The 43,608-nt window shown below is 36.1% G+C and carries 41 protein-coding genes; 1 reads left to right on the plus strand and 40 read right to left on the minus strand.

Annotated elements, in window-relative coordinates; translation table 11 throughout:
* Positions 1 to 129: 129 nt before the first annotated feature.
* From IIC38_05780 to ftsY, 28 genes are all read right to left on the minus strand, one after another.
* A complete protein-coding gene (locus IIC38_05780; GenBank protein ID MCH8125454.1) occupies positions 130 to 1,719 on the minus strand; it encodes a glycosyltransferase family 39 protein in 1,590 nt (529 codons plus the stop codon).
* Positions 1,720 to 1,824: 105 nt separating this feature from the next.
* Positions 1,825 to 2,865 (minus strand): glycosyltransferase, encoded by a 1,041-nt coding sequence (locus tag IIC38_05785; protein ID MCH8125455.1) that lies wholly within the window; start codon positions 2,863 to 2,865, stop codon positions 1,825 to 1,827.
* Entirely contained in the window at positions 2,862 to 3,854 is a 993-nt protein-coding gene (locus IIC38_05790) for a glycosyltransferase (protein MCH8125456.1), read from the minus strand. The genes IIC38_05785 and IIC38_05790 overlap by 4 nt, the downstream gene beginning before the upstream one ends.
* Before the next feature lie 3 nt (positions 3,855 to 3,857).
* Positions 3,858 to 4,826, minus strand: coding sequence for a glycosyltransferase family 2 protein (locus IIC38_05795; GenBank protein ID MCH8125457.1), 969 nt, complete (start codon positions 4,824 to 4,826; stop codon positions 3,858 to 3,860).
* Between the two features lie 13 nt (positions 4,827 to 4,839).
* On the minus strand, positions 4,840 to 6,075 hold the full coding sequence (locus tag IIC38_05800) for a polysaccharide deacetylase family protein (GenBank protein MCH8125458.1): 1,236 nt from the start codon (positions 6,073 to 6,075) through the stop codon (positions 4,840 to 4,842).
* On the minus strand, positions 6,075 to 6,824 hold the full coding sequence (locus IIC38_05805; GenBank protein ID MCH8125459.1) for an acyltransferase: 750 nt from the start codon (positions 6,822 to 6,824) through the stop codon (positions 6,075 to 6,077). The genes IIC38_05800 and IIC38_05805 overlap by 1 nt, the downstream gene beginning before the upstream one ends.
* Positions 6,825 to 6,861: 37 nt before the next feature.
* Positions 6,862 to 7,881, minus strand: coding sequence for an SDR family NAD(P)-dependent oxidoreductase (locus IIC38_05810; GenBank protein ID MCH8125460.1), 1,020 nt, complete (start codon positions 7,879 to 7,881; stop codon positions 6,862 to 6,864).
* Positions 7,882 to 7,886: 5 nt separating this feature from the next.
* Positions 7,887 to 9,068, minus strand: coding sequence for a glycosyltransferase family 4 protein (locus IIC38_05815; protein ID MCH8125461.1), 1,182 nt, complete (start codon positions 9,066 to 9,068; stop codon positions 7,887 to 7,889).
* A 22-nt stretch (positions 9,069 to 9,090) separates the two neighbouring features.
* Positions 9,091 to 9,846, minus strand: a complete 756-nt coding sequence (locus IIC38_05820; protein MCH8125462.1) for a hypothetical protein — start codon at positions 9,844 to 9,846, stop codon at positions 9,091 to 9,093.
* Between the two features lie 464 nt (positions 9,847 to 10,310).
* The gene (locus IIC38_05825; protein MCH8125463.1) at positions 10,311 to 11,627 is read right to left on the minus strand and encodes a UDP-glucose/GDP-mannose dehydrogenase family protein; all 1,317 of its coding nucleotides are present in this window, start codon (positions 11,625 to 11,627) and stop codon (positions 10,311 to 10,313) included.
* A gap of 76 nt (positions 11,628 to 11,703) precedes the next feature.
* Positions 11,704 to 13,161 carry a sugar transferase gene (locus tag IIC38_05830; protein MCH8125464.1) on the minus strand — a complete coding sequence of 486 codons (1,458 nt, stop codon included), beginning with the start codon at positions 13,159 to 13,161 and terminating at the stop codon, positions 11,704 to 11,706.
* A gap of 15 nt (positions 13,162 to 13,176) precedes the next feature.
* Complete coding sequence (locus IIC38_05835; protein MCH8125465.1) at positions 13,177 to 14,130, minus strand: GDP-mannose 4,6-dehydratase; 954 nt, start codon at positions 14,128 to 14,130, stop codon at positions 13,177 to 13,179.
* A gap of 24 nt (positions 14,131 to 14,154) precedes the next feature.
* Positions 14,155 to 16,491, minus strand: a complete 2,337-nt coding sequence (locus tag IIC38_05840) for a polysaccharide biosynthesis tyrosine autokinase (protein ID MCH8125466.1) — start codon at positions 16,489 to 16,491, stop codon at positions 14,155 to 14,157.
* Positions 16,492 to 16,514: 23 nt separating this feature from the next.
* Positions 16,515 to 17,180, minus strand: a complete 666-nt coding sequence (locus tag IIC38_05845) for a polysaccharide biosynthesis/export family protein (protein ID MCH8125467.1) — start codon at positions 17,178 to 17,180, stop codon at positions 16,515 to 16,517.
* Between the two features lie 16 nt (positions 17,181 to 17,196).
* Positions 17,197 to 17,910: an STAS domain-containing protein gene (locus IIC38_05850; GenBank protein ID MCH8125468.1), complete on the minus strand. Its 714-nt coding sequence runs from the start codon at positions 17,908 to 17,910 to the stop codon at positions 17,197 to 17,199.
* 190 nt (positions 17,911 to 18,100) lie between these two features.
* Positions 18,101 to 19,600, minus strand: coding sequence for a glycogen synthase GlgA (glgA, locus tag IIC38_05855; protein ID MCH8125469.1), 1,500 nt, complete (start codon positions 19,598 to 19,600; stop codon positions 18,101 to 18,103).
* Between the two features lie 26 nt (positions 19,601 to 19,626).
* Entirely contained in the window at positions 19,627 to 20,625 is a 999-nt protein-coding gene (gene galT / locus IIC38_05860) for a galactose-1-phosphate uridylyltransferase (protein ID MCH8125470.1), read from the minus strand.
* A gap of 12 nt (positions 20,626 to 20,637) precedes the next feature.
* The gene (locus IIC38_05865) at positions 20,638 to 21,387 is read right to left on the minus strand and encodes a tetratricopeptide repeat protein (protein ID MCH8125471.1); all 750 of its coding nucleotides are present in this window, start codon (positions 21,385 to 21,387) and stop codon (positions 20,638 to 20,640) included.
* Between the two features lie 280 nt (positions 21,388 to 21,667).
* Positions 21,668 to 22,903, minus strand: a complete 1,236-nt coding sequence (gene rodA, locus IIC38_05870; GenBank protein ID MCH8125472.1) for a rod shape-determining protein RodA — start codon at positions 22,901 to 22,903, stop codon at positions 21,668 to 21,670.
* A gap of 18 nt (positions 22,904 to 22,921) precedes the next feature.
* Entirely contained in the window at positions 22,922 to 24,733 is a 1,812-nt protein-coding gene (gene mrdA / locus IIC38_05875; GenBank protein MCH8125473.1) for a penicillin-binding protein 2, read from the minus strand.
* Positions 24,723 to 25,208: a rod shape-determining protein MreD gene (gene mreD, locus IIC38_05880; protein ID MCH8125474.1), complete on the minus strand. Its 486-nt coding sequence runs from the start codon at positions 25,206 to 25,208 to the stop codon at positions 24,723 to 24,725. The genes mrdA and mreD overlap by 11 nt, the downstream gene beginning before the upstream one ends.
* Positions 25,209 to 25,211: 3 nt before the next feature.
* Positions 25,212 to 25,844 (minus strand): rod shape-determining protein MreC, encoded by a 633-nt coding sequence (gene mreC / locus IIC38_05885; GenBank protein ID MCH8125475.1) that lies wholly within the window; start codon positions 25,842 to 25,844, stop codon positions 25,212 to 25,214.
* Positions 25,845 to 26,009: 165 nt separating this feature from the next.
* Positions 26,010 to 27,035, minus strand: coding sequence for a rod shape-determining protein (locus tag IIC38_05890; protein ID MCH8125476.1), 1,026 nt, complete (start codon positions 27,033 to 27,035; stop codon positions 26,010 to 26,012).
* 66 nt (positions 27,036 to 27,101) lie between these two features.
* The gene (gene purH / locus IIC38_05895) at positions 27,102 to 28,661 is read right to left on the minus strand and encodes a bifunctional phosphoribosylaminoimidazolecarboxamide formyltransferase/IMP cyclohydrolase (GenBank protein ID MCH8125477.1); all 1,560 of its coding nucleotides are present in this window, start codon (positions 28,659 to 28,661) and stop codon (positions 27,102 to 27,104) included.
* A 202-nt stretch (positions 28,662 to 28,863) separates the two neighbouring features.
* Positions 28,864 to 29,493 carry a phosphoribosylglycinamide formyltransferase gene (locus IIC38_05900; protein MCH8125478.1) on the minus strand — a complete coding sequence of 210 codons (630 nt, stop codon included), beginning with the start codon at positions 29,491 to 29,493 and terminating at the stop codon, positions 28,864 to 28,866.
* Positions 29,494 to 29,537: 44 nt separating this feature from the next.
* On the minus strand, positions 29,538 to 30,407 hold the full coding sequence (locus tag IIC38_05905) for an LD-carboxypeptidase (protein MCH8125479.1): 870 nt from the start codon (positions 30,405 to 30,407) through the stop codon (positions 29,538 to 29,540).
* Positions 30,408 to 30,503: 96 nt separating this feature from the next.
* Positions 30,504 to 31,799 carry a GWxTD domain-containing protein gene (locus tag IIC38_05910; GenBank protein MCH8125480.1) on the minus strand — a complete coding sequence of 432 codons (1,296 nt, stop codon included), beginning with the start codon at positions 31,797 to 31,799 and terminating at the stop codon, positions 30,504 to 30,506.
* Between the two features lie 134 nt (positions 31,800 to 31,933).
* Positions 31,934 to 32,869 carry a signal recognition particle-docking protein FtsY gene (gene ftsY, locus IIC38_05915; GenBank protein ID MCH8125481.1) on the minus strand — a complete coding sequence of 312 codons (936 nt, stop codon included), beginning with the start codon at positions 32,867 to 32,869 and terminating at the stop codon, positions 31,934 to 31,936.
* 249 nt (positions 32,870 to 33,118) lie between these two features.
* Between ftsY and IIC38_05920 the strand changes: the two genes are divergently transcribed.
* The gene (locus tag IIC38_05920; protein ID MCH8125482.1) at positions 33,119 to 33,820 is read left to right on the plus strand and encodes a polysaccharide deacetylase family protein; all 702 of its coding nucleotides are present in this window, start codon (positions 33,119 to 33,121) and stop codon (positions 33,818 to 33,820) included.
* On the opposite strand, the gene IIC38_05925 is transcribed toward IIC38_05920, so the two are convergent.
* From IIC38_05925 to groL, 12 genes are all read right to left on the minus strand, one after another.
* Entirely contained in the window at positions 33,817 to 35,016 is a 1,200-nt protein-coding gene (locus IIC38_05925) for an NAD(P)/FAD-dependent oxidoreductase (GenBank protein MCH8125483.1), read from the minus strand. The two genes, IIC38_05920 and IIC38_05925, sit on opposite strands and share 4 nt — an antisense overlap.
* On the minus strand, positions 35,013 to 35,195 hold the full coding sequence (locus tag IIC38_05930) for a 4Fe-4S binding protein (GenBank protein ID MCH8125484.1): 183 nt from the start codon (positions 35,193 to 35,195) through the stop codon (positions 35,013 to 35,015). The genes IIC38_05925 and IIC38_05930 overlap by 4 nt, the downstream gene beginning before the upstream one ends.
* On the minus strand, positions 35,188 to 35,970 hold the full coding sequence (locus tag IIC38_05935) for a UbiA family prenyltransferase (protein ID MCH8125485.1): 783 nt from the start codon (positions 35,968 to 35,970) through the stop codon (positions 35,188 to 35,190). Before IIC38_05935 ends, IIC38_05930 begins: the two co-directional genes overlap by 8 nt.
* 268 nt (positions 35,971 to 36,238) lie before the next feature.
* A complete protein-coding gene (locus tag IIC38_05940; GenBank protein MCH8125486.1) occupies positions 36,239 to 37,669 on the minus strand; it encodes an amidophosphoribosyltransferase in 1,431 nt (476 codons plus the stop codon).
* Between the two features lie 102 nt (positions 37,670 to 37,771).
* Positions 37,772 to 38,263 (minus strand): hypothetical protein, encoded by a 492-nt coding sequence (locus tag IIC38_05945; GenBank protein ID MCH8125487.1) that lies wholly within the window; start codon positions 38,261 to 38,263, stop codon positions 37,772 to 37,774.
* A 26-nt stretch (positions 38,264 to 38,289) separates the two neighbouring features.
* Positions 38,290 to 38,673: a RidA family protein gene (locus tag IIC38_05950; GenBank protein MCH8125488.1), complete on the minus strand. Its 384-nt coding sequence runs from the start codon at positions 38,671 to 38,673 to the stop codon at positions 38,290 to 38,292.
* Positions 38,674 to 38,691: 18 nt separating this feature from the next.
* Entirely contained in the window at positions 38,692 to 40,050 is a 1,359-nt protein-coding gene (locus tag IIC38_05955) for a GAF domain-containing protein (protein ID MCH8125489.1), read from the minus strand.
* Positions 40,051 to 40,068: 18 nt separating this feature from the next.
* The gene (locus tag IIC38_05960; protein ID MCH8125490.1) at positions 40,069 to 40,248 is read right to left on the minus strand and encodes a hypothetical protein; all 180 of its coding nucleotides are present in this window, start codon (positions 40,246 to 40,248) and stop codon (positions 40,069 to 40,071) included.
* Positions 40,245 to 40,898: a deoxynucleoside kinase gene (locus tag IIC38_05965; GenBank protein ID MCH8125491.1), complete on the minus strand. Its 654-nt coding sequence runs from the start codon at positions 40,896 to 40,898 to the stop codon at positions 40,245 to 40,247. The genes IIC38_05960 and IIC38_05965 overlap by 4 nt, the downstream gene beginning before the upstream one ends.
* A complete protein-coding gene (gene folK, locus IIC38_05970; protein ID MCH8125492.1) occupies positions 40,895 to 41,452 on the minus strand; it encodes a 2-amino-4-hydroxy-6-hydroxymethyldihydropteridine diphosphokinase in 558 nt (185 codons plus the stop codon). Before folK ends, IIC38_05965 begins: the two co-directional genes overlap by 4 nt.
* Positions 41,439 to 41,792 (minus strand): dihydroneopterin aldolase, encoded by a 354-nt coding sequence (gene folB, locus IIC38_05975; protein MCH8125493.1) that lies wholly within the window; start codon positions 41,790 to 41,792, stop codon positions 41,439 to 41,441. The genes folK and folB overlap by 14 nt, the downstream gene beginning before the upstream one ends.
* 184 nt (positions 41,793 to 41,976) lie before the next feature.
* Positions 41,977 to 43,602 carry a chaperonin GroEL gene (groL, locus tag IIC38_05980; protein ID MCH8125494.1) on the minus strand — a complete coding sequence of 542 codons (1,626 nt, stop codon included), beginning with the start codon at positions 43,600 to 43,602 and terminating at the stop codon, positions 41,977 to 41,979.
* Positions 43,603 to 43,608 lie beyond the last annotated feature (6 nt).

Genomic DNA, 43,608 nt, shown 5'->3' on the forward strand with positions numbered 1-43,608 from the left:
AATTTGAACAAAAAGCAGCATAAGCACTAAACTAAAATATTTCTAAATGTCTGGTTTTTGGGTGAAACACTTGGGGGGGGGTGGCAACTAATCTTTAAATCATCCAAACAAAACTGATTAATTATATGATTAGCCCCATCCGTATACTTCAACAGTTCCACCAGGTGTCTTATACAAGCACTTTAGATGAGCTTTAATATATTCAACAACTTTAGGCCTAACATAACGTTGTCTTTCCAAGCGATAGGTATCAACAATTATCCATCCAATTGAGTTATTTTCCACAATTTTTTCGATATCATTAACCGTGTCAACTACCAATGAGTTATTATATGTATCTCTTAATCCAGATGGACTCCGGTAAACTTCATTTGGACGAGGGTTTTCCAGGCTAGCTAAGAAATAATACTCAGCATTACCAGCATAATAATTAACAGTTAAAGGTAACGTCGAAATAATCGGGTCATTATCAGACAATCTAATCTTCACAAAATTAGCGGCCTCACGCCATTCTAAATGGCTGACCGCTCCATTAGTACCATAAGTAATGTCAGGGATTTTTCTGGAAAAACGGAACCACGGAGACATAATAAGAACCAAAGAAATAAATGCAGGTAAAAACGCATGCGTAAACAACTGCTTGAATGGTCCTGTTTTTGATTGAACAAAGATCCTTTTGCTAATTTGATTTTGTAGTAAACAACTAGCTTCAACCAATCCGTAAGCAGCTATGAATAACATCAGAGGATAGATATGATAAATGTATCTTTCCATTCGCAGTGTAAAAAGAGTTGACAAAAGAACCAGGGGAACTATAAAATTCACTAATAGATAAAATCCTTGTCGATGAAACTTAACAAAAAAGGCAACAATTCCAAGGAGAGAAAAAATCAATAGTGTTATAAAAAAAGACGAACTTAAAAATTTTACATAACGAAATGGATCCTGCATTGACTCTTGTGTAGCCCAGTTTGGAGCAAATAGAAAAGATTTTGTTATGCCTGCCAGTAATGAGGAGTCAATTAAAATAATTACAACAAAAATGGTGATACTCGCATACACTAGAAACGAATACTTTGATTTAAGTGTGTTAGTCCAGCCATTTCTTATTCCAAATAAAATGATCATTGAAGATGCGTAAATAATTAATGAAGGAAAAAGAACACCGGAAAGAAGATGTAACGAAACAGCAATCAAAGATGAAACAATTACTAAAGGCAGCCACATTAAATTTAAGTTCCAATCAACAATAAGGTTTTGAACTCTGGATTTTGGAGGATTTTTAGTCTGACTTTGTTTGGTCCCCTCAAATAGCTCATAAACAGCATAAATACTTATCAAAAAGAAACATTGAAACATTGAATACATTCTGCATTCTCTTGCCCAACCAATCATGAACGGGTTGAAAGCATAAAGAAGACCTGTGGTTATTGCGACATTATTTTCAAACAAGCGCGATCCAATAAATATGATTAAGCCTATTGAAAAAATTCCAAAAAGAGCGCTTGGAAACCGTGCAGCAAATTCATTGTTGCCAAATAATCTAAATGAAAAAGAAACTAATTTGGTAAAAATAATACTTCGATCATAAACCTCATTACTCGGTAAAACCGGGCCTTTTCCCTCAAGTATAGATTGAGCAACAACTACATGATTCATTTCATCAACCCAAAAACTAGGATCATCGAGGTGAGCTAACCGTAAGTAGGAACCAATCAAAATAATTACTCCGATTAGCAACCAACTCCAAATCGAAGTTTTCTTAGCCACTTTATTCAATGTTTTTTAAATTTTTTTCAAAAAAAGAAATCTGATTAATGACAGCTATGAGTGAGAATTTAAATCACGGGCATGATCGGTAAAAGATTTTGCGGGCTTTATTATTGGTTGGTTTTTGGAATATGAATTTTTCTCAAGTTTCATTATACCCAGTTCAAGTTTTTTTACACGATATAATGTGTCTTCTGTTAACTGACGGTGCCCTGATATTAAATCCGCTACTATACCAACTACTCCGAATTGGAAGCCAAGTAGCATTAGCACTGCACTCAGAATCAAAGATTGAATGTGGCCTGATCCACCATCTACAAAAAAATAATAATAAAGAAATCGAACCGAAATAAAGAAGCCTACAGAAAATAAAAGCATCCCGGCAAAAGTAAATACACGTAAAGGTTCATACATGGTGTAAATTCGAAGCATTGTACCTACACTTCTCTTAATATAAGAAGGGATGCTCTTGAATAATCTTGATTCTCTTAATTTACCGTTTGTTTTCACAGAAACAGAGGAAGTGGCGATGTTTTTCCTCCCTGCCTGTATTATTGTTTCAAGTGTATAGGAAAATCGAGAAATCACATTTAAGCGAAGGGCTGCATCTCTGCTGTACGCACGAAAACCACTTGTTACATCAGGTATGGTTGTGTTGGAAAATCTTCGTACAACCCAGGAACCAATTTTCTGTAGTTTCTTTTTTGTATAGGAGAAATGATCAATTGTATCTACCTGGCGATCTCCTATCACCATATCTGCTTCACCATCAATAATAGGCTTGGTTAAATTTTTAATACTTTCACCACAATATTGATTATCTCCATCCGTATTGACTATAATATCTGCGCCCAATTTTGTACTGGCGTCTAAACCTGCCATAAATGCTTCAGCCAATCCTTTATTGTTTGTCAATTTAACAATGTGATTCACCCCTAATTCTTTTGCCACATCTATAGTTCGATCGGTGCTTCCATCGTCGATAACCAATACTTCAATTTCATCAATTCCGAATATATGACGAGGAAGATCCTCAAACGTTTTGGGCAAGGATTTTTCTTCATTAAAACACGGTATTTGGATGATAAGCTTCATTGAGATATAATTTCTTCAATGTTATATTCTTTAATCTCTTTGGCATGTGTAAAAATTATCATTTCTCCAATGAGACCGATTGAAACCATTTGTATGCCGATTATCAAAAACAAAGCTCCAAGAAGCAAAAGCGGTCTGCCTGCTATAGGTGAAGACAAGAATATTCTATATATAAATAAATAAAAATTAATACTTATTCCTAATATAGTAAAAATTGCTCCAAGAAAACCTAAAAAATGAATAGGTTTTTTAGAATATTTAGTTAAAAAGATTACGGTTATAATATCAAGAAATCTCCTAATATATTCAGAAACATAACGTGATGTTCTAAATGCTCCCGGTAATTGTTCAATTTTTTCTTCAGTGATTTTGTAACCTTGCTTTAACGCTAACACAGGTATAAAATTGCTAAATCCGCCATAAAACTCAATATTCTCCAAAACCTGTTTTTTCACAGCAAGAACACCACTATTTATATCATGCAAATTTAATTGAGTTATCTTATTGATAATGTAATTGAATAACTTCGACACAATTCTATTCAGTTTTGAATCCCCTCTCGGATAACGCCACCCCACGACCAAGTCATATCCATTATCCAGCTGATTCAAAAGATTTTCTAATTGCAAAATATTAATTCGCACCCGACTCGTAAAATACAAAATGTTCTGCCCTATTGATTGTTTTAAGCCTGCATCCAAAGCAGCAGATTCTCCAAAAGTTGACCGCATTTTAATTAATTTGAAGTTTTTATTGGAAGGAATTCTCGTTTGAACTTTATTAGCCGTATTATCAGTGCTGCCATCATCTACAAAAATGATTTCATATGAAAAATTAACCAGGCTTGATTCTAATTGATCGATTAACTCATCAATATAATTTTCGGAATTGTAGAGTGCTACAATACACGACACTACAGTTTTAGATTTATGATTATTGTCGTGTTTGCTCACAATACTTTCTTGAACGTCTAATTGACTTGTTTCCATAGTTTAATCTCGAATTAATTCTGAAAAATAATTAGCTTTTTTTGATCCTGTACTTGTAATCAAACTGGCTACTAAACCTAGAAATACATATTGCAAACAACTGGCCAAAAACAAGAATGAAATAATGATTAAAATATTCATTTCAGCTGCTTCATAACTATTAAAGACAAATCCATTAACCAATCCAATTGTTGCTAGAAATGTACACAGTAAATAGAAAAGACTGATCTTCCCAAAAAACAATAATGGGCTTTGCAGGTATTTAATAAAAATATTCAAAGACATTAAATCCATTATGACTTTAAAAGTACGGGCAATACCATACTTTGAATTCCCGAACTTACGAGCATGATGCCTAACAGGTATTTCTGTAATTATAGCACCTTCCACCTTTGCTAATGCCGGAAGGAATCTATGCAACTCACCATATAAATTAATTTTTTTTACGATATTATATCGATAAGCTTTAAGAGCACAACCCGTATCGTGTAAATCTACTCGAGTAACGGAACAAATAATTTTATTAGCAATTCTTGAAGGGATTTTTCGAAGTATAAGCTTATCTTTGCGATCTTTTCTCCACCCACTAACCAAATCATACCCTTCAGCCATTTTTTCCAAAAGCTTAGGTATATCTTTTGGATCGTTCTGCAAGTCGCCATCCATAACAATAATTACTTTACCTGTAGCTAATTCAAATCCTGCGTCTGTTGCTGCAGACTGACCACAGTTAGCTCGGAACAATATTGCTTTCATATGAGGATCTCGCCTGGCAATTGCTTTTAATTTTTCAGGCGTCGAATCTTTACTGCCATCATCTACTAAAATAATTTCGTAGGTATATTCTAGGGGTGAAAGCACATCATCTAGAGCCTTGTGCAATAAATCTACATTCTCCTCTTCTTCATAGAGAGGAATAACAACAGATAAATCAAGTTTTGGCGGAGGAATAAATTTATCTTTTGTTTTCATGATTGGTGTTCTTTTAGTTAATATTTAAGCGTTTAATAAACCTGGGAAACTGTGTGGTTAATTTTTTCATTATTATTTTCTTGAGTTTTTTCCTCCCATTACCAGGTAGCCTGTATATATAATGTTCCTCAATTCTTGGAATGTAAAATAGATCACACCCATTTTTATTTGTCGGTCGACCATTAACAATTCCCCAGTAATTCATTTGGTATCCAATCTTTTTTGATGCCTGTATAGCACATTCACTTCCCAAATACCAGGGATAACATAGCTGATCGACAATATGTCCGCTTAATTGTGATTCAATAATTTTTTTTGATTGGGTCAAATCTTCGGTGATTTCATCAGTTTGGGTTTCATTTGTCTCATAAGTTAAGCCATAACCAGGTGATTTTTCAATTTCTTTAATTATACAGCTTAGATCCTTCCGCCAAGAAGGTTTATTAAAATAATCCATATCCCCATTATTCGTCACATGATCTGTGCACTCTTTCCTGATTGATTCATCTATAATCAATTCAGGATTCCCTGCCATCCTGGGATTCGATCTAAAAATCGGCGTGCCCAAAGGGACTTGCCGACTATAATTCCTGACCCCATTATTTTGGTAAACCGGTACATTAATGTTACCAAAAATATTGTAATCAAAATTTGGATTGATAAAATCAATTAGTTTAGAAGAGATACAAATCTGATGATGGTACATCGTATGAGATTGGAAATCTATAACTCTATTATTATGCATCTCTCGAATTTCTTCCCATGAGCAAAGAGGATATTCAGAATGCTCTCTTGAAGTTAATTCCTTTGCATTTACGTTGTTTCTTCGGTTTTCATACGTTGGTGATTCAGGAGCGCTGTTTGGAATAAGTCCGGGAATAATAAAACAAATGGCTCTAAATCCATATTTTTTGAGCAATGGATATGCTGTACTAAACAAAGTGGCTAATCCATCATCAAATGTGAGAACAATACTCTTTTCTTGTATTTGTTCTTTGCCTGATAAACAACTAAACAATTCATTGCCAACAAGAGTTTTATAACCATTTTGTTTCAAAAATTTTAATTGTGATTCAAATGAAAGCGGTTCGACTGAGTGATAGACAAAAACAGGAATTTCGTCTTGAATTGTCTGCAAATTTCTGGCAAACATAAATTCCGGATAATTCCCACGAAGGAACGCATTCAAATCAGGAATATTTTTTTGAATACTTTTACGTGCGGTCTCTATTAATCTTTGACTCATCATTATGATTTAGCTCGATTTAAAATAACTTTTGCCGGTATTCCTGCCGCAACGCATAAACCTGGGACATCTTTCGTCACAATTGCTCCTGCCGCAATTGCTGTTCCGTTATCAATATGAACTCCATCCAAAATAACACAATGTGCACCAATCCAAACATCATCTCCAAGTGTAACTCCGCCTTTACCTTTAAAATCGTATTGCCTATTAATGGGTATATCCGTCCGATCCAGTTTATAGTTGCCGCCTCCTACAATATAGGTATAAGCAGCAATAATATTGTCTTTACCAATTTTGACATTATTCGAGGAAAAAACTTCACAATTAAAACCAATATTCGCACGTTCATCCAATTCGATGTTACCATCTTTACAACTTAAAATTGAATTCCGTCCAATGAAAACATCATTTCTTAAAGTGATTCCATCATTGCCGGATCCTTTCGCATCAATCATCACGTTATCATCAATAATTACGTTATCTCCCATATTAATTTTTTGAGGATGACGTAAAACAATATTCGTCCCAAATACAACCGAGCTTCCTACCTTTCCAAGTATGATTGAGTATAATTTGCTTCTTAAAAAAATGCCAAGAGCCCCGGGAATCCAGGATATGAACAAAACGATCAGTTCATATTTAATTAAATAGAGAAGGCTTTCAGTACCGACAACTAATTCCTGGTATCTTTTCAATTTAGATTTTTTCTGATTGGTAATCGAATCTTGAATTTTATATGCTTTACTATCCATATCAATTTGTATTTTAAAAATAACTATAATCTTAATATTAAATCAAATTTTGATTCTTATACCACTCGGCTGTTCTGGCCAGACCTTCATCGACGCTTACTTTGGGCTGGTAATTTAATATCTTTTTAGCTTTTGAGATATCAAAAGACCTGCTTTTAGTAAAAAAATCTACTCGGCGTCTGTAGATTGGAGGTTCAATTCCTAAGGGGATACAAATTTTCTCGCAAAGGGTACCGGCAATTTGAACCGGGAAAGCCGGAAGGTGTATCTTAAATTTGGAAGAATTGAATATCTCTGCTATTTTATCTAAGATTTGGTTCAGAGTCGGGATATCATCTCCACCAATAATAAAACTCTCTCCAACCGCTTCTTCAACTTCCGAGGCTAAAATAAATCCATTGACCAAATCATCGATATAAACCAAATGGTAATAAATCTCACCCGATCCTAACACTATTGTTGGCGTATGTAGTGCTAATTTGAATACCTTCAGCAATCTTAGATCACCTGGTCCATAAATGGGTGTAGGCCGAACAACTGATACAGGCAAGCCGGTTTTCTTATGAAAATCCAGGGCAGCAAATTCGCCGTCTAATTTAGTGACTTGGTAAATATCGCCAGGCTTGAACCGGTAACTTTCATTCGCGGGCGGATCTTCAATGTGGCCATGCACACCCCCTGTACTACAGTGTACAAATTTTTGAATGCCATACTTAAGAGATGATTCCAACAGATACTTTGTGGCTTTGACATGAATATCCCGATATACCTGGTCAGTTATACCGGCACTCCGAAATATCGCAGCAATATGAAATACCTTCTCTACACCTTTTACTGCTTCAGCAACAATCTCAGGATCTCTCAAATCTCCTACTATTACATCATAATTGCCGTTATTCTCTAATGCAAAAAACTTTTCTTTATCACGCACAAATACTCGCACATCATAGCCATTAGCGCATAATGTTTTTGCTAGAGCATTTCCCGTAAATCCCGTAGCACCGGTAACTAGAACTTTAATTTTAGTCCTTTTTGTCTTTATATTCTGATTTAGCATTAAAACTATCCGAAAGAAGAACCAAGGCTAATTTGATCTTCAATCCAATCATAAACTCCATTGAGTCTTTTTTGATGAGCAGCAAATGTATGATTTTTTTCAACAAAATTTTTACCGTTCCTACCAAATCTTTTTTGCAATTCTATGTTTTCAGCAAGAGCTACAATACCCTCCGCGAACCCATTTGGATCTGCTGGTGCAAGATAGGCTTCATTATTCGTTAAAATTTGGTTATGGGTATAAAGATCCGTGGCTAAAAGTGGTTTCCCCGAATGTAAATATGGAAAAATCTTCATTGGCGTATTTACACCTTTTATCCTTGGGCATGTGAGAATATCAGCACTGTTTAGATAATCGGCTAATTTTTCAAAAGGTTTTGGTCCGAGAAAATGTGTCTGCTTGTCAATTTTTAATTTGCGTGATTTTTCTTTGTAAAAATCGATATCTATACTATTTCCGCCAATTATTACTAGATCAATTTTATTTGTATCTTCACAGGCTAGCTTAAAACTTTCCAAGAGTAAATCCAAACCCTGGTAATGTTCTAGATTACCTATATATAACAGAATTTGTTTATCAATCCCAAGTTCTACTTTTAAAAAACCATTTGTAGGATGATCAGGCTTCTTTATTTGTGAAATATCATGTATCGTTACAGTTTTTTGAGATCCATTTTTTTCACAAAGCTCAGCCAATGCGTTACATACTGGAAGGTTAGCCAAACTCTTTCTTATTGCCGCCCCTTCAATTTTATTAAATATATTTGCAAACGCTGAAAGCCCTGGGGTTTTTTCAACTATTTGTTGTGCAATGGAAGAATCAATATCATAAACATAAGGAATTTTATAAAAATAATTGAAGAACATCGCAAAAAAAACAGATTCCTCACCGGCGTGGATAAGATCATATTTTTTCTGATAAACCAGTTTCCAGGCTTTAAAAAACATGAAGAAATCGCAAATTAATTTTTTAAATGAAAATCCAGGATTGATGTTTTTGAGAAAGCTTAAATTTGGTGTTCGATATATTGTGAGATTTGTTAAATCAACATTCACTCCTTCATTATAAACCAATAAATCAACAGTTGTGTTTTTACGTTCAGCAAGAACACGAAGCACTAATAACACATCAATAGGTGTTCCTCTTTCTTGATAGAATGGATGCGGAGCTAATAATAAAATATTCATTATTTTATCTCAGTCAAAGAGGTCAATTTAAACATAATATCTTAGACTTTTTCAATTGAATTAATAATTGATTAATAATCGACCGTATTGGATTTTCAAGTTTTCCATATGAATATAATTTGGCTTCAGGGTCAAAAAGTATTTTTTTTATTTTTTTACTTGGAAAATTGGAATCAAAATGAGCATTAACACAAAATCCATAACATCCTGGTTTGTTTACCTCCCAGGAAAAGGCTAATGGATCGCTCCCAGGTAAAATTTGAATTCTCAACTTTTCAGCTTGTTTGAAATGAGATGGATTTCGCCAAAAAGAAGGACGACCTCCATTATCCCCCAAAAAAATATTTCTCGATTGTTTACTCTCATTTAATATTTGGCTGATAACTTTACCCCGCTTACCAAGCCATTTACCGAAACCCCATGGCAAAACTGGAATTCCACCTACTGATAATATTTCAGAGATAGTTTCTCTGATTGGATTCCCATTTGGGATTTGCTTAGTTGTCGCCAGCGCAAGGACTTCGAGAGACTCTAAGGTATTAATCTGTTTGCCTGCTATTATGAATATCCTTTCATAAGAATTTTTTTCAACAATTAAAGCACATTCTTCTTGTGTAGATCGAATATTCCAACTTTTTAACTTGGATATACTTTTGCCTGATGAACCTTTTGAGGAATGTTTAACAAACCAGTTTTGGTTATGGTCTTCGGTTAAAAATAAAACTCCGACAAATGGAAGGTTATCATTAAAAGAAGATGCTGCATTTTTAAAGTTCAAAAAAGCTGAATCGAGCATTTGTTCCCAATCAAAATAATCGAAAATATGGACATGGGTATCACAAATTATTTTAATGATTTGATTGGAATCCAAGATATGATTTTATCGTTAACGTGAGATTATTCTCTAATTAATTAGTTACAGCTCCGCCTGGTCAGTCCCAAGCAATCACTTTGCTCTTTGCTTTGAGCAATTCAAATTTAAGGTAATGAATTAGGGTATGGACATTAAGAGAATAAACGCCACTATAGATAAATCGTCATTATTTGAAAATTATTTAGCAGCCTTATTTCTTAACATGTTAGTATTTAAATTTGTTTATTGTTGCAAAAAAAATACCAAAGTATAACTTTGGTATTTTTGATTTTCTAGATAGATAAACTTATTAATTATCAACTAGTTAGATATAAAGTAGATATTTTTCTACTTATAATAAAGTGTTCCGATTGGGAACAATTGTACAATTATCCGCCAGTGGCATTTTTCCGGCCAACCCCATAATAATCAAAGCCTAGCTTTTTCATTTTAGACGGATCATAAATATTCCTTAAATCAAACACAAGTGGCTTGTTTAATAACGATTTTATCTTTTCTAAATCTAAACTTCTAAATTGATTCCATTCCGTCATAAAGATCAATGCGTCACACCCTTCAATTGTCTCATAGGTCTCTCCACAATACTCAATATCGGGTAGATCTATTCTGGCATTCTCTATCGCTACCGGATCAAATGCCCGTACTTTTCCACCTTCTTTTTGAATCCTCTTAATGATATCTACAGAAGGCGCGTCTCGCATATCATCTGTGTTGGGTTTAAACGCTAAACCTAACACACCAATTGTTTTACCTTGAAAGTCTCCAATTCCTTTTTTGATCTTTTCAAACATCCTTTGTCTTTGGTTCACATTCACCTCAATAGCAGAGCCAATTATTTTCAAATCAAAACCTTTGGATTTTGCTAACTGGTGAATAGCGGAGGTGTCTTTTGGAAAACATGAGCCTCCATATCCCGGGCCGGCATGAAGAAATTTTCGGCCGATTCGATTATCTAGACCCATACCTTTTGCCACATCGTTAATATCGGCACCAACAATTTCACACAAATTAGCCATTTCATTAATGTAAGAAATTTTTGTAGCAAGAAATGCATTCGCTGCATATTTAATCAATTCTGCAGTTTCAATATTGGTTTCGACGAAAGGAGTTTCGATCAAATATAATGGACTATAAAGCTCCTTTAGAATAGCAAATGCCTCCGGCTGCTCTGCACCAAGGACAACCCGATCAGGACGCATAAAATCCTCAATAGCAGAACCTTCACGAAGAAATTCCGGATTTGAAGCAACAGAAAAAGGAACACTATTGGATTGATTATCTTCAACGATTGAACGAATCCATTTTCCTGTACCCACGGGCGAAGTACTTTTATTGACTATAACTTTGTACCCGTTTTTATATTTGGCAATATCTTTCGCGACATCTCCGACAAACTGAAGATTAGCTGATCCATCCTCTTTTGGTGGAGTTCCCACTGCAATAAAAACAACTAGTGACTTTTCAATAGCCGCTTTAACATCTGTTGTAAAAGACAGTCTCTTTTCTTTCACATTCTTTGCTACTAAAATATCCAACCCTGGTTCATAAATTGGCATAACACCTTTGAGAAGTTTGTCTATTTTAGATTTGTCGTTATCAACACATATAACTTCATTGCCAAATTCGGCAAAACACGTTCCGGTAACTAATCCTACATAACCGGTTCCAATTACTGCGATATGCATTTAATCCTCCTTGAAGAATTTATTTTTGCCAATGTATTCATTTTATTGCTTCGTCATATTTCCTCAAAACTTTTGCTTAATAAGCTCCATAACCAAAAAGAACAACTAATACTGTCTTTAAACTGATCTTTACATCTAACCACAACGACCAATTATCTATATATTCCAGATCCATTTCCATCCACCGATCAAAATCAACCATATTTCGACCACTTACTTGCCAGATACAGGTTATTCCCGGTTTTAAGCTTAGCCTACGACGCTGCCAAATTTCATACATCTCTACTTCTATTGGAAGCGGAGGCCGAGGACCAACAATACTCATATCACCTTTCAAAACATTGAGCAATTGGGGAAGTTCATCCAGGCTGATTTTTCTCAATAATCTTCCTAAAGGATACACTCTAGGATCTCGCTTAATTTTAAAGACGGGTCCTTGCATTTCATTTTGTTTTTCAAGTTCTTTCTTTCGTAATTCCGCCCCTACCATCATAGTCCGAAATTTATATAGAGTAAATTTACGACCATTCAACCCGGAGCGTTCTTGTTTAAAATAAATTGGTCCTTTTGAAGAAAGTTTAATAGCCAGTGCAAGCACAATAAAAAAGGGCATTGCAATAATAATACCGGTAAGTGAAACTAAAATATCTGTAGTCCGCTTCACAAATAACTGCCATTCATTTGCTGAAAAAGTTTCAAATTCAAGTAATGGAAAGCCACCAAAATTTGTCTGTTTTAAGCTCGATATTTTTGTATCATAAAGATCTACTGATAGATAGGTTTCTACACCTTCTTTTTCGCAAGCCAAAATTGCATCTTCAATATTCCCTAACCATGAACGTGGCACAACAAATACAACCCTATCAACCACATAAGTGTGGAGTAACCTGGGGATATCAGATAGCCTGCCAAGAACTTTACTCCCCATAATATAAGTTCCAGTACGCCCTGGCTCGTCATCAATCAAGCCAATAATATTTAATCCCCAATGTTTGTGGTTGTTTACTACATCAATAAATTTTTGGGCCCGTTTGCCTGTACCTACTATTAAAATATTTACTCGATTATACCCTCTTGTCCTTACATATTCGAGAAAAATGATAAAAACTCTTTTTTCAATGACCAACAGAATGGCACAAATACAAGAAAATAAACCCACAAACAATCTGCTTGTTTCGGTCATTTTTAGCAAGAACACAACACTTCCTATGGCAAGCGTTGATGCAATAGCTGATTTAATAATTCCAAAAAAGATTTTTAAGTAATTTTCGGTTCGAAAATCATGATACACACCAAAGAAATTAAGAAAAATCAACCAGAAAAAAATTGCCGACAAAAAAATTATGAAATTATTTTCAAAAAAGAAAAGTGCCCCTTGCAAGTCAAAATTTGGAGCAAATGCCATCTTTCCGAGATTAAACCTATTACGTACTATACCCATCACATAGAAGGTAACCCCAAAGGAAACGGAGACAACCACTAAGTCTATAATTTGAAGAATATTCTTTAAAAATATTTCTTTTTCTCGAACCATTATTATTTATTGGATCTAAATCATATTGTTTTTATTATACCAATCTATGAAATGACGAACCCCTTCTTCAAAATAAACTTTGGGAGAATAATTGAATTCTAATTTAGCCTTATTAATATCCGCAAAAGTGATTTCTACATCACCTAGCTGAAATGGTAAAAATTTTAAATTAGCTTTCTTACCCAAATATTTTTCTATCGTTTGAATCATTTTCATTAATATGATCGTTTGAGAATCTCCCAAATTATAGATCTCATAACCTGAACAATAATCATAAGCATTCACCAAGCCATCTATTATATCAGAAATATAAGTATAATCTCTTTGTGATGTACCATCACCGAATACAGGTATTTCCTCTCCATGATCAATTAATTTAGTAAATCGATGAATTGCCATATCAGGTCTTTGACGGGGACCGTAAACCGTAAAGAACCGAATACAACTTATTGAGATGTCATAAAGATGGTGATAAGAATAAGCGATCAATTCACCTGCTTTTTTTGTAGCCGCATAAGGAGATATTGGATTATCTACATTATCAATTTCTGAAAATGGGATTTTTTTATTGTTTCCGTAAACCGATGAAGAAGACGCAAATATGAATTTAGGGATTTCAAATTGGCGGGCAAGCTCCAAGAGATTTAATGTTCCTTCAACATTTACTTGCTGATAAAGTAATGGATTTTTAATGGATGGCCTTACACCTGCCCTTGCAGCTAAGTGATAAATTCCGCAAAATTGATGACTTGAAAAAACACTTTTTAATTGCTCATAAATGCAAATGTCCACTTCATAAAGTTTAATTTTATTCGAGGCCATCAAGGATTCAATGTTTTTTCTTTTAATTGCCGGATTGTAATAGCTGTTAAAATTATCAACACAAATAACATCAATATTGTGATCCACTAATCTTTCGCATAAATGTGAACCTATAAATCCCGCAGCACCAGTTACCAACACTTTCATTAAGTAAGAAGACCCTTAGAACATTCAATAATGGTAATAACTATATCCTTCATGAGCTAAATTTGCTTGAGTTCCGTTTAAAATGACACCAATCAAGTTAATCGGAACATTTTTAAAAAGATCTAATTTTTGTCTGGCCATATTTCTATTGGTAACTTCAGCTCGAACAATTAAAATCACACCCTCTGTTTGCGTTCCAATAACAACTGAATCGGTTGCGGCATTAAGGGGAGGGCTGTCAAAAAGTACTAAATCAAATCTTTTTTTAGCTTCCTCAATTAGTCGTTTAAGTTGAATTGAACCCAACAATTCCGAAGGGTTAGGCATCATGGAGCCACAGCTAATCATTGATAGATTAGGCACATGGGTTTCACTCACAGCGTCTTCAAAGCGGACCATACCCATTAGATAATTGCTTAAACCCGGTTCCTTATTTACACCGAAGGTATTGTGTAATACACCTCGCCGTAAATCGGCATCAATCAATAAAGTATTTGTTTTATGTTGAGCCAAAGTCACTGCCAGATTTGATGATGTAAATGATTTCCCATCTCCAGGTGCAAAGCTTGAAATCACAAGTGAGCTTATTTTTCCCATATCTTTTGAAAATATGATCTTTGTTCTTAAAGCTCGGTAAGCTTCACCAACCGGTGTAGGCGAGTAGTCATAGGTTACCAATTGGGAATCGATTTTTTTCAATTTATCAGCATCCTTAAGATCGGACTCGCCGTTAAATTCGATTTTAGGGATTGTCCCGATTACATTTAATTTTAGATATTTTTTTACATCCTCCGGAGATTTAATGCTTTTATCAAAAAATTCGAAAAAAAGTGCTGCTCCAATTGAAAAAAAGAAAGCAAATACCGTACCTGCATAGGCTTTTTTCTTCTTATCTCTGTTTACCGGTACTTCAGGAACAATGGCCGGATCCATTATATCTATTTCTTCAGTAGTATCAACAGCTTCCGATAATTCAATCTCCTGTGCTTTCCTCTGCAAGTCAGTATAAAGGCTACCAGATACTTCAACGTTCTTAGTCAACTCTGAAAGTCGCATCTGCTCTGCAGGAAGTGTTTGTATCTCTCTTTCCAATGCTCTGATTTGGCCATAAACATCTTGAATATCCTGGATAGATTCATTGAGCTGCGTTTTAGCGATATTATAAATGTCTGTTTGAAATACTATAATCCTTTCATCAAGCTCAACAGCTCTTTTAACTGAAGTAGTAAATTGTGCTATTATTACAGCCCTTCTGGATCCATAATCGGTTAATTGTTGTGCCAACAATCCCATACTGGCATTGTCTTTAAATAATAAATTTTTAATGATTTGACCGTAGATATACCTGATATCTTTATCTTCAGAACCAGGTGTGATTGTTGTTTTGCCGAGATCAATTAATTTGGTTAATAGGTCGTTTAGATTTTCTGTATTGGATTCGAGATTCCTCTTTTCTTTTTCTAAATTGCTTAACTCTCTAACATTCTTTTGTACATCAGTATCTAAACTGATAAAATGCCCTTCTTTAAATATTCGAAGTTCATTATTGTGTTGATCAAGCTGTTCTTTTGCAGCTTTCAACCGTTGATTTATTGCATTTTTATAGTCTTTGGATCGAATTCTTTCAAATGAGATACTTTCTTCAACAAAAATTTCTGCAAGACTATTCACCATTTCTGTCACAATTATCGGATTGTAATGAGTCATACCCACTTGCATTAAACTTCCACCTTGCCGTAGTTTAACATTTACATGGGCTTGAAACCAGGCTACAGCGTCCCGAAATCGAGAAACCTTAAAATTGATACTAATATTTTGCCGGGCAAAGCTTGGCGAAACCTTAATTTTTAATCCGTTAATTTCAAATAAATTTTCAGTTAACTGTGAAATCGGACCTGAAGCTATTTCAACAACCTGATTTTCCCCAACAATTTTATTTAGCACAAAGTTGGGCTGTTGCAAGGCCAATGAATAAACTCCTGGAGTTGGTTCCAGATCTGTAATAAATTTATCGAAAATATCTTGACGTAAAAAGATGCCTTCTTGATCTAAGAGTTGAAGTGTTAATCCAAGTTTTGCGACTATATTCTCAGCAAACGTACGACTCGTTAACTCAATATATCTACTTTGATTTAAAACTTTGAGTTTTTCCAAATTATAATTTTTAAACCTTATCCAAGTAGTTGCCTCATATTCCGGGGGTTTACTTTTTACATAGAATAGCCAGGGTACAAGAATCACCAAAAATAATCCAATGACCAGCCATTTTCTTTTTAAGATACCATATAGATATCTTCGAATATCGAGATTGATTTCTTCTTCTTCTTTTGTTTCTTCTTCAAAGAATTTCTCAAAATCCATATGTACTTTAACTCCTAATCACATTATTTTAAATTATCTATACGAATAATCAAAAGAGCCATTGATGCAGCAAAAGTTAAAGTATTCATTACAGATCTAATACTTATCCCACCTTTGGGAGCAACAAGGACCTGATCTCCCGACTGTATACCCAAATCAGTCAAAGAGTATGCATTTTCAAAAGCCTGCAATAGATTACCCACAACCTTCCTATCGCTTCTAACCACCTGCATCTTTTTTAAATCTGCGCGAGCTGTAGGACCACCTGCAAATTCCATCAAATCCCAAAATGATATTTGAGGATCGACTCGATAGGATCCTGGTTTACTTACCTGACCTCTAATTGTCACACGTATTAAAGGTCTTACATAAATGAAAGGATCAGTAAGTAGATTCTCATATTTCTTTTTAATAAGTTCTTCCACTTGCTTAGGTCGTTTATTACCTACTTGTACCAAACCAACAAAAGGCATATAAATATAACCGCGATTATCTATTTTGTAATCACTACTTAAATTTGAAATTGGACTTTTATTATTAACGTTGTCATATAATTGCCAAATCTGAATTCTGACGGCATCACCAGCTACTATCATCTCCTGACTATTCATGGGAGTTTGGGAAAACACCCTATAAACACTAACTAAAATGATAAATAATATTAAAAACAATTTATACTTTATCTTCATAATTCCTCATCATAAATTAACGAGAACGATAAAATCGATGTCGTTTTTCTTTTGTTTCTAAGTTTAAATCTTTTAACAAAAAGTATAATTTCAAAATACCAACTTTAGATTTACCATAAGACGCTGAACGAAGCTTTCCTTTCATTTCCCCGATACTCAACAAAGGTTTTTCTGTAATCAAATGTTTTATCTTATCTTGTAATGATAAATAACTTGGCTCGACACGTTGTTTCGTCATAAATCTTTGTGTGGGATCAAAGTTATTCTTTTTTTCGGTAGTTGCTCGTAAAACCTGAATATCTGGGACACTTTGGATCGTTGTTGAATCTTCCTTCCATTTTTTTGTAGGTGTTTGAGTGATATCATATCCACGAATCAAGTCAAATTCATTTATAGCTTCTTCGACTGAATCATACATTTTTAGAATCCTATTAAACTCAAGCATCTCAAAAACATCGTAAACTTCGGGAACCATATTGACCAGTTTAATATCACCTCCACTTTCCCTTACATTTTTAATTTCCCCAACGAATACACCCCAACCAGCACTACTCACATAATTAACACTACTCAAATCTAAAACAAATTGAGCAATTTTAGCATCAAGAAATTCTTTTAATCTGCTGACTAACTTCAACGAAGTGTGTGTATCAATATATCCATTCACTTTTAGGTACATGATATCATCGTTGTACCCTACTTGTTGATCAATTATTTGAATGCCTTCCATACCGGATATCTATTATAATTAGTTAAAATTAAATATTAGTAAGGATTTATTTACCCAGATCAACCTTTTCTCCTACAAAATATATGCCATTCTTACTCAAAAAGAAAATACCTTCGTAACATCTTAATAATCATCAAATTGAAAAGTTCTTTAAAAAAGTCTCACCCGAGAATTGTTCTATTTCGACACATTATCGTTTAGTATCAATTAATTTTTGATACAGTCTATTATATTTTTTACACGAAATATCCCAGGAAAAATCTTTTTTCATAGATCGTACGGCCAATTTCTTCCAAGAAGACGGATAATTTTTATACAAGTCAATAGCATCTTTTACTGCATCAAGCATAGCATTTGAATTGTACTCGGTAAAAACAAATCCGGTTCCTTTTTTATTATCATTACTATAGTCGAATACTGTATCGGCTAATCCACCTGTTTTACGCACTATTGGAATTGTTCCATACTTCATACTATAAAGCTGATTCAATCCACAAGGCTCAAAATAAGACGGCATTAAAAACATATCCGCTCCCGCTTCGATTAAATGAGCCAAAGAATTATTAAGTTCAATTTTTACCACCAATTGTTCAGGATACTTCTTTTGCAATTTCTTAAGTTTATTTTCAAATTCCAAAACCCCTTGGCCCAGAATAATGAAATAAACACCAAGGTTAACTATATCGGGAATCGCATCAATTATTAAGTCAAATCCTTTCTGATGAACCAATCGTGAAACCATTCCAATAATCGGAATCGATGGGTCATATTTTAGGCCAACTTTTTCGCAGAGTATGTTTTTATTTTCCTTTTTCTTATCAATTGATCTGGAGCTATAATTAACATGGAGGAAAGGATCGATTTCAGGATCCCATTCATCGTAATTTACGCCATTGAGGATGCCTACAAATCTTTTCGATTTTTTGTGTAAAACATCCTGCATTCCTGCAGCAAGTTCAGGATTTCCCAAAACTTCTTGTGCATATGTCTTACTGACAGTATTGATATAATCTGCTAATTCTAAACCGCCTTTAAGAAAACTAATTTTATCAAAGAACTTTAATGGGTTATCGTCATTATTCAAATCGTAATTTAAACCGGTTTCCTTTAGCATTTTCAATGCAAAAATTCCGTTATATGCAAAATTATGTACAGTAAAAAGTGTCCGGCTATTTTTATAGAAATTATCATTTGAGTAGACGGTTTTTAAATAGATGGGTATTAATCCGCATTGCCAATCATTACAATGAATCACTTCCGGCTGCCAATGTAATTTTTTAAGCATTTCCAATGCAGAACGGGCAAACAACGAAAACCTTGCCGCGTTGTCTTTATAATCTTTTCCGGTTTTTGGATCTCCATATAATCCATCGCGATCAAAATAAGGGGGATAATCCAAAAAATATATTTGAACTTTAGAATTCGGCAAAAATGCGGCTCTGATGCTTACCGTCACCGTTCCATCTTTGTGTGGTATTTCCAAATCTCTTAATCGGATAACATCCCGGAGAGCAAATTTTCTTTCCGAAATCGTCTTATATTTTGGCATGAATACACGAATATCATGGCCAAAACTCTTTAACGATATAGGTAAAGCTGAGGCAACATCAGCTAAACCGCCGGTTTTGGCAAATGGGACGACTTCTGAAACAACATATAATATATTAGACGACGGTGTATCGTTTGTCATTTAAGTAGTACCATATCTAGATTTGATTAAATGTGAATCTCTCGAAGAAATTTTGCCGCATCTTCTGGCAAAGTAGGATTAATGTAAAATCCAGACCCCCATTCAAAGCCGGCAATTTTTGTTAGTTTTGGTATAATTTCCATATGCCAGTGAAAATTTTGTTTATTATCATCCGAGAGGGGTGCAGTATGAATCATAAAATTATATGGCGGATCTGAAAGTGCTCGATTTAATCTGATCAAGGTTTCTTTGACAATTAATGCGAAATGGTGAAAATCTTCTTTCTGTGAATTTTCAAATTTTGCTAGATGATTTTTGGGCAATATCCATGTCTCAAATGGAAAACGAGGTGCAAAAGGTTCTAAAGAAACAAACATTTCATTTTCTAAAATGATTCGTTTCCCGGAATTTCTTTCCTGATGGATAATATCACAAAAAATACAACGTTCTTTGTACTTATAATATTCTTGAAATCCTTTCAATTCTTCTGCAACTTGAATTGGAATGATTGGAGTTGCAATCAGTTGTGAATGGGAATGTTCCAAAGAAGCACCAGCAGCTGCTCCATGATTTTTAAACACAAGGATATACTTAAAACGAATGTCTTTTTTAAGGTCTAACATTCTCTCTTTTATTGCCCACCAAATTTCTTGAATATGACTGGAATCCAGATCGATTAAATCTTTTTTGTGTTCCGGAGTTTCGATGATAACTTCATGAGCACCTATTCCATTCATAGTATCATAAACACCATCACCCACACGATTCAGCTCCCCTTCAACTTGTAAAGCCGGATATTTATTTGGCACAACTCTTACCCGCCAACCCGGTTGGTTTGCTTTTTTTTCTGCTTCTCGATAAGCCAGAACTTCAGGAGGTGTTTTAACTTCGTTCCCTTCGCAAAAAGGGCAGAATCCGCCTTGTCTTTTAACCGTTTCAACAATAAAATCTGATGGTCTTTTCCCCCTTCCTGTGGATATTATTACCCAACGGCCAACTATCGGATCCTTGCGCAACTCAGGCATAAAAATTATTTCTCATTGAAATTTTACTAACAGTTGCTGAGCAGTTGCTGCAAATTCACTGTTGGGGAATTTATCCAAGAGCCGCTGAAAGGCTTGTTTTGCACTATCCATTTGCCCCAACTTCTCATAACAAAACCCGATTTTTAGTTGAGCGGCATCTTCCTTATTTGAATTAATAAAATTTGCCACCTTTTCAAACTCAATTAAAGCAGTTTGAAATTCTCCAAGACCATAATAGCATTCACCTATCCAATATTGACAATTATCAGATAAGGAATTGTTCATGTCATTTTGAAGTAACTGTTCAAAGCTGAGAATTGCCGTCTTATAGTCCTTAGCCATGTACTCGGAAAGAGCAGATCGGTAGGCACTTTCATTCCCTCTTGATTTTGGAGGTTGTGTAGGTTGTAAATCAATCAACAATTTTTCTCTTTCTGTAAGTTGTTTCTCTTTTTCCCCAATCTCATTTGTTAATTGAGAGATGGTGGCATTCTTTTCTAATAATTCGGATTCCAATTTTTTTACTTTCTGCTCCATCTCTTCTTTTTCTTTTATCACTGAATCCAGATTTGTTTCTTCTTCACCGGCTTTAGGTATACCTAAAAGCTGCAAAACTTGATCTTCATCCGAAGGTTCTGTTTGATTTACATTTTGTTCACCTGGTCTCTGGCTTGTCATTTCAGGATTTGTGGATGAACAGGCACTAATAAATAAACATACGATAAAAAAAGTAATGACAAAAATTCCATTTTTAAAATTCATTTGATACCTCCAAGTTACCCGATAATATTAAATGTTATATATTTATTCTTAGAAGAAGTTAATTTAGAAAAGCTCAAAAAAAAGGAGTTGTTTCCATTGAATTTGAAAAGATGTTAAATAGTCTTTTAAACTCATTATTTAATTTCACTTATCATATTGAATTTTATAAAAGTTATACAAAAAAATCAAGCTTATTTTCAATTCAGCATTTTGCAGAACGAGAAGTAAAAACATCAATATAATTTAGAATTTTTATGAATCCCCAAAAAATGTCCATTTACTAGTATTCATGTCGACGAAGAGAAAAATTGAGTATTAAAGCGATTGAAACCATACAGGTATTTAAAAAAGAACCCCCATAGCTAATAAACGGCAGCGGAAGACCGGTAACTGGCATCAGGCCCATTACCATACCCAAATTGACAAAGTAATGGTATAAAATCATCGTTGTGATACCTATGACAACCAATGATGAAAACCGGTTTTTCACGTTAGAAGCAACTTGAATTCCTCGTGAAATTAATAGGACAAACAAAACAATAACTGTTATACAACCTAAAATGCCAAATTCCTCTCCAATAACAGAAAAGATGAAATCTGTATGTTGCTCCGGAAGAAATCTTAATTGTGTTTGTGTGCCTTCTAAAAAACCTTTCCCGGTGATCCCACCTGATCCGATTGCTACTTTTGATTGAATTACCTGGTAGCTGATTCCTTTTGGATCGCTAACGATTCCAAGGAAGGAAAGCACTCTTTTCTGTTGGTAGGCCTCCAATGAGTTCCAAAGAAATGGTGTAATAACACCTACAAAAATATTGAGGACAATATGGCCAAAAGTAAAAATCATGTTCCTACTTGCGAAGAATAATACAATTAACAATATTCCCATAATTAAGGAAAAAGACCATAATTCAAACGAAGCTAGCATTGTTAATCCCGGGATAAACGTTAATAACAAAATTAGCGGAGATACGCCTGCCCAAAATAGCATAGCCGGGATAATTGCTATAAAAACTAAAGAAGTGCCGAGATCTGGCTGCTTAAAGATAAGTATAAAAGGAAGTATCCCAAGACCGGCAAGGATAAGCAAAGTTCTTTTATCATCCAATTTATCATGATGATCCGTAAGAAAACGCGCAAGAGCAAATATCGTTGCTAATTTTGCCCATTCCGATGGTTGAAAACGAAGACCACCTGCCGACAACCATCTAGCAGCTCCACCCCCAGAAATACCTTTGATTAAAACAACAATCAATGCCAGCATGATAAAACCATAAAAAACATACGCCAAAGCCATGTACAATTTGGAATTTATCAATATGGCAGGGATAAATAAAATGATTCCAAAACATAACCAGTACACCTGCCTTTGGAAATTGTTAGATGCTAATTCACCAATCTGTCCTGAAGTAGCACTGTAAATACTGATTAAACCAATCGAAATCAGCATAAACATACAGATAATTAGACCCAAATCTAAAATACTGAAGTTGTGTTTAATTTTGTTAGTAAACATCAACACTGATCCATAATTTCAATTCTTACTAGCTAGGCTACTCGGAGTTTCTGCCGGATATTTTTGGAAATATAGTTTTAAAAGCTTTCCTGCTTTAGGAGCGGCTATACTACCACCTCCTCCGCCATTTTCAATGAGAACAACTATGGCAACTCTTGGGTTTTCACGAGGAGCGAAACCGATAAACCATGCATGATCATTACCATGTGAATTTTGTGCTGTTCCGGTTTTACCAGCAACATTTATCCCCGGAACTCTGGCGGCTTTTGCAGTGCCCTTTTCTCCATTAACAACTCTAAACATCCCTTCATGTACAATATCATACGCCTCCTCAGGAAGTTCTTCAATTTTCAATGGACTTGATTCGTAAACAATCGTTTCCTGAGTAATTTGGTTTTGAGTCGATTTTAGCAAGTGTGGTTTATGATAGATTCCTCTTTTTGCAATTATTCCAGCAAATTGTACCATTTGTAATGTCGTAACTAAAAGATCTCCCTGGCCTATAGATAAATTTACCAACAACCCTTTTGTCCATTTTTTTTCACCGTAACGATTATCAAAATACTCATGATCCGGAACTAATCCTGAATTTTCCAAAGGAAAATCGACACCCGTTTTTTTACCGAACAAAAAAATTCTGCTAAATTTAGACCACTCATCTAACCCAACTTTTAACCCTAATTGGTAAAAATAGACGTTGCATGATTGTTCAATAGCTTTAAGCAAATTCATTCTACCATGCCCTTTTGATTTCCAACATTTAAAATATCGAACTCCAAATCGGTATGAACCCGCGCAATTCACAACCGAGGTTGGTTTTATCACCTTATTTGCTATAGCAGCCATTACCACAACTATTTTATAAGTTGAGCCAGGAGGATATAAGCTTTGCAAAGAGCGATTATAAAACGGATGTTCAGGATTATTTTGAAGATTTCGCCAAACTGTAGGAGAGATTACCCCAGCCAAGTCACGCGGGTTAAAATCAGGTTTACTGACCATAGCTAAAACCCCGCCATCTTCCAAATCCAGCATGATAATGCTACCGCGAGATTCCCCCATTGACTCTTCCGCTAAAGTTTGTAAATCTACATCTAATGTTAGATCAAGGTTTAATCCCGGTATAGATTTTTCCTTTAGAGGATTTTTTAGTTTTTTTACTTCTCGCCCTAAAGCATCCACTTCAACATATTCGAGACCCGATTTCCCTCGTAATTTTTCATCATAAAAACTTTCAATCCCTCTTTTTCCAATTACATCTCCAGATTGATACTCCGGGTTGGATTTATTTTTTAATTCTGTGCTTGTAATTTCACCTAAGTATCCAAGAACATGAGCTGCACGCACACTAGAAGGATAGGATCGTATAGGTTCGATCCAAAAACCTACTCCCGGAAACTCCATTCGCATTTCTTCAAAACGAGTTACAATAGATATATCAACTTGCCGCATTAATCGAACCGGGAGAAAATAACCTCGCATATTTCTTCGAACAGCTGCTTTTAGCTCCTCAGGTGTTTTATTGATATACTCGCCAATTCGATTATAAAGATCTGGATTATTCTGTAAATTATATGGAATTGCATGTAATGAAAACGCCGGAGAGTTATTTACAATTAATGTTTTATTACGATCGTAAATCAATCCCCGTAATGGTTTTAATGTAACTTCACGAATTCTATTCTGGTCGGATTGTAATTTATAATCTGTTTTATGTAATATTTGCAGATAAAACAGCCTAAATATTAAAACAACCGTTAATGCAATTAGACTGATCCAATAGACTAATTTTACTTGAGATGGAAACGAAGCTATTCTATTATTTTTCATACATCACAACTAATAATTTAGGATAAATTGCCCAAACAATCAGTCCGATTGAGGATGTATAGAGTGCACCCGGTAGAGAAAAACGAAAAAATAAATAAATTCCATCCACTTCTGTTCCGAAAGAAAATATCCATCCGTATAGGAAATTATGAGAAAGTGTTACCATAAATATAAGAAATCCTGTATCCAATATTGAAGTCCCCATAAAACCTATCGGGACATTATGTGTAAAAAAACCGATAAACGATTTACAAAAAGCGCTGAGTCCAAAAAGAGTTGATAAAATTGCATCTTCAACCAACCCGATAAAAAAGCCAGCCAGGCATCCGAAAACCCGGCCAAATTTTAAGCTTAGAAAAATCAAGTAAATCACAATAAAATTTGGCTTTACCTCATATATTGCCATAAAATCAGCAATTGTTCTTTGAGCAACCAGGGCGCCAAGAAAAGTAACTGCTGGAACCAAATATTTCATGGATTAACGCCGTGGATTTCCGATAATGAATGAATCCTCCAAGTTATTCAAATTAACTGAGGTTGTAATTTCAATTAGCTTAAATAAAGCGGCCGGTGGTTCTTCAACTTTGCTTACATATCCAATTTCAATTCCCTTGGGATATATTGCGCTATTCCCTGATGTAATGATCACATCGCCAAGTTTTATATCTTCAGTGATAGGAACGTAATTCAAAATGAGTTTATTTTCGTCCGTGTTTTTAACGATCCCTGTTATTCTTGTTCTTTGAATCATAGCCCCAACCCGAAAATTAATATCATCCAAAACTTGCACTACCGAAATATGATCCCCTGCGGTTACAACTCGTCCTACCAGTCCTTTGCTTGCCAACACCGGCATTCCCGGTTGAACTCCATCACTTGTTCCAATGTCAAGTAAAATAGCGTGAGAGAAACCTTCATAATTTTGCACTATAATCGAAGCCGGTATTAAATCGTAGGCACTGCTCTTTTTGAAATCCAGCATTTGTCTTAAGCGGTCATTTTCCAAGTAAGCTTCTTTCAATAAACTATTTTCGTATGAAAGAGCAGCTAACCGGATTCGAATGATTTCATTTTCTCTTTTTAATGAGCGATATTGATATATTGAACTCATCCAATTGTTCCAAACCCCCGTTGCATTTAGAACATGTGATCTTATCCAGGTTACTTGTGGTGTTTTATTATTTATAATGAGGAGTAATGAAAGAGTAAGAATGAAAAATAGTATACTGTAATCCCGAAAACTTTGAGTGTATCTTTCCCAACGAATCATTTGGAGCTAGTATTTTTTTGGTTTGTTAAGAACTTTCATGTATTTTTCAATATCTTCAACAATCAGCCCAGTCCCTCTCACTACGCAGGTTAGCGGGTCTTCTGCGACACTTACCACCAGGTTTGTTTTGTCTCGAATAAACATATCAAGGCCTTTTAGCAGTGAGCCACCTCCGGAAAGAATAATACCTCTATCTAAAATATCACCAGATAACTCTGGCGGAGTGCGTTCAAGTGTAAGTTTAACCGCTTCGACGATAGAATTTACGGGTTCTGTCAAAGCCTCTTGAATTTCTTTAGATGTAATTTCAACTGTTTTGGGAATCCCTGCAATTAAATCTCTACCTTTTACATGTAATGAACCGTCTTCTTTGTAAGGTAGTGTTGAGCCAATTGTGCATTTTATCTGCTCACCGGTTTTTTCTCCTATCAATAAATTGTATTTTCGTTTCATATATTGAACAATCGCTTCATCCATTTCATCTCCAGCGATTCTAACAGAAACGCTTGTGACAATACCACCAAGTGCAATCACCGCTATTTCGGTGGTGCCACCCCCGATGTCTACAATCATGCTGCCAATCGGATCCATAATTGGCATATCGACGCCAATCGCGGCTGCCATAGGTTCTTCCACTAAGTACACTTCCCGGGCGCCTGCATGCTCGGCCGAATCACGGACTGCACGTTTTTCAACTTCTGTAATTCCAGAAGGAATACAAACAACAACCAAAGGCCGAATAAAACGATTGAATTTCATTTTACGGATGAAATATCTGATCATCTCTTCCGCCAATTCAAAATCAGCAATCACACCATCCTTTAATGGTCTTATCGTTGAAATTTCATCCGGCGTACGGCCTATCATTTCGCGTGCATCTTCTCCAATCGCTACGATTTCTTGATTAACCCGGCTAATCGCTACAATTGAAGGTTCATTAATTAAAATACCTTTGTCTTTCGCATAAACCAGTGTGTTAGCCGTTCCTAAATCAATTGCAATATCATTTGAAAAATAATTAAATAAATTCATTGCCTTATTCACTCCATATGTGGCTACAAAATTCCTTTTTGAAATCTTTTACAATTAAGATATTCCTTAGTGTCGGAAATGGCGTTTACCTGTGAATACCATAGTCATTCCGTGTTCATTTACAGCATCAATTACTTCTTCATCTCGAATGGAACCACCCGGTTGAATAATAGCGGTTACCCCGGCTTTTGCAGCAGTATCAACACCGTCCCGAAATGGAAAGAACGCATCCGAAGCCATTACCGATGCCAAAAGTGATAATCCCGCATTTTTTGTTTTTTGAATGGCTAACGCCACAGAATCTACTCTTGACATCTGTCCTGCTCCAATACCAAGAAGACGATCACTCTTAGAAAAGACAATTGCATTTGATTTTACATGCTTTACAGCACGCCAGGCAAAAGCCATAGATTCCATTTCATTTTCACTGGGTTGGCGTTTTGAAACCACTCTAATTTCTGAATCTTTTAATTGAATATTATCTTCTTCTTGGATTAAAAAACCATTCAAACTATTGCGAATACACAACTTAGCATCCATATTCTTTTTCGGGTGATACTTGAGAATCCTTAGTTTTTTTTTCTTTTGTAACAGTAATAATGCATTCTCTTCAAATTCAGGCGCCAATAGTACTTCCAGGAAATGAGATTTCAGTTGTTCTGCCAATGATACTGTAATCGATCGATTGACACTCATTATACCCCCAAATGCAGAAACAGAATCTGCGGCCATTGCTTTTTGATATGCCGCTACTAAATCTTTCCCTGAACCTATTCCACAAGGATTGGTATGTTTTATAATTGCAACTGATGGCCGTTCAAAATCAGAAATAATTGAGTGAGCTGCATCTACATCCATTATGTTATTGTATGACAAATCAATACCATGGAGTTGCTCAAAACCATCAATCTCAGGCCCGGAATTTATTTGATAATACCCGGCTTTTTGATGAGGGTTTTCTCCATATCTCAGTTTTGATGTCCTTTGCAAAGGCAAAACCAATCTATCATTTAATTGATTGTTAAAGCCAGTATCCCCGGTAAAATATTCGGCAATCATGCCATCATAAAATGATGTCAATTGAAAAGCCTGGACCGCTAATTTTTTGCGAGATTCCTGGGAAAATGATCCTTGATTCTTTTCCATCTCCTCCTGGATCCAGTGATATTGTTCAGTGGATGTTATCACAGCAACATCTGAATAATTCTTTGCTGCTGAGCGAATCAACGTTGGCCCGCCAATATCGATCAATTCAACCATATCCTGGTGTGATTTATTTTTATCACCTGTATGTTCTAAAAAAGGATACAAATTAACCACAACTACGTCGATTGGCCCAATATCCAGTTCTCTTAATTGTCTTTCATGTTCTACATTATTTCTAATTGACAGAATTCCTGCAGCTATCTTTGGATGAATTGTTTTTACTCTCCCGCCAAGTATTTCAGGAGAACCTGTGTACTCGGAAATATCTTGAACTTGAATCCCATGATTCCTTAGGTGTTCTGCCGTCCCACCACTGCTGAGAATCTCATAACCAAAATTACTTAAATTTTCTGTAAATTCTGATATGCCTGTTTTATCATAAACGCTAATTATTGCTTTTTTAATACAAACCTCACTCATATGATACTCGGGAACTCCTTCATTTTTAAATAAATAGAATGATTAATTAACTTGGACTATTCATGACCTTATCACTGCCATGGGAGGGATCAATTTTGCAACTATTTTATACTTACAATTATGCTTTTTCAATTTTATGAAAATAGATCCCGTTATAATAAAACCAAAATGGAGTTGTAAACAAGTATTATCTTAAATATTGCTATTTTTTAAGAATTAATGCACGGTTATCATATATGCGGATTCGATCTTCAGCAAAAAGTTGAAGAGCTTTGGGGAATATCTCATGTTCTACTATCAGGACCCTGGCAGCCAAAGTTTCTTCCGTATCATTTTCTAAAACCGGAACCGACTTCTGGAGAATAATTGGACCGTGATCATAGATTTCATCCACAAGATGAACCGTCGCCCCTGAAATCTTACAACCCCGTTTAAGGACGGCATTATGCACATGAACTCCATACATTCCTTCACCTCCGAATGATGGAAGCAGCACCGGGTGAATGTTTAATATCCTATTAGGGTAATAGTTAATCAACTCAGGTGTTAGAAATTTGAGATAGCCCGCCAATACAACAAAATTAACTTTATATTTATTAAAGATTTTAACTATTTCCGCATCATATTCTTGAGGAGATGCGAAATTCTTCTTTGAAAGATATTCTGCTAGGATCCCACTTTGCGTTGCATAAAACAATACCCCCGCTGAATTTTTATTGGAGACCAGAACACAAACCTCAGCATCCAGTCTGCCTCTTTGAATTTCAGTCAAAATAGCTTTGAAATTTGATCCTCTTCCAGATGCCAGAACTCCTAATCGCAATTTAGCCACAATTCGATAATGTAATTATTTTGGGGGTGATAAATTTACTGCCATCATCCTGTTTCAACAACTGTTTCCAACAATCTAACTTTGAGAATTTCCGTATCGATTTCAACCTGGGCGCCTATTGGTATCGTTAATTTTTTTGCTTGATGACCATATTGAAACCCACAGACTACCGGTACGCTAAGGCCACCAAGATAATCATTAATGACCTCAGTAATACTTAAGCTTGGTTTTCCTTCTTCTGCTTCACAATCCAAAAATTGCCCGAGAATCACTCCATTAACCTGTTCGAAAACACCCATTAATTTTAGATGACTGAAATACCGATCTACTCGGTACGGTTCTTCGCCGACCTCTTCCAAAATCAAAATCGCACCATCAAAATCCGGTTGATAAGGAGTTCCCAAAATGCTGACCAGCACACTCAAACAACCTCCTAATAACCGGCCGTTTGCCTTCCCGGGGACGATAATTTCAGGTGAAACAAATGAACCCTCCGGAAAATGATTGTCCGATTCATATGAGCTTAATATAGACCACATGTTTTTTTCTGTGAAAGGATCGATTCCCGTCATTTCGACGGCAACCATAGGTCCCGAGAATGTAATTAATCCTGTTCGTCGCCAAATTGCTAATTGAATAGCCGTTAAATCACTATACCCCATCAGTATTTTGGGATTTTTACAAATCAAATCAAAATCCAAATTATCTAATAAGCGAGAAGTCCCATACCCGCCTCTGCTTGAAAAAATTGCTTTCACTTCTGGGTTACGAAACATAGAGTGAAGGTCATCCAACCTATCCTTATCAGTCCCGGCGAGATAACCATCTGAATCCTTTACATGATCACCAAAGACTACAGAATATCCGCAGTTCTTCAAATATCTTACCCCTTGGTTTAACTTTTCAGGTAGCATCGGACTTGCTAAAGACAGGACACCGATTTTGTCTCCCTTTAGTAAGGAAGGGGGCTTAATAGGAAGTATAGACACTTGCTCTTGATTGATTGTAAACTAACGATCTCTATATAATTCTTCAGGATTTAATAATTGGAACTCACCCAGTCCATAATAATCAGCAAAAATGAATTGACGATTCCTTTCAAAATAATACCATTGCTCGTACGCATGAATTTGTCTAGCTGAATAAATGGAAGCTTGTGCATTAAACGGCTCCCTGTCGACATCATTGGGCGCGCCAAACAAAACATAAACCATACCCATATCAGACTTCCACCCTGGACGCATAACGGAAAAATGAGCATTTGAATACGCTATTCGTCTATAATATTCATCCATTAACTCGTTGGTTGGGGTACCCGGGGTTGGATCTTTTTTAGCCCAAAATTCCTCGAATAGTTTTTGTTTTTTTTGTGGAGGCGCTCTTTTAATTTTATCAACTTCTTGCCTGTCGGTCAAGTATTGCATTTGCGATATTGATTCTTCTAAATTTTCCAGCAGATATAAAGAGCCTTGCATAACCTGGCGCAGAATATACCTTTTAACTTCTATTCGATTTTTGCTTGTCTTTATTTTTAGAGATAGAGTGTATCTTCCTGAACTTAAAACCGACTGAGAAAAAGGAATATAAACTTCAGTACGAAATTCTTTTTTTAGTTGTTTAAATTTACCTTTTTCAAGCTGCTTATTACGAAAATCCAACAAAGCATATTCTATTTCAAAGTCACCTTGAGTTTTACTATAAATTTCAAACATAGTAACGAGAAAATTCTGATCATCTTTTAGGTTGTCTGAAAACTGATCTTTAAGCCACTCTATTTTATTTGAATTTAGGATTTGGGAATTTAACAAAAACAAATCGCTAACACTAAGTTCCTGGCTGTTAAAATCCTCCATTTTTATTTTCCGGCTAAATTCACCGGTATTTTTAGAATCCAAATCTGTTACTTGACAAAGAAAATTATATTCCCCCGGGGCTGCTTCAACGGAAATATTGAATTGACTATAGATTAAATTAGAATTTGTACTATCATAATTAGAAGTGATTGCAGCTTTTTTATATGTCTTTGCAAAAACCTGTTCTTCATCTTGATTCCGGAGAATGATCGTCAGTTCAACTTCCGCCCGGTATTCTTTATTTTTCTTCTTAAGAAATTGCAATTCATCATAGGGTATATTTACCTTAACAACTAAAGCACTCATATCGTCATCCCCAGCAACATTTTGGATATTGATTGTGAATTGGGGAGAGCCTTGTACCCTGGAACTTGTAAGTATTTGCGCTAACAGTGCAGACGTAGTAAAGAGTGACACTATAAATCCGATGAGAACAATTCTATTTATTTTCATTTTTTCATTCCTCCTCCCGGTACTTCCCGGAAGATTTGTATGAGTAATATTTTATTCTTGCTTTAATATCGGGAAACCATAAAAATAATTTCATTCTTTTATTCTAAAAACATTTTGATTTGAATATTTTATAATCACTTAAAAGCTGGATCGAATATAGCATCTACAAATGAATTTGAATCAAACGGTTCAAGATCGTCTATTTGTTCGCCAAGGCCAATAAATTTTATTGGAATTTTAAAATCATTTGCGATTCCAATGACAACTCCACCTTTAGCTGTTCCATCAAGTTTGGTTAAAACAAGACCTGTAAGGTTTATGGCATTGCCAAACTCCTCAACCTGCCGCCTGGCGTTTTGGCCGGTTGTGCCATCCAAAACCAACAACCTTTCGTGGGGTGCATTGGGTATTTGCTTGGCAATAACACGATCTACTTTTTTCAATTCTTCCATGAGGTTTGTTTTTGTGTGGAGACGACCGGCAGTATCCACAATTACGACATCGATATCCCTCGCGAGTGATGCGCTAATAGCATCATAAGCAACAGATGCGGCGTCTGCACCCTCATCCTGACGAACAATTTGACTTCCGGAACGCTTCGCCCAAATCTCCAATTGATCCGATGCAGCAGCACGAAAAGTATCGGCAGCAGCGACAAGCACCCGTTTATCCTTTTTCTTAAAATTTAGCGCAAGTTTTCCGATGGTAGTCGTTTTACCTGTACCATTAACACCAACAACCATTATCACGTAAGGTTTGGCATTCACCATAAAAAAATCAGGGCTGGTTTCATGATTATTGCTATTCAACAACCCTTTTATCTCCTCCCGCAATATTCCATGTACTTCTTGCGATTCGGTTATCCGACCCTGCTTGACACGACTACGAACACCATCAATAATACTTAATGTTGTATCAATTCCTACATCACTCGTTATTAATATCTCTTCGATCTCTTCGAACAGTTCTTCGTCTATTTTGGGTTTTAACGATATGGTGCTTTGAAGTTTGTTAAATAAACCAGTACGGGTTTTACTTAATTTTGAACGAAGTTTATTGAAAAGTGCCATAAAAAACGATGATTATATGTCAGTATTTATAAATTTTATTATTTTAAATCTCAAAAAATGGTCGGATCTTGAATGTTTACTAAAAATTATTGCGGAATTTTAATTTCAATAGTGATTTATTGAATTGCAATTTAATCTCTTAAAATAATACCTATTGTCAAACCATTTAACTTTAATTTATAAAAAATGATTCCAAATCCAAAAATAAAAAAATCCTAATTAAAATAATTATATATTATACCCATAACAATGAAAAAAGTATTACGAAAAACACTGAACGACATCAGTTATTTTATAGGATTGGAACGTTTTGGCTTTCTGTTATCAAAGCGAGTATTTTGGCGGGCCGATACAAAAAGAAAAGTCATTGCCCTTACTTTTGACGATGGACCTAATCCAATCTTCACACCTCAAATCCTTGAAATCCTCGACGATTTTGCCGTTCACGCTACATTTTTTTTGATCGGGTCAAATGTAAACTTACAGCCTAGGTTAACTAAACAAATCTTTAATTCTGGACATCAAATAGGCAATCATACTTTCACCCATCCTACTTTAACTAAACTAGGGAATGGCCAGATCGAATCAGAGATTCTGGAGACAAAAAAAGCAATAGAAAATATCTGTAGTGTAACTACCCTTTTGATGAGACCGCCTTATGGGCTTTTTAACAGGAAAGTGCTGGCCATTACAGCGAACACCAATCATAAAGCTGTGATTGGCGATGTTTATCCGCGGGACACCGCTTTGCCCGGTACTCAAAAATTAGTTTCAAGGGTTTTAAAACGAACTCGATGTGGCAGTGTTATTATTTTACACGATGGCGCACCATCTGAAAAAATAAGTCGACTCCAGACAGTGGAGGGATTAAGAAAATTGATTCCTACTTTGCAAGAGAGAGGCTTCCGTTTCGTAAGTTTACCTGAGTTAATGGATATCGATCATACCTAACTTAGCTTTAAATTTTGTTTGATCACATCTTTAAAAACCAGCACAGCATCTTTTACTAAATGCGGATGTTTGAACAAAACCATTTTCATGAACTTGATCACATTTTTACGGGATTCGGTTAGATTTGCTACTGATTCAGCAATTTCATTGAGATCCTCATCTGTAAATTGGCTAATTGTTTCTTTTAGCCGGTAAAAAATAGTATGAACATTCCCCTCGGCTTTATACCACTCACGTTCATATTGCAGTAGGAATTCTTTTGAATAATCTCCTTTTTTTACGGCCTTAGCTGCCGTTATACCCGCTAATTTACCGCCAATCATCCCACTTATAATGCCTCCACCGGAAAGCGGATTTACTTGTCTCGCAGCATCACCCGCCAAAAGCAACCCAGGTGCAACGATTTGCTTTAGAGTTTTAGCACAGGGAACACATCCCATGGTAGTGTTTAATTTTTTGGCATTTGGATAATATTTCATTATAAAGCGATCCAAATTTGATTTGGCGGATTCCTCCCTGGCATATTGTCCAGCAACACCCAATCCCACATTGGCCACTCCCTCTCCACGTGGAAAAACCCATAAATATCCTCCCGGCGAGTAGTTTTCAGAAAAATAAAAATCGCAGGTGGTTGGCTTAAATTCAGCATCCGTTAAAATATATTGAATGACAGATTCAAAATCTTTGAGTTTTAGTTGGGTATGGATTCCCCCCCATCGCCCAACTCGAGATTCCGAACCATCTGCTCCAATCACCACTTTACTAGACACTTCGTATTTCTTATTCTCGGAAATAAAACTTACGCCATTAATCGAGCCATTATTGTGAAGCAAGCCAGTCACACAAGCTCTGGTTCGAATTTCTGCTCCTGCTAAAGCGGCCCTTTCGGCAATATAATGATCAAAAACTTTTCTATTTAAAATGAATCCTATCTCCCCCCCTACAAATTTCAATTTTGTTCCATTTGAAGAGATTAGGTTTACTGCATTAATGGGTGTTTGAATATGTTGAGGTTTTGGTTCAAAAAATAACCTGAGGCCGTCGGCCCCTACACCTTCGGCACAGCGAACTGGGACACCGATATCCCGGCCTTTTTCCAGGAGTAAAACAGATGCACCATTTTTCGCTACAAATTCAGCTGCAGTTGAACCTGCCGGCCCACCTCCCACAATCACAACATCAAAGTTTTCTTTCATGCCGCTTTTTCCACGTACTCAAGGACCTCAATGGGACAAACCCAAACACATAATTTACAGTTTGTGCATTTTTCATGAACGATGACTATTTCTGCTTCATAAAGCTCAATGCAATCCGGCGGGCATATCGCCACACAAGCGCCACAAAAATCACAAGAATTTTCCTTGATGTTAATCATTCAACACCTCTGAAATATGTGAGAAATTGGGATAATTTAGTTGAAACCGATTCCGATAATACCATTTCGATAAAAAAAATATTCCTAACATCAAAACTGCATATGCAGGGAATAATAATACGACTGCTAATGATAAAAATAAGATCGCAAATCTAGTTGCTTGAATGATACTGCTTAGATCGTCTTTAAAAAGAAGTTTGACAAAAAATGGTAAAACCGCAAGCGCAGGAAAAAGTATCAAAAAATCCATAAACAAAATAGCCAAAATTAGACAAGCAATTTCCAACAGCAGTGCCGTTAAAATCGTTGTGCGCAAATCAAATTTTACTGCAAATGTAATTTTGCCAACGTGCTGATCACCAATCTTATCGGGCATCGTTGTTAAAAGATAAACAGCGCCAATGGCAAACATATAAGGAACTGCGTTGATAATTGTTTCTAAGGTTAGCATAGCCGTAATTTGCCAGCCAATCATAAATGTTAATAAACCACCAATCAAATTAACAAGTAATCCAGCAATCGGCCTGTCTTTCCATAAAAATGGCGGAAGACTGTAACCAATGCCAGTTACAAGAAAAAGCGCAAAACAAAGCATTACCAAATGAATATCCTTTTGTACTGCAAAAAAGAAGGCAAGGAGAATACAAACCGTAGTTACACTAATTGCAGTTTTTCTCGACACCATTCCATCTGCTAAAAGAAACAGTTTGTTATTTTTTTGATCGCTTTGGATATCAGTAAATTGGTTGATAATAAAAACGGACGCCATAAGCATTGTAATTGAAAGAAACGACCTCCAAAAAGCAGAATCAGTGAAATGGGATTGAATCAATTGCCATTGGGAACTATCAAAATTATTGGATATTAACTGTGGATTGATAAACCCTGCTAATAGGATTGTCCAGACCGGAAATAATAATACAGGCCGGGTTAGAAATATGTAATCGAATATCTTGATGCGGTCCTCTCTTTACCCGGAAAACTAATGATTGTGCATGAAAAAGGCAAGTATTTGTTAATGGAGAAAGAAAATTCTATTTCAATTATATTTCTTGAATAGTGACTTCCTTTTCAATATCCGATTCCTCAAATTTTTCTTCAACCGGAATGGGATAGTTGCCACTGAAACAAGCTGTACAATAACCAAGTTCTCCATTAGGTACCGAATCCAGTAACTCTTCTAGTGTCAAATATTCGAGACTATCTACACCTAAATATTCCCGAATCTCTTCTGTCTCCATTCTGTCAGCAATTAATTCACCCTGGGAAGGGAAATCCATACCATAATAACAGGGATGTTTAATTGGAGGCGAAGAAACCCGAATATGTACCTCCCTTGCACCGGCTTTTCTCAACATTTTGACTAAATGCTTTATAGTTGTTCCGCGAACAATGGAATCATCTACCAATACGACCCTTCGATCTTTCAATACACCCCCCACATCATTAAACTTTAACCTTACATGGAAATCACGGGTCTTTTGCGACGGTTGAATAAACGTCCGTCCGATATAATGATTGCGAATTAATCCTATATCGAATTTTATGTCACTGCGACGTGAATAACCAATCGCTGCAGTATTACTCGAATCCGGAACACTGATGACTATATCCGCATCAACAGAATGGCCAATCGCCAGGTTCTTGCCTAATTTTCGTCGTGCCTTATCAACATACTCTCCGAATATTCGACTGTCAGGACGAGAAAAATAAACAAATTCAAAAATGCAATGTGCCGGTTTCACCGGCTCAGAAATACGGGTACTAAATTCTCCTTTTTGGTTAAAACAAATCAATTCACCGGGTTTCACATCACGCAGGTAATCAGCGCCGATAAGATCCAAAGCACAAGTTTCGGAAGCGGCGATAATTGTATTTCCAATTTTTCCTAATGCCAATGGACGAACCCCATATGGATCCCTTGCTACAATAAGTTCATTTCGAGTTAGAAAAACAAGAGAAAAAGCGCCTTTAACCTGGCGTAATGCATCCAATAATTGTTCAACTATTCCATTCTTCTTCGACCGTGCAGCAAGATGCAGGATCACCTCGCTATCATTAGTGGTTTGAAATATTGAACCTGAATTCTCAAGCTCTCTACGAAGCGATTTATAATTTGTCAGATTACCATTATGAGCTATTGCCAGCGAACCTTGTTTGCTTTTGACTAAAATCGGTTGTGAATTAAGGAGAGTACTAGAACCGGTTGTTGAATAACGGTTGTGTCCAACAGCAATATGGCCCTTCAGCCCAGATAATATGTTCGGATCATTAAAGATATCGTTTACCAAGCCTGTACCAATATGTCGATAAACCTGGTCTCCATCAGTGGTTACAATTCCACTTGCTTCCTGACCTCTATGTTGTAATGCATGAAGTCCCAAATAGGCCAATTCTGAAGCATTTGCACCGCCATAAATACCCATTATGCCACAATTCTCACGAGGTTTGTCTATACAAGTATTTTGATTCATAGATTTAAGCTATTTTTCGTGTTCTTATTTATTTTATAAAAAACAATTAAAATAAATTAACTAATTTTTCAGTATAATTCAAAACTATTTTCATTGATTCAGTTAGTATTTAAATGAAAAGTTTAATTTAAATTTCTTGTCATCTTCCCTAAACGAGAGATCAGGTGACACATCAAATCCAGCTAAATGGGCATCGATGTAAGCATCTCCCATGCTTATTAAGATCGCCAATCCAAGAAACCAATAAGATTGATTCCGATAATCCTTATATAATATTCTATTTGCTTCAACTTGTGATTTATTTAACCGGTTATTCCAATAAATTGACGCTCCAATGATGCCAGTTTCAGTTGCGAAAACGAGTGCAGCCTTCCATTTAATACCATTATACCATTGTCCCCATCCTGGAAAAATAATTGAGCGAATCATTGCAGATTTTGGAGATGGTAAGCGCTTTACCTCTTTAGTGAGTGTATCCTGGATTGTCATTTCAGATTTAGATTGAGAACAGGTTTTAGAAAATGGATAAATATGAATACAGAAAATAAAAACTAAAATTAATGAGGGCTTGGTGATAGATTTAAAATTAACCATTCGAAATCTAATAATTAAAATCCTCATCAAATCGCCGCAACACATTCAATCTCGACTAATACTCCTTTTGGCAATTGTAGCCCACCAACGGCAGATCGAGCCGGTGGATTCTCGGAGATATACTGAGCGTAAACTTCGTTCATAGCTGCAAAATCGGAAATATCGTTTAAGAATACAGTGGTTTTTACAATATTTTGAAAATCTGCCCCAGCAGCTTCCAATATGGCCTTGATATTCTTAAAAACCTGGTGCGTTTGTTCAATAATATCATTCCCGACAATCTCTGCCGTTTCCGGATCTAAAGGAATTTGACCGGCAGTATATAAAAGCTGGCCTGAAGTTTTAATCGCCTGGCTATAAGGGCCAATTGCTGCAGGTGCATGATTTGTTGAAATAACTGTTCGTTCCATCCAAATACCTCTTTCACTTTAAGATTCTTTAAGATAGTTTTTCTGATAATACCTGAAAAACAATTCAACCCAACCTGTTTTTTTCTTGTTTGATTTTAGAGCTTTTCTTAAATCATTTAAGGAATATTTCCTCAAGTTCGACAAATCCATTTTATCTATCTTTTCTTTATTTGCAATTTCCAGGATTGTAATAATCTTCTCTAAAGATATATTCATAAATAAGTTGAAAAAATATTCATCTATTTCCATATTAACAGAATTTTCAAGCATTTTCATAACTTTACTGAAATTCATTCTTTCTCGATAATGACGCTTCGAGGTTAAGGCATCAAAAATATCAGATATTGCTAGAATTCGCCCTCCCAATGGTATTTCCTTGCCTTTCAATCCGTCAGGATATCCGGATCCATCCATTCGCTCATGATGTGTTGCAGCGATTTCCGGTACTTTGGCAAATTTACCTGAAAAATGGATTTGCCGTAAAAATGTTCGGGTATGAACAACATGGTACTTTAGATGCTCAAATTCCTCTTCTGTTAATTTTCCTTTTTTGGTCAAAATACTTTCCCGAACTCCAATCTTGCCCAAATCGTGCAGCAAAGCTGCAATCCTCAGAACTTCCCGTTGGCTGAAATCCCATTTTGCCTCGCGTGCAATGGCATCAGCGAAAAGCATAATCCGATGGGAATGTCCTGCCGTTAGCGGATCCCGGGCATCTATAATTCGGGAGAGTGTCAAAACCAGGCTGTCAAAAGTTTGACGAATTTCTTCGTATAATTGAGCATTTTCAATTTGAACGGCTGCAATGGGCGCAATTGCTTCAAGCAGTCGTACGTCCGCATCTGAAAACTCGCCAGATCGTTTATTTAAAACCTGGAAAACTCCTATCACTTCCATCAAATTATTACGCATCGGGAAAGCCAACATATTTTGAGTTACGTAACCGGTTTTCCTGTCGATTTCCGGATTAAAACGCGGATCGCTGTAACAATCATTGATATTAACGACTTCTCCTAATTTCGCAACATGCCCGGCAATTCCTTTGTCAATTGGGAAACGAATTTCATTTTTTTCTAACCCATGGCCGATATGGGACCAAAGTTCATTTTTTGATTCATCCACCAGGAAAACCGTGCATCGATCAGCCTGTAATGCGTTTTTCACTTCATCCATTAGCAGCTGCAGAAGATTGTCAAGATCTAATTCTTTGGACAAACTTCTAGTGATGTAATATATGGTATTAACTCTTGATTGATCTTGCTCAAATTCCTTAATTTTCAGTTCAGATTGGCGTAATTTGGCGATTAACTCCAGTTTGCTTAAATTATTATAAGCAGTATTTCTTACAACTGATTTCATCAATGAATTTTCAATCACCAAAAGAAATTCCTATTCTTAAGTATCGATATCTTCAAAGTCAGCATCTTCAATTTGCGATTCATCGATATCGAGCGATTTCTTTTTAGGTTTGCCTTGTACGGATGGCCTGCCGGATTTGGGCTGGAAGATATGTTTGACAACTTTATATCCGTAATAGATCAATATACCCCACAACAATAATTGCAGCAATTTCATGCTTTGTTTTCCTCACTTACCCTGGGTATATAATATTTAGTACCTCCCAATGGATTAGAGATTTGATCGATTAAACTGATTAAATCCTTATCGTTATTGACAAAATCAATCTGGGTAGTGTCCACTATCAAAAGGGGAGTTTCATTATAATGAAAAAAGAAATGATTATAGGCTTCAACCAGGGAACGAATATATTCCTCATTAATTTTTTTTTCATAAGAGCGCTTTCTTTTACGAATATTTGACATAAGCCTTGCGGTGTTGGATTGAAGGTATATAACTTGGTCAGGTTTGGGAATTTCTCTTTCAAGTAAAGTGGCTACATGATCATACAACATGTATTCACGTTCATCCAGAGTAATAGATGCAAATATTCTATCTTTAGCAAAAACATAGTCCGAAATAAGCACCGAATGAAACAAATCTTGCTGATTTAATTCTTGTTGTTGGCGGTAGCGACTGAGAAGGAAAAACATCTGGGTTTGAAATGCAAATCGCTGGGGATCCTCGTAAAAATCTTGCAGAAATGGATTCTCCTCATGCTTTTCCAAAACGACATTGCCTGTAAGACGTTTACTTAATAGATTGCATAAACTTGTTTTACCTACACCAATTACACCTTCAACGACTAAATATTGTAATTTTTTCACCGGAGTGCCTTTTCACGGGCATCTAACTTAATGTGCAGTTCCTCTGCCGGATATATAAGACGAACTTTACCCTGGTCAGGACAAAAATCATAAAGATTTTGTATTTTCTTTTGGTAGCCGGGTAACCATAGATCAGGCGATATTTCACAAAACGGGGCAAGTACAAACCGTCTTTTATGAAGATCTTTATGGGGAATATTTAGCCAGGACAAACTGAGTTGCAAATCCGAATAAGTTAATATATCGATATCGATCTCACGAGGTTGCCATTTACCCCTATCGATTCTTCCTAATTTAATTTCAATAAATTTTCCGAACTGCAGCAATTTAGCCGGTCGAAAATTCGTGTGAATCTCAACCACTGAATTTAAAAAATCTCTTTGATTTTTAATACCATAAGGTTTTGTGTCATAAATGCCCGAGATTCTTCTAATTTCAATATTGGGCGATTTATCCAAAAGACGAAGCGCTTGAACAATATACCAAAGCCTGTTATCACGATTTGAACCTAATCCCAAATATACCGAATTAAACATCATTTTATGGCCTAACAATTTCAACTTCTACACAATCTAAAATTCCATGCACGGCTACATGGGGTTTTCTAACTCTTACAATAACTTCTTCGATATTGAAATGACTTAAAAGTGTTTGTGCAATTGCTTCCGCAATACCTTCGATGAGACTATATTCACCTTCGATAACAACTTCTTCGACGACTTGATAAACCCGAGAGTAATCAACAGTATCTTCTAAACGATCTGTTTTTCCGGCTTTTCTAAGATCTGTAAACAGTTCGATATCAATTTCAAAACGCTGCCCTTTTTCTTTCTCGGATTTTTCAACACCGTGGTAGCTGTAGAATACCAGATTAACAAGCCGAATAACATCCAAATTTTCTTCTATTGGAAACTCTCTTTCTTAAGAAATTTTACGGAAGATTTTCTCGAATATACCAATTTGGCAGGTAAGAATCAAGGAGAATTGGGAAGGTTATTTAGACAATAATTTTGATTTAGGTAAAAAAAAAGACCGAAGAAAAATTCTTCGGCCTTTTGTCTTTTCAACTTTTTTAGTATTAATACATTCCACCCATACCACCACCACCACCCGGAGGCATTGCCGGACTTGGTGTTTCAGGTTCCTTAATATCGGTTATGATAGCTTCAGTCATTAAAAGAAGTCCAGCCACACTTGCTGCATTTTCCAATGCTGCCCGTGTAACCTTTGTAGGATCAAGGATACCCGCTTTGATCAGGTCTTCGTATTCACCTGTCTCAGCGTTGAAACCGAAAGCTCCTTCTCCACTTTGAACTTTTTGTACAACGATGGAACCTTCAAAGCCTGCGTTTTCAGCAATTTTGCGAATGGGCTCTTCGAGCGCTCGGCGAACTATATTGACACCCACTCTCTCATCTGCACTGGCTGTCTCGATGCTATCAAAACCTTCTATCGCACGAAGTAAAGAAACGCCGCCACCAGGAATAATTCCTTCTTCAACAGCCGCTCGTGTTGCATGCAATGCATCTTCAACACGTGCTTTCTTTTCCTTCATTTCAATTTCCGTTGCAGCGCCAATATTCAATACCGCAACACCACCGGCCAATTTGGCCAATCGCTCTTGCAGCTTCTCTTTGTCATAATCGGAAGTAGTGTTTTCAATTTGATTGCGAATTTGCTTAATTCGACCCTGGATATCTTCGGTGCTGCCTGCCCCTTCGACGATTGTCGTGTTGTCCTTGTCAATAGTCACGCGCTTGGCAGTTCCTAAATCACTAACCACAGCATTTTCAAGCTTAAAACCTGCCTCTTCGGATATTACCCGCCCGCCAATCAAAACCGCGATGTCTTCCAACATTGCTTTGCGGCGATCTCCGAATCCAGGGGCTTTCACGGCAGCGACTTTTAAAGTACCTCTAAGCTTATTGACCACCAATGTAGCTAATGCTTCACCTTCTATATCTTCAGCAATCAAAATAAGAGGTTTACCCAACTGGGCTACTTTTTCCAGCAACGGTAACAGGTCTTTCATGGCGCTGATCTTTTTGTCATGAATCAGGATCATGGGATCTTCCAAATAGGCTTCCATGCTGTCGGGATTGGTGACAAAGTATGGTGATAAATATCCTCGATCGAATTGCATTCCCTCAACAACCTCTAATGTGGTGTCAGTGCTCTTTGCCTCTTCAACGGTAATTACGCCGTCTTTACCGACTTTATCCATTGCATCGGAAATAAGATCACCGATTGCCTTGTCATTGTTTGCCGAAATTGTACCCACATTGGAAATGTCATTCTTGTCGGTTACTTCCTGGCTTAGTTTTTTAATCTCTTCAATTGTTTTCTGTACTGCTTTATCGATCCCTCTTTTAAGATGGGTAGGATTTGCTCCGGCAGTTACATTCTTAAGACCTTCGTTGAAAATAGATCGGGCAAGAATCGTTGCTGTGGTTGTTCCGTCACCGGCAATATCACTGGTTTTGGAAGCAACTTCCTTCACCATTTGGGCACCCATATTCTCAGCTGCATTTTCTAATTCAATCTCTTTGGCCACAGTTACGCCGTCTTTTGTGATAGTTGGCGCGCCAAATTTTTTATCGATTACTACATTGCGGCCCCTTGGACCCAGGGTCACCTCCACAGCATCAGCAAGTATATTAATGCCTTTCTGAAGCGATGCGCGTGAATCCATACTGAAATCAATCCTTTT

It is taken from the genome of candidate division KSB1 bacterium (genome assembly GCA_022566355.1).
Taxonomy (GTDB): domain Bacteria; phylum Zhuqueibacterota; class JdFR-76; order JdFR-76; family DREG01; genus JADFJB01.

Excerpts from the sequence above, each read along its gene's own strand:
- IIC38_05785 (MCH8125455.1), bottom strand. The coding sequence starts at position 2,865 with ATGAAGCTTATCATCCAAATACCGTGTTTTAATGAAGAAAAATCCTTG.
- IIC38_05790 (MCH8125456.1), bottom strand. The coding sequence starts at position 3,854 with ATGGAAACAAGTCAATTAGACGTTCAAGAAAGTATTGTGAGCAAACAC.
- IIC38_05795 (MCH8125457.1), bottom strand. The coding sequence starts at position 4,826 with ATGAAAACAAAAGATAAATTTATTCCTCCGCCAAAACTTGATTTATCT.
- IIC38_05800 (MCH8125458.1), bottom strand. The coding sequence starts at position 6,075 with ATGATGAGTCAAAGATTAATAGAGACCGCACGTAAAAGTATTCAAAAA.
- IIC38_05805 (MCH8125459.1), bottom strand. The coding sequence starts at position 6,824 with ATGGATAGTAAAGCATATAAAATTCAAGATTCGATTACCAATCAGAAA.
- IIC38_05810 (MCH8125460.1), bottom strand. The coding sequence starts at position 7,881 with ATGCTAAATCAGAATATAAAGACAAAAAGGACTAAAATTAAAGTTCTA.
- IIC38_05815 (MCH8125461.1), bottom strand. The coding sequence starts at position 9,068 with ATGAATATTTTATTATTAGCTCCGCATCCATTCTATCAAGAAAGAGGA.
- IIC38_05825 (MCH8125463.1), bottom strand. The coding sequence starts at position 11,627 with ATGCATATCGCAGTAATTGGAACCGGTTATGTAGGATTAGTTACCGGA.
- IIC38_05830 (MCH8125464.1), bottom strand. The coding sequence starts at position 13,161 with ATGGTTCGAGAAAAAGAAATATTTTTAAAGAATATTCTTCAAATTATA.
- IIC38_05835 (MCH8125465.1), bottom strand. The coding sequence starts at position 14,130 with ATGAAAGTGTTGGTAACTGGTGCTGCGGGATTTATAGGTTCACATTTA.
- IIC38_05840 (MCH8125466.1), bottom strand. The coding sequence starts at position 16,491 with ATGGATTTTGAGAAATTCTTTGAAGAAGAAACAAAAGAAGAAGAAGAA.
- IIC38_05845 (MCH8125467.1), bottom strand. The coding sequence starts at position 17,180 with ATGAAGATAAAGTATAAATTGTTTTTAATATTATTTATCATTTTAGTT.
- IIC38_05850 (MCH8125468.1), bottom strand. The coding sequence starts at position 17,910 with ATGGAAGGCATTCAAATAATTGATCAACAAGTAGGGTACAACGATGAT.
- glgA (MCH8125469.1), bottom strand. The coding sequence starts at position 19,600 with ATGACAAACGATACACCGTCGTCTAATATATTATATGTTGTTTCAGAA.
- galT (MCH8125470.1), bottom strand. The coding sequence starts at position 20,625 with ATGCCTGAGTTGCGCAAGGATCCGATAGTTGGCCGTTGGGTAATAATA.
- IIC38_05865 (MCH8125471.1), bottom strand. The coding sequence starts at position 21,387 with ATGAATTTTAAAAATGGAATTTTTGTCATTACTTTTTTTATCGTATGT.
- rodA (MCH8125472.1), bottom strand. The coding sequence starts at position 22,903 with ATGTTTACTAACAAAATTAAACACAACTTCAGTATTTTAGATTTGGGT.
- mrdA (MCH8125473.1), bottom strand. The coding sequence starts at position 24,733 with ATGAAAAATAATAGAATAGCTTCGTTTCCATCTCAAGTAAAATTAGTC.
- mreD (MCH8125474.1), bottom strand. The coding sequence starts at position 25,208 with ATGAAATATTTGGTTCCAGCAGTTACTTTTCTTGGCGCCCTGGTTGCT.
- mreC (MCH8125475.1), bottom strand. The coding sequence starts at position 25,844 with ATGAGTTCAATATATCAATATCGCTCATTAAAAAGAGAAAATGAAATC.
- IIC38_05890 (MCH8125476.1), bottom strand. The coding sequence starts at position 27,035 with ATGAATTTATTTAATTATTTTTCAAATGATATTGCAATTGATTTAGGA.
- purH (MCH8125477.1), bottom strand. The coding sequence starts at position 28,661 with ATGAGTGAGGTTTGTATTAAAAAAGCAATAATTAGCGTTTATGATAAA.
- IIC38_05905 (MCH8125479.1), bottom strand. The coding sequence starts at position 30,407 with ATGCTACCTGAAAAGTTAAACCAAGGGGTAAGATATTTGAAGAACTGC.
- IIC38_05910 (MCH8125480.1), bottom strand. The coding sequence starts at position 31,799 with ATGAAAATAAATAGAATTGTTCTCATCGGATTTATAGTGTCACTCTTT.
- ftsY (MCH8125481.1), bottom strand. The coding sequence starts at position 32,869 with ATGGCACTTTTCAATAAACTTCGTTCAAAATTAAGTAAAACCCGTACT.
- IIC38_05920 (MCH8125482.1), top strand. The coding sequence starts at position 33,119 with ATGAAAAAAGTATTACGAAAAACACTGAACGACATCAGTTATTTTATA.
- IIC38_05925 (MCH8125483.1), bottom strand. The coding sequence starts at position 35,016 with ATGAAAGAAAACTTTGATGTTGTGATTGTGGGAGGTGGGCCGGCAGGT.
- IIC38_05930 (MCH8125484.1), bottom strand. The coding sequence starts at position 35,195 with ATGATTAACATCAAGGAAAATTCTTGTGATTTTTGTGGCGCTTGTGTG.
- IIC38_05935 (MCH8125485.1), bottom strand. The coding sequence starts at position 35,970 with ATGCTTATGGCGTCCGTTTTTATTATCAACCAATTTACTGATATCCAA.
- IIC38_05940 (MCH8125486.1), bottom strand. The coding sequence starts at position 37,669 with ATGAATCAAAATACTTGTATAGACAAACCTCGTGAGAATTGTGGCATA.
- IIC38_05945 (MCH8125487.1), bottom strand. The coding sequence starts at position 38,263 with ATGGTTAATTTTAAATCTATCACCAAGCCCTCATTAATTTTAGTTTTT.
- IIC38_05950 (MCH8125488.1), bottom strand. The coding sequence starts at position 38,673 with ATGGAACGAACAGTTATTTCAACAAATCATGCACCTGCAGCAATTGGC.
- IIC38_05960 (MCH8125490.1), bottom strand. The coding sequence starts at position 40,248 with ATGAAATTGCTGCAATTATTGTTGTGGGGTATATTGATCTATTACGGA.